Origin of the sequence: Streptomyces rubellus, from assembly GCF_036323805.1 — a bacterium.
In the GTDB taxonomy this organism is placed as follows: domain Bacteria; phylum Actinomycetota; class Actinomycetes; order Streptomycetales; family Streptomycetaceae; genus Streptomyces.
In genome coordinates this window covers 54,668-111,015 of the sequence record NZ_JAZDCX010000020.1, presented here as the reverse complement: position 1 = coordinate 111,015, position 56,348 = coordinate 54,668, and the positions used below count along the sequence as shown (strand labels likewise).

The 56,348-nt window shown below is 72.7% G+C and carries 46 protein-coding genes, 1 tRNA gene, 5 pseudogenes and 1 riboswitch (1 of these 53 cut by a window edge); of the genes and pseudogenes, 35 read left to right on the top strand and 17 right to left on the bottom strand.

The genetic code is table 11. The annotated features are described in order from the left end of the window. The first annotated feature begins 87 nt into the window (after positions 1-87). From clsA to V1L54_RS22140, 10 genes are all read left to right on the top strand, one after another. A complete protein-coding gene (gene clsA / locus V1L54_RS22185) occupies positions 88-696 on the top strand; it encodes a cardiolipin synthase ClsA (RefSeq protein ID WP_330119840.1) in 609 nt (202 codons plus the stop codon). A 108-nt stretch (positions 697-804) separates the two neighbouring features. Beyond that, positions 805-3,300, top strand: coding sequence for a sugar phosphate nucleotidyltransferase (locus V1L54_RS22180; RefSeq protein WP_330119827.1), 2,496 nt, complete (start codon positions 805-807; stop codon positions 3,298-3,300). Between the two features lie 96 nt (positions 3,301-3,396). Then, complete coding sequence (locus V1L54_RS22175; protein WP_330119826.1) at positions 3,397-4,305, top strand: DUF881 domain-containing protein; 909 nt, start codon at positions 3,397-3,399, stop codon at positions 4,303-4,305. Beyond that, positions 4,302-4,634 (top strand): small basic family protein, encoded by a 333-nt coding sequence (locus V1L54_RS22170; protein WP_027750352.1) that lies wholly within the window; start codon positions 4,302-4,304, stop codon positions 4,632-4,634. The genes V1L54_RS22175 and V1L54_RS22170 overlap by 4 nt, the downstream gene beginning before the upstream one ends. Positions 4,635-4,641: 7 nt before the next feature. Then, a complete protein-coding gene (locus tag V1L54_RS22165) occupies positions 4,642-5,472 on the top strand; it encodes a DUF881 domain-containing protein (protein ID WP_330119825.1) in 831 nt (276 codons plus the stop codon). Positions 5,473-5,636: 164 nt separating this feature from the next. Next, positions 5,637-6,401: a double zinc ribbon and FHA domain-containing protein gene (locus V1L54_RS22160; RefSeq protein WP_330119824.1), complete on the top strand. Its 765-nt coding sequence runs from the start codon at positions 5,637-5,639 to the stop codon at positions 6,399-6,401. A gap of 18 nt (positions 6,402-6,419) precedes the next feature. Then, on the top strand, positions 6,420-7,211 hold the full coding sequence (ftsR, locus tag V1L54_RS22155; protein WP_330119823.1) for a transcriptional regulator FtsR: 792 nt from the start codon (positions 6,420-6,422) through the stop codon (positions 7,209-7,211). Between the two features lie 54 nt (positions 7,212-7,265). Further along, a complete protein-coding gene (locus V1L54_RS22150) occupies positions 7,266-7,739 on the top strand; it encodes a bifunctional nuclease family protein (RefSeq protein ID WP_031507213.1) in 474 nt (157 codons plus the stop codon). Positions 7,740-7,932: 193 nt separating this feature from the next. Further along, positions 7,933-8,532: a MerR family transcriptional regulator gene (locus V1L54_RS22145; protein ID WP_330119822.1), complete on the top strand. Its 600-nt coding sequence runs from the start codon at positions 7,933-7,935 to the stop codon at positions 8,530-8,532. A 91-nt stretch (positions 8,533-8,623) separates the two neighbouring features. Continuing rightward, on the top strand, positions 8,624-10,060 hold the full coding sequence (locus V1L54_RS22140; protein WP_330119821.1) for a DNA polymerase IV: 1,437 nt from the start codon (positions 8,624-8,626) through the stop codon (positions 10,058-10,060). Here V1L54_RS22140 and V1L54_RS22135 read toward each other — a convergent pair. Continuing rightward, entirely contained in the window at positions 9,976-10,353 is a 378-nt protein-coding gene (locus V1L54_RS22135) for a PRC-barrel domain-containing protein (protein WP_330119820.1), read from the bottom strand. The genes V1L54_RS22140 and V1L54_RS22135 overlap by 85 nt on opposite strands. A gap of 149 nt (positions 10,354-10,502) precedes the next feature. Continuing rightward, a riboswitch (glycine riboswitch) is annotated at positions 10,503-10,601 on the top strand. A 192-nt stretch (positions 10,602-10,793) separates the two neighbouring features. On the opposite strand from V1L54_RS22135, the gene gcvP reads away from it, so the two are divergent. Then, on the top strand, positions 10,794-13,700 hold the full coding sequence (gcvP, locus tag V1L54_RS22130; RefSeq protein ID WP_330119819.1) for an aminomethyl-transferring glycine dehydrogenase: 2,907 nt from the start codon (positions 10,794-10,796) through the stop codon (positions 13,698-13,700). Between the two features lie 102 nt (positions 13,701-13,802). Here the strand turns inward: gcvP and V1L54_RS22125 are convergent, their stop codons facing one another. Beyond that, positions 13,803-14,009 (bottom strand): DUF5999 family protein, encoded by a 207-nt coding sequence (locus V1L54_RS22125; protein WP_330119818.1) that lies wholly within the window; start codon positions 14,007-14,009, stop codon positions 13,803-13,805. A 302-nt stretch (positions 14,010-14,311) separates the two neighbouring features. Continuing rightward, positions 14,312-14,902 carry a hypothetical protein gene (locus tag V1L54_RS22120; protein WP_330119817.1) on the bottom strand — a complete coding sequence of 197 codons (591 nt, stop codon included), beginning with the start codon at positions 14,900-14,902 and terminating at the stop codon, positions 14,312-14,314. Positions 14,903-15,399: 497 nt separating this feature from the next. On the opposite strand from V1L54_RS22120, the gene V1L54_RS22115 reads away from it, so the two are divergent. Both V1L54_RS22115 and V1L54_RS22110 read left to right on the top strand, forming a co-directional pair. Continuing rightward, a complete protein-coding gene (locus V1L54_RS22115; protein WP_330119816.1) occupies positions 15,400-16,896 on the top strand; it encodes a glutamate-cysteine ligase family protein in 1,497 nt (498 codons plus the stop codon). Positions 16,897-17,073: 177 nt separating this feature from the next. Next, on the top strand, positions 17,074-17,904 hold the full coding sequence (locus V1L54_RS22110) for a CPBP family intramembrane glutamic endopeptidase (protein WP_443076740.1): 831 nt from the start codon (positions 17,074-17,076) through the stop codon (positions 17,902-17,904). Between the two features lie 47 nt (positions 17,905-17,951). On the opposite strand, the gene V1L54_RS22105 is transcribed toward V1L54_RS22110, so the two are convergent. Beyond that, positions 17,952-18,767 carry a PhzF family phenazine biosynthesis protein gene (locus V1L54_RS22105; protein WP_330119814.1) on the bottom strand — a complete coding sequence of 272 codons (816 nt, stop codon included), beginning with the start codon at positions 18,765-18,767 and terminating at the stop codon, positions 17,952-17,954. A 224-nt stretch (positions 18,768-18,991) separates the two neighbouring features. On the opposite strand from V1L54_RS22105, the gene selA reads away from it, so the two are divergent. Then, entirely contained in the window at positions 18,992-20,422 is a 1,431-nt protein-coding gene (gene selA / locus V1L54_RS22100) for an L-seryl-tRNA(Sec) selenium transferase (RefSeq protein WP_330119813.1), read from the top strand. Between the two features lie 7 nt (positions 20,423-20,429). After that, the gene (gene selB, locus V1L54_RS22095) at positions 20,430-22,217 is read left to right on the top strand and encodes a selenocysteine-specific translation elongation factor (protein ID WP_330119812.1); all 1,788 of its coding nucleotides are present in this window, start codon (positions 20,430-20,432) and stop codon (positions 22,215-22,217) included. A gap of 27 nt (positions 22,218-22,244) precedes the next feature. Here the strand turns inward: selB and V1L54_RS22090 are convergent, their stop codons facing one another. Together V1L54_RS22090 and V1L54_RS22085 are read right to left on the bottom strand one after the other, a co-directional pair. Then, positions 22,245-23,987 carry a cholesterol oxidase substrate-binding domain-containing protein gene (locus V1L54_RS22090; protein WP_330119811.1) on the bottom strand — a complete coding sequence of 581 codons (1,743 nt, stop codon included), beginning with the start codon at positions 23,985-23,987 and terminating at the stop codon, positions 22,245-22,247. 204 nt (positions 23,988-24,191) lie between these two features. Next, the gene (locus V1L54_RS22085) at positions 24,192-24,911 is read right to left on the bottom strand and encodes a L,D-transpeptidase family protein (RefSeq protein ID WP_330119810.1); all 720 of its coding nucleotides are present in this window, start codon (positions 24,909-24,911) and stop codon (positions 24,192-24,194) included. Between the two features lie 215 nt (positions 24,912-25,126). Between V1L54_RS22085 and V1L54_RS22080 the strand changes: the two genes are divergently transcribed. The 6 genes and pseudogenes from V1L54_RS22080 to V1L54_RS22055 form a co-directional block, all read left to right on the top strand. Then, the gene (locus V1L54_RS22080; protein WP_330119809.1) at positions 25,127-25,897 is read left to right on the top strand and encodes a helix-turn-helix transcriptional regulator; all 771 of its coding nucleotides are present in this window, start codon (positions 25,127-25,129) and stop codon (positions 25,895-25,897) included. Positions 25,898-26,128: 231 nt separating this feature from the next. After that, positions 26,129-27,178, top strand: coding sequence for an iron-siderophore ABC transporter substrate-binding protein (locus V1L54_RS22075; protein ID WP_330119808.1), 1,050 nt, complete (start codon positions 26,129-26,131; stop codon positions 27,176-27,178). Between the two features lie 56 nt (positions 27,179-27,234). Then, a complete protein-coding gene (locus tag V1L54_RS22070; RefSeq protein WP_330119839.1) occupies positions 27,235-28,218 on the top strand; it encodes a FecCD family ABC transporter permease in 984 nt (327 codons plus the stop codon). Beyond that, positions 28,215-29,267 carry a FecCD family ABC transporter permease gene (locus V1L54_RS22065; protein WP_330119807.1) on the top strand — a complete coding sequence of 351 codons (1,053 nt, stop codon included), beginning with the start codon at positions 28,215-28,217 and terminating at the stop codon, positions 29,265-29,267. The genes V1L54_RS22070 and V1L54_RS22065 overlap by 4 nt, the downstream gene beginning before the upstream one ends. After that, entirely contained in the window at positions 29,264-30,118 is an 855-nt protein-coding gene (locus V1L54_RS22060; protein ID WP_330119806.1) for an ABC transporter ATP-binding protein, read from the top strand. The genes V1L54_RS22065 and V1L54_RS22060 overlap by 4 nt, the downstream gene beginning before the upstream one ends. Before the next feature lie 208 nt (positions 30,119-30,326). Beyond that, a pseudogene (locus tag V1L54_RS22055) lies at positions 30,327-30,929 on the top strand (MFS transporter); the annotation flags it as partial. A gap of 29 nt (positions 30,930-30,958) precedes the next feature. Here the strand turns inward: V1L54_RS22055 and V1L54_RS22050 are convergent. Next, positions 30,959-31,567: pseudogene (locus V1L54_RS22050) on the bottom strand (methyltransferase domain-containing protein); the annotation flags it as partial. 523 nt (positions 31,568-32,090) lie between these two features. Between V1L54_RS22050 and V1L54_RS22045 the strand changes: the two are divergent. Beyond that, positions 32,091-33,956, top strand: coding sequence for a hypothetical protein (locus V1L54_RS22045; RefSeq protein ID WP_330119842.1), 1,866 nt, complete (start codon positions 32,091-32,093; stop codon positions 33,954-33,956). A 516-nt stretch (positions 33,957-34,472) separates the two neighbouring features. On the opposite strand, the gene V1L54_RS22040 is transcribed toward V1L54_RS22045, so the two are convergent. Continuing rightward, positions 34,473-34,568, bottom strand: a tRNA-Sec gene (locus tag V1L54_RS22040). Positions 34,569-34,721: 153 nt separating this feature from the next. On the opposite strand from V1L54_RS22040, the gene selD reads away from it, so the two are divergent. The 3 genes and pseudogenes from selD (at position 34,722) to V1L54_RS22025 (ending at position 37,296) form a co-directional block, all read left to right on the top strand. Further along, positions 34,722-35,774, top strand: a complete 1,053-nt coding sequence (selD, locus tag V1L54_RS22035; RefSeq protein ID WP_330119805.1) for a selenide, water dikinase SelD — start codon at positions 34,722-34,724, stop codon at positions 35,772-35,774. Positions 35,775-36,088: 314 nt separating this feature from the next. Continuing rightward, positions 36,089-36,376: pseudogene (locus V1L54_RS22030) on the top strand (hypothetical protein); the annotation flags it as partial. Between the two features lie 23 nt (positions 36,377-36,399). Further along, positions 36,400-37,296 (top strand): ABC transporter substrate-binding protein, encoded by an 897-nt coding sequence (locus V1L54_RS22025; protein WP_330119838.1) that lies wholly within the window; start codon positions 36,400-36,402, stop codon positions 37,294-37,296. Positions 37,297-37,348: 52 nt separating this feature from the next. Here V1L54_RS22025 and fdh read toward each other — a convergent pair whose 3' ends face one another. The 4 genes from fdh to V1L54_RS22005 are packed head-to-tail and all read right to left on the bottom strand — an operon-like array spanning position 37,349 to position 43,231. Then, the gene (gene fdh / locus V1L54_RS22020; RefSeq protein WP_330119804.1) at positions 37,349-40,651 is read right to left on the bottom strand and encodes a formate dehydrogenase; all 3,303 of its coding nucleotides are present in this window, start codon (positions 40,649-40,651) and stop codon (positions 37,349-37,351) included. Between the two features lie 33 nt (positions 40,652-40,684). Continuing rightward, positions 40,685-41,002, bottom strand: a complete 318-nt coding sequence (locus V1L54_RS22015; RefSeq protein WP_330119803.1) for a hypothetical protein — start codon at positions 41,000-41,002, stop codon at positions 40,685-40,687. A 52-nt stretch (positions 41,003-41,054) separates the two neighbouring features. Beyond that, the gene (gene nrfD, locus V1L54_RS22010; protein WP_330119802.1) at positions 41,055-42,143 is read right to left on the bottom strand and encodes an NrfD/PsrC family molybdoenzyme membrane anchor subunit; all 1,089 of its coding nucleotides are present in this window, start codon (positions 42,141-42,143) and stop codon (positions 41,055-41,057) included. Further along, complete coding sequence (locus tag V1L54_RS22005; protein WP_330119801.1) at positions 42,140-43,231, bottom strand: 4Fe-4S dicluster domain-containing protein; 1,092 nt, start codon at positions 43,229-43,231, stop codon at positions 42,140-42,142. Before V1L54_RS22005 ends, nrfD begins: the two co-directional genes overlap by 4 nt. 218 nt (positions 43,232-43,449) lie before the next feature. On the opposite strand from V1L54_RS22005, the gene V1L54_RS22000 reads away from it, so the two are divergent. From V1L54_RS22000 to V1L54_RS21990, 3 genes are all read left to right on the top strand, one after another. After that, positions 43,450-44,025, top strand: coding sequence for a peptidase (locus V1L54_RS22000; protein ID WP_330119800.1), 576 nt, complete (start codon positions 43,450-43,452; stop codon positions 44,023-44,025). A gap of 29 nt (positions 44,026-44,054) precedes the next feature. Continuing rightward, entirely contained in the window at positions 44,055-45,110 is a 1,056-nt protein-coding gene (locus V1L54_RS21995; RefSeq protein WP_330119799.1) for an EamA family transporter, read from the top strand. A gap of 245 nt (positions 45,111-45,355) precedes the next feature. Beyond that, complete coding sequence (locus V1L54_RS21990; protein WP_330119837.1) at positions 45,356-46,312, top strand: DMT family transporter; 957 nt, start codon at positions 45,356-45,358, stop codon at positions 46,310-46,312. 54 nt (positions 46,313-46,366) lie between these two features. Here V1L54_RS21990 and V1L54_RS21985 read toward each other — a convergent pair whose 3' ends face one another. Further along, on the bottom strand, positions 46,367-47,038 hold the full coding sequence (locus V1L54_RS21985; RefSeq protein WP_330119798.1) for a pyridoxamine 5'-phosphate oxidase family protein: 672 nt from the start codon (positions 47,036-47,038) through the stop codon (positions 46,367-46,369). A gap of 98 nt (positions 47,039-47,136) precedes the next feature. Here V1L54_RS21985 and V1L54_RS21980 point away from each other — a divergent pair, with 98 nt between their 5' ends. Next, positions 47,137-48,477, top strand: a complete 1,341-nt coding sequence (locus V1L54_RS21980) for an aminotransferase class I/II-fold pyridoxal phosphate-dependent enzyme (protein WP_330119797.1) — start codon at positions 47,137-47,139, stop codon at positions 48,475-48,477. A 43-nt stretch (positions 48,478-48,520) separates the two neighbouring features. Here V1L54_RS21980 and V1L54_RS21975 read toward each other — a convergent pair whose 3' ends face one another. Beyond that, the gene (locus tag V1L54_RS21975) at positions 48,521-49,504 is read right to left on the bottom strand and encodes a DMT family transporter (protein ID WP_330119796.1); all 984 of its coding nucleotides are present in this window, start codon (positions 49,502-49,504) and stop codon (positions 48,521-48,523) included. 73 nt (positions 49,505-49,577) lie between these two features. On the opposite strand from V1L54_RS21975, the gene V1L54_RS21970 reads away from it, so the two are divergent. Then, positions 49,578-50,531, top strand: a complete 954-nt coding sequence (locus V1L54_RS21970) for a LysR family transcriptional regulator (protein WP_330119795.1) — start codon at positions 49,578-49,580, stop codon at positions 50,529-50,531. A gap of 73 nt (positions 50,532-50,604) precedes the next feature. Here V1L54_RS21970 and V1L54_RS21965 read toward each other — a convergent pair whose 3' ends face one another. Beyond that, positions 50,605-51,087: a Rieske (2Fe-2S) protein gene (locus V1L54_RS21965; protein WP_330119794.1), complete on the bottom strand. Its 483-nt coding sequence runs from the start codon at positions 51,085-51,087 to the stop codon at positions 50,605-50,607. A gap of 168 nt (positions 51,088-51,255) precedes the next feature. On the opposite strand from V1L54_RS21965, the pseudogene V1L54_RS21960 reads away from it, so the two are divergent. Beyond that, positions 51,256-51,360 (top strand): annotated as a pseudogene (locus V1L54_RS21960) (HipA family kinase); the annotation flags it as partial. A gap of 620 nt (positions 51,361-51,980) precedes the next feature. On the opposite strand, the gene V1L54_RS21955 reads toward V1L54_RS21960, so the two are convergent. Further along, positions 51,981-53,123, bottom strand: coding sequence for an FAD-dependent monooxygenase (locus V1L54_RS21955; protein WP_330119793.1), 1,143 nt, complete (start codon positions 53,121-53,123; stop codon positions 51,981-51,983). 170 nt (positions 53,124-53,293) lie between these two features. Between V1L54_RS21955 and V1L54_RS21950 the strand changes: the two genes are divergently transcribed. Further along, the gene (locus V1L54_RS21950; RefSeq protein ID WP_330119792.1) at positions 53,294-53,629 is read left to right on the top strand and encodes an ArsR/SmtB family transcription factor; all 336 of its coding nucleotides are present in this window, start codon (positions 53,294-53,296) and stop codon (positions 53,627-53,629) included. 77 nt (positions 53,630-53,706) lie between these two features. Here the strand turns inward: V1L54_RS21950 and V1L54_RS21945 are convergent, their stop codons facing one another. Continuing rightward, positions 53,707-54,042: a transposase gene (locus V1L54_RS21945; protein ID WP_330119791.1), complete on the bottom strand. Its 336-nt coding sequence runs from the start codon at positions 54,040-54,042 to the stop codon at positions 53,707-53,709. Between the two features lie 368 nt (positions 54,043-54,410). Between V1L54_RS21945 and V1L54_RS21940 the strand changes: the two genes are divergently transcribed. The 3 genes and pseudogenes from V1L54_RS21940 to V1L54_RS21930 all read left to right on the top strand — a co-directional run. Beyond that, positions 54,411-55,250: an IS5 family transposase gene (locus tag V1L54_RS21940; protein WP_330119790.1), complete on the top strand. Its 840-nt coding sequence runs from the start codon at positions 54,411-54,413 to the stop codon at positions 55,248-55,250. Between the two features lie 95 nt (positions 55,251-55,345). Continuing rightward, positions 55,346-55,867 (top strand): GNAT family N-acetyltransferase, encoded by a 522-nt coding sequence (locus tag V1L54_RS21935; protein ID WP_443076739.1) that lies wholly within the window; start codon positions 55,346-55,348, stop codon positions 55,865-55,867. Positions 55,868-55,902: 35 nt separating this feature from the next. Next, positions 55,903-56,348, top strand: a pseudogene (locus V1L54_RS21930) (NF041680 family putative transposase); it runs 975 nt beyond the window's last position.

Below are 56,348 nucleotides of genomic sequence, written 5' to 3'. Positions count from 1 at the left end.
CCGTTCGTGGGGACCCCTCCCACCGGCCGCCAGACGCTGCGGGTAGGGTCAGAGGCATCGTTGGCGCGGACTCACGGGAGGTCCAGGGTGGAGGCGCAGGAGACACGTGTCCAGACGGACCGCGTCCTCACCATCCCCAACATTCTCAGCATGGCGCGGCTCGCCGGGGTGCCGGTCTTCCTGTGGCTGATCCTCTGGCCGGAGTTCGGGGGGCCCAACGCCGACGGCTGGGCCCTGCTGGTCCTCGCGCTCAGCGGTGTCAGCGACTACCTGGACGGCAAACTGGCCCGGCGCTGGAACCAGGTCAGTGGTCTCGGCCGGATTCTCGACCCGGCCGCGGACCGGCTGTACATCCTCTCCACCCTGCTGGGTCTGACCTGGCGCGGCATCCTCCCGCTCTGGCTGACCGGGCTGCTCCTGGCGCGTGAGCTCATGCTCCTGATCGCGGTCTGGGTCCTGGACCGGCACGGATACGCGCCTCCACAGGTCAACTTCCTCGGAAAAGCTGCAACCTTCAACCTCATGTACGCCTTCCCGCTGCTGTTGCTCAGTGACGGAAGCGGATGGATTCCGTCACTGGCAGCTATTTTCGGATGGGCTTTCGCGGGCTGGGGTACAACTCTGTACTGGTGGGCAGGACTCCTCTACGTGGTCCAAGTCCGCCGACTTGTCAGGGCGGATGCCACTGCCGACTGAGCCCTGGCTCCCGATGTCGTGGGCCGGGCGGTCCTTCAGTGAATCGCGGGCCCCCCGACGGGGCGTGGTCGGCATGAATGTCGTCTCTTCAAGGAGGACGCTTCCGACATGAAGGCCGTTGTAATGGCCGGCGGCGAAGGCACTCGTCTTCGTCCCATGACCGCGAGTATGCCCAAGCCGCTGCTGCCGGTGGCCAACAGGCCCATCATGGAGCACGTGCTGAGGCTGCTCAAGCGGCACGGTCTCACCGAGACCGTGGTGACCGTGCAGTTCCTGGCCTCACTGGTCAAGAACTACTTCGGTGACGGCGAGGAGCTCGGTATGGAGCTCACCTACGCCAACGAGGAAAAGCCGCTCGGTACCGCCGGCAGTGTCAAGAACGCAGAGGAAGCCCTGAAGGACGATTCTTTCCTCGTCATTTCCGGTGACGCCCTCACGGACTTCGACCTGACCGAACTCATCGATTTCCACCGTGAGCGCGGGGCGCTCGTGACCGTGTGCCTCACGCGGGTGCCGAACCCGCTGGAGTTCGGTATCACCATCGTTGACGAAGACGGGAAGGTGGAACGGTTCCTGGAGAAGCCCACCTGGGGACAGGTGTTCTCCGACACCGTCAACACCGGTATCTACGTCATGGAGCCGGAGGTCTTCGACTACGTCGATCCCGACGTTCCCGTCGACTGGTCGGGTGATGTCTTCCCGCAGTTGATGAAGGAAGGCAAGCCGATCTACGGCTATATCGCCGAGGGCTACTGGGAGGACGTCGGTACCCACGAGAGCTACGTCAAGGCCCAGGCCGACGTGCTGGAGGGGAAGGTCGACGTCGACATCGACGGCTTCGAGATCTCCCCGGGCGTCTGGATCGCGGAGGGAGCCGAGGTCCACCCCGATGCCGTACTGCGCGGTCCGCTGTACGTCGGGGACTACGCCAAGGTCGAGGCCGGGGCCGAACTGCGCGAGCACACCGTCATCGGTTCCAACGTGGTCGTCAAGAGCGGGGCCTTCCTGCACAGAGCAGTGGTCCACGACAACGTCTACATCGGCCCGCAGTCCAACCTGCGCGGCTGCGTCATCGGCAAGAACACCGATGTGATGCGGGCCGCCCGGATCGAGGACGGGGCGGTCATCGGCGACGAGTGCCTGGTGGGCGAGGAGTCCATCGTCCAGGGCAACGTCCGGGTCTACCCCTTCAAGACCGTCGAGGCGGGCGCGTTCGTCAACACCTCGGTCATCTGGGAGTCCCGGGGCCAGGCTCATCTGTTCGGCGCCCGCGGCGTCTCCGGCATCCTCAATGTCGAGATCACCCCGGAGCTGGCCGTGCGGCTCGCCGGCGCGTACGCCACCACCCTGAAGAAGGGCGCGACCGTCACCACGGCCCGTGACCACTCCCGTGGCGCGCGAGCGCTCAAGCGTGCGGTGATCTCGGCCCTTCAGACGAGCGCCATCGACGTGCGCGACCTGGAGAACGTGCCGCTGCCGGTGGCCCGTCAGCAGACCGCGCGGGGAAGCGCCGGCGGCATCATGATCCGTACGACACCGGGGGTACCGGACTCCGTCGACATCATGTTCTTCGACGAGCGCGGTGCCGACCTCTCCCAGGCGAGCCAGCGCAAGCTCGACCGCGTCTACGCACGTCAGGAGTACCGCAGGGCGTTCCCCGGCGAGATCGGCGACCTGAGCTTCCCGGCGAGCGTGTTCGACTCCTACACGGGGACGCTGCTGCGCGCGGTCGACACCACCGGTGTCGCCGAGTCCGGCCTCAAGGTCGTGGTGGACGCCTCCAACGGCAGCGCCGGTCTCGTCCTGCCCAGTCTGCTCGGCCGGCTCGGGGTCGACTCGCTGACGATCAACCCCGGTCTCGACGAGTCCCGGCCCACCGAGTCGGGGGAGGCCCGCCGCTCCGGGCTGGTGCGGCTGGGAGAGATCGTCGCCTCGGCCCGGGCGGCCTTCGGCGTCCGGTTCGATCCCGTGGGCGAGCGGCTCTCCCTGGTCGACGAGCGCGGCAGGATCATCGAGGACCAGCGTGCCCTGCTGGTGATGCTCGATCTGATCGCGGCCGAGCGGCGCAGCGGCCGGGTCGCCCTGCCGGTGACCACGACCCGTATCGCCGAGCAGGTGGCCGCGTACCACGGCACCCAGGTGGAGTGGACCACGACCTCGCCGGACGACCTCACCAGGGTCTGCCGGGACGACACGACGGTCTTCGGCGGCGATGGGCGGGGCGGGTTCATCGTGCCGGAGTTCAGCAGTGTCTTCGACGGCACGGCGGCCTTCGTACGGCTGCTCGGACTCGTCGCCCGGACCCAGCTCACGCTGAGCCAGATCGACGCCCGTATTCCGCAGGCTCATGTGCTGCGCCGTGACCTGGCCACGCCCTGGGCGGTCAAGGGCCTGGTGATGCGGCGGGTCGTCGAGGAGGCGGGGGAGCGTTTCGTCGACACGACCGACGGAGTGCGTGTCGTGGAGTCCGACGGCCGCTGGGTCATGGTCCTGCCGGACCCGGCCGAGGCGGTCACGCACCTGTGGGCGGAGGGCCCCGACGACGCCTCCGCGCAGACGCTGCTCGACGAGTGGTCGTCGGTGGTCGACAGCGCCGGACGCTGACGGCGCGGAGCCGGAACGGGCCGAACGGGGCCTGTGGAGTGTCCCGCCGGGCACTCCACAGGCCCCGTTCGGTGGCGGGGGACCGGACGTGCGACGATGTGCGGCATGTCGCAGCAGCACCCCGTACGGAGTACACCCTCGCGGCCTGCGCGACCCGACGCCTCCATGTCGTTGCTGACCAACGTGATGGAGCACAGCCTCGACGACGGCTACGCGGAGGCGGCCGCCCGCCGGAGCGCCCAGGGGCGGTCCGGCACGCCCCGTACCCTGCGCGCCAGGCTGTGGCTGGCGGCGGGCCTGGTCCTGGCCGCCCTGGTGGTCACGGTGGGAGCGGCCCAGGCGCGTTACGAGGCCCCCACGGAGGCCAGGGAGCGGCAGGGGCTGATCGACCGCATCGAGAAGGGCGGTCAGGACGCCGACGACCTCCAGCGGAGCGTGGACGAGTTGCGCGGGAAGGTCGCGGCGATGCAGCGCGAGGCCCTGCGGAGGCACGGCGGGGACCGGAGCGAACTGGTGGCCCTGCTGGCCGGTGCGGTACCGGTCGAGGGACCGGGGATCGAACTGGTCGTCGACGACGCGGAGGACACCGGAACGGGTGAGGGCGGCGGTCCGCGGCAGAGTACCGGCTTCGCCGACACCGGCCGGGTACGGGACCGGGATCTGCAGCGCGTGGTCAACGGCCTGTGGGAGTCGGGGGCCGAGGCGATCTCGGTCAACGGCCAGCGACTGACCGCCCTGTCGGCGATCCGTGCCGCCGGTGACGCCATACTCGTCGACAACAAACCGCTGGTGCCGCCGTACACGCTGCTCGCGGTCGGGGACGGGGAGCGGTTGAGCGCCGAGTTCCAGAACAGCGGCGACGGCCGGTATCTGGATGCGCTGCAGGACAACTACGACATCCGAACCGGCATCTCGGTGAAGGACAGGGTACGGCTGCCCGCCGCGCCCGGCCTGACCGTTCGCACCGCCGAACCCGTGAAGACAGGAGAGAACAGCACATCGTGATCGCCGTACTGGGCCTCATCGTGGGAGTCGTGGCCGGGCTCGTGGTCCGGCCCGTGGTGCCGACGGTCGTCGAGCCCTATCTGCCGATCGCCGTCGTGGCGGCGCTGGACGCGGTGTTCGGCGGGCTGCGGGCGATGCTGGACGGCATCTTCGACGACAAGGTGTTCGTCGTGTCGTTCCTGTCCAACGTGGTGGTGGCCGCCCTGATCGTGTTCCTCGGCGACAAGCTGGGCGTCGGCGCGCAGCTGTCGACCGGTGTCGTGGTGGTGCTGGGCATCCGTATCTTCTCCAACGCCGCCGCCATCCGGCGGCACGTGTTCCGGGCGTGAGCGGGCGATGAGCGACGACAGGACACCGGGCGGGAACCCGGAGGCGGAAGAGGAGTGGGGCGGGGCCCCGGTTCCGGCAGAGGCCCGGGAGGGCGCCTCGGAGCCGGTGGAGCCCGCGCCGACCGGGCGGGAGCGGCTGGCCCGCGGGCTGTGGCCGCCGCGGGTGAACCGCAACCAGCTCACCGTCGCCCTCCTGCTCTTCGTACTCGGGCTGGGACTGGCCGTCCAGGTCCGTTCCACCAGCGAGAACAGCCCGCTGCGGGGCGCCCGCCAGGAGGACCTGGTGCGGATCCTCGACGAGGTGGACAGCCGCACCGAGCGGCTGGAGGCCGAGAAGCGGAAACTGGAGAACCAGCGGTCGGAGCTGGAGAACAGCTCGGACCAGGCGGAGGAGGCCCGACGGCAGACCCGGGAGCGGGCCCGGCAACTGGGCGTGCTGGCGGGCACGGTCGCGGCCGAGGGGCCGGGCATCCGGATGACGGTGGACGACCCGGCGGGCGCGGTGAAGCCGCACATGCTGCTGGACGCCGTCCAGGAGCTCCGTGCCGCGGGAGCCGAGGCGATCGAGGTCAACGATGTACGGGTGGTGGCGAGCACCCACTTCACGGACAGCGACGACGGCATCAGGATCGATGGCCGGGAGGTGTCCGCACCGTATCGTTTCGAGGTCATCGGCGAGCCCAAGGACATCGAGCCCGCTCTCAACATCCCGGGCGGTGTCGTCCAGACGATGGAGAAGGAGCAGGCCACCGTGTCCATCACCCGTTCAGAGAAGATCGTTGTGGATGCCTTGCGGTCGGCGGAGCGGCCTGACTACGCTCAGTCGCCGTCACAGTGAGCCGAGATGGGAGAAACTGGGGGTCGGCGGGCTTGCCGATCGAGGAGTAAGGGAAACTGTCCGAAGGCCGGGGACGTTGTCAGTACGTCCGGTCCGGCCACTGTGAGTATCGAGGGTCTGTCCTGCCCCACGGGCGGGTCTGTTTCGTGCGAGGGGAATCGCCCGTGAGTTTTCTTGCGAAGTTGTTCGGCAAGCGCCAGGACGCCGGCGAGGGCGCCCGGCACCGTGCGCCGCGGGGCGGCGGGAGTGCCGAGGAGCCCGGGCGTCCGCTCTTCCGGGACGAGGTCGCCGACGGCGGCAATTCGAGTGGTCACGGCCCTGCCTCTGTTGACCGGGGGGCGTCCGGCCGCATAGGTTCCGAGGCACCGCCGGCCTCGAGTACGGGTGGAGGAGCTGACTTGCCGGTCTGTGCGAGGTGCGGAAGCCGCGCTGCGGAGGCGAGCCGCTTCTGCTCCAACTGCGGGGCCCCGCTGCGCGGCGGTGCTCCCGCTGCCGAGCGTTCCTCGGAGACGACCTCCACCATCTCGATCTCGGGTCTGGAGGCGTACGAGGCCGAGATGACGGGGCAGACCACTCCGCCGCTCTCCCCGGAGGCGCAGGCGGCCGTGGACGCCCTGCCGATGGGGTCGGCGCTGCTGGTGGTGCGCCGCGGTCCCAACTCCGGCAGCCGCTTCCTGCTGGACAGCGAGCTGACGACGGCGGGACGGCACCCCCAGAGCGACATCTTCCTCGACGACGTGACCGTCTCCCGGCGCCATGTGGAGTTCCGGCGCGGCCCGGACGGCCGGTTCACCGTCTCCGACGTCGGCAGCCTCAACGGCACATATGTCAACCGTGAACGGATCGACTCGTTCGTGCTCAACAACGGCGACGAGGTGCAGATCGGCAAGTACCGGCTGGTCTTCTTCGCGAGCAAGCGGACCGTCTGACCTTCTCGGGGACCTCCCATGCTGCAACCACGGACCGGCGGTGCCCCCCGGGGCACCGCCGAGGAAAGCGGCCGGCCGGGCGCCGCGGGCACGATGAGCATCGGCTCCGTGCTCAACCTGCTGCGGGACGAGTTCCCCGAGGTGACCATCTCCAAGATCCGTTTTCTGGAGTCCGAGGGGCTGGTGGAGCCCCGGCGCACTCCCTCGGGCTACCGCAAGTTCGGGACGGCGGACGTGGAGCGGCTGCGCCGGGTGCTGCGGCTGCAGCGCGACCACTACCTTCCGCTGCGGGTCATCCGGGAGCAGCTCGACGCACTCGACCGGGGCGAGGAGATCAGGCTTCCCGGTCCGGCGCGGCCGTCCGGTCCGCCGGAGGGGTTCGCCGTCCCGGCCACCGGGGCGTCCGGCCCGCAGACCGCCGCCGACCCCGCCGGTCCCGGTCCGGCGCGGATGGGGCGGGCGGAGCTCCTGGCCGCCGCGGAGGTGGCGGAGGAGCAGCTCGCGGAGTGGGAGTCGTACGGCCTGGTCGGGCCCGCGGGGAGCGGCGGGTACGAGCCCGGGACGGTCGGTGTCGTCCGGATCCTCGCGGACCTGGGGCGGCATGGCCTGGAACCCCGCCATCTGCGGGCGGTGAAGGCCTCGGCCGAGCGGACGGCGGGGCTGGTCGAACAGGTGGTCGCGCCGCTGCGGCGGCACCGGAATCCGCAGACCAGGGCACATGCGGAGACCACGGCCCGGGAGCTGGCGGCGCTGGCGGTGCGGCTGCACGCGGCCCTGGTGCAGTCCGCGCTGCGGACGCGGCTCCACTGAGATGCCGGGGTGCCCGACTACCCAAAGAGGGCACGCACGTCCTAGGGTTGCTGTGTGAACGAGCTCGACGTTGTGGGTGTCAGGGTGGAAATGCCCTCCAATCAGCCGATCGTTCTCCTGCGAGAGGTGGGAGGCGACCGGTACCTTCCCATCTGGATCGGACCGGGGGAGGCGACCGCGATCGCCTTCGCCCAGCAGGGCATGACGCCTGCCCGCCCGCTGACCCACGATCTGTTCAAGGACGTGCTGGAGGCGGTCGGCCAGGAGCTCACCGCCGTACGGATCACCGATCTCAGAGAAGGTGTCTTCTACGCCGAGCTGGTCTTCGCCAGCGGGGTGGAGGTGAGCGCGCGGCCGTCCGACGCCATAGCACTGGCGCTGCGCACGGGTACGCCGATCTACGGCAGCGACGGGGTGCTGGACGACGCGGGGATCGCGATCCCGGACGAGCAGGAGGACGAGGTGGAGAAGTTCCGCGAGTTCCTCGACCAGATCTCGCCGGAGGACTTCGGGAGCAGCAACCAGTGAGTCCTTCGGGTGCCGTCCGCATCAGCGCATTCGGGCACCCCTTCCCGGGCTGAGGACACGCGAAACCACTCCTTGGGTGATTATCACTCGGCGTGCCGAGTGTGGCGATCGTTGACGCACCCCGAGTGACTGCCTACCGTCGATTGGGCAGGTCCCGGGCCCATCCACGGGACGTGAAGGACGGAGGGTCGGCGTGAGAAGCACCGGCGAGGGCAGGGCGACGGGCGAACCGTATCCGTTGCGCGGGTCCTCCGTACGGCCCCCCGCGCTACCCGCCGCCGCGGCCGGGGAGAGCGCCGCCGAGCGGCTCGGATACCGTGGCCCCACGGTGTGCGCGGCCGCCGGGATCACCTATCGGCAGCTGGACTACTGGGCCCGTACGGGGCTGGTGGAGCCGAGCGTCCGCCCGGCCTACGGCTCGGGTACCCAGCGGCTCTACAGCTTCCGCGACGTGGTCGTCCTCAAGATCGTCAAGCGGCTCCTGGACGCCGGGGTCTCCCTGCAGAACATCCGTACGGCCGTGCGGCACCTGCGCTCGCGCGGATACGCCGACCTGGCGCAGATGACGCTCATGAGCGACGGGGCGACGGTCTACGAGTGCTCCTCGCCCGACGAGGTCGTCGACCTCCTCCAGGGCGGCCAGGGCGTCTTCGGGATCGCGGTCGGGGTGGTGTGGCGCGACGTCGAGACGGCCCTGTCCCAGCTGCACGCCGAGCGGGTCGACACCGGTGAGACGATCGTCGGCGACAACCCCGCCGACGAACTGGCGCGGCGCCGCAACCGGGCGGGCTGACAGGGCGGCCGTCCCCGCCGAGCGGCGGCGGGGACGGCCCCGCCGGGAACGGTGTGTCGCGGTTGTCAGCGGCGTGGGGCAGCATCGTCGTGTGAGAGGGACACCGGCGATCCTGCACCTGGACATGGACGCGTTCTACGCCGCCGTGGAACAGGCGGCCAAGCCCAGCCTGCGCGGGAAGCCCGTGGTCGTCGGCGGCCTCGGTCCGCGCGGGGTGGTCGCCACCGCCTCGTACGAGGCGCGTCCGTTCGGGGTGCACTCGGCGATGCCGATGGCCCAGGCCCGCCGGCTGTGCCCGAACGCCGCCTACCTCACCCCCCGCTTCGGTCTCTACCGCCAGGTGAGCGATGTGGTGATGGGACTGCTGCGCGCACTGTCCCCGCTGGTCGAGCCGCTGAGTCTGGACGAGGCGTTCGTGGACCTCCGGGCGGGCGGGCAGGCGGTGGAGTCGGCCGACGACGCCCGTGCCGTCGGCGAGCGGCTGCGCCGGGACATCCGGGCCGCGACCGGGCTCAGCGGCTCGGTCGGGCTGGCCGGCTCCAAGATGCTCGCCAAGGTCGCCTCCGAGCGGGCCAAGCCCGACGGCCTGGTGGTGATCCGGCCCGGCACCGAGCGCGCACTGCTGGCGCCGATGCCGTCCCGCACGCTGCCGGGGGTGGGCCCCGCCACCGCCCAGACGCTGCGCCGTTCCGGCATCACCACCGTCGGCGAGATCGCCGGGGCGGGGGAGGCGGAGCTGGTACGGCTGCTGGGGAAGGCGCACGGTACGGCGCTGTACGCGATGGCGCGGGGGATCGACGAGCGGCCGGTGGTGGCCGACCGGGACGCCAAGTCGGTGTCCGTGGAGGACACCTTCGACACCGACCTCACCGACCGGGCCCGGGTCCGGTCGGAGATCGGCCGGCTCGCCGACCGCTGTGTCGAGCGGCTGCGGGCGTCGGGACGCTCCGGGCGCACGGTGGTGGTCAAGGTGCGGAACTACGACTTCTCCACCCTGACCCGCTCGGAGACGCTGCGCGGCCCCACCGACGATCCGGCGGTCGTGCGGGAGGCCGCCGCCCGGCTCATCGAGGGCGTGGACACCACCGCCGGGGTGCGGCTGCTGGGGGTCGGGGTGAGCGGACTGGCCGACTTCACCCAGGAGGACCTGTTCGCCCAGGCCGTCACCGGCCGGTCCGCGGAACCGCCGCGCTCCGTACCGGCCGGGCCGGAGAGCCCGGACGGCGCAGTCGGCCCGGACGGGGGGACGGCGGTCGTACGGCGCTGGCTGCCCGGGCTGGACGCCCGGCACGCGCGGTACGGGCCCGGCTGGGTCCAGGGCAGCGGTCTGGGGCGGGTGACGGTGCGGTTCGAGCGGCCCGGCTCGCCGCCCGGCCGGGTGCGCACCTTCGCGGTCGACGACCCGGAGCTGGAGCCCTCCGACCCCCTGCCGCTGCCGGGCGGTCAGCTTCCCGAGCCGGCGATCCGCCCGAAGGTCATGTCGTCGTCGGACCCGGACGGGCCCACCCCCGGCACATCCAGCCCGTAGTGGTGGTACAGCCGCAGTTCCTGCGCGGGGGAGAGGTGGCGGCCCACCCCGAAGTCCGGGGCCTCCCTGACCAGGGAGCGTTCGAAGGGCACGCGCAGCGCGCCGTCCGCCACCTCGCTGGGCTCCAGGGGGACGAAGGCGTCGCGGCTGAAGAGCCCGGTGCGCACCGCGGCCCACTCCGGTACGCCGGTGGCGTCGTCGAGATAGACCTCGTCCACGATGCCTATCTTCCGCCCGTCACGGTCGAACGCCTTGAGCCCTATCAGGTCCCGTGGATCGATGCCGGTCTGCATGGTTCCTCCAACTGCTCTCATCCGTCGCGCCTGCTCGGAAACGGACGCTACAAACAAAGAAAGGGCATACGCCGCGGATCGGCCACTCGACGGCGGGTTGAGCGGCGCGGCCCGGACACACCCGCGCTGGTACGCTCGGAAGTGGCTGTCGACCCCGAGCGGGAGAGTCCTCCGGCACACAGCGCCGGAGGCGCCGAAGGAGCAACTCCTCCCCGGAATCTCTCAGGCTCACGTACCGCGCGGGTGAGGTCACTCTGGAAAGCAGGGCGGGCCGCGGGCGCACAGCTCGGCAGCCCCTCCTCACCGACGGTGAAAACCGGCCCCGCGGGACCGGTGAAGCTCTCAGGTCGAGATGACAGAGGGGGAGGCCGACAGGGCGCCGCACCGTGGCGCCCCCAGCAGGTCGCGCAGAACAGCCGCAGACCAGGAGGCCTCCGCAGATGACAGAGAACCGCAGCCCCCGCACCCTCCCGCTCGCCGAGCTGGAGCACGGCACCCCCTTCGAGGAGCGTCACATCGGCCCCGACGCCGGGGAGCGGGCCAAGATGCTCGCCCAGGTCGGCTACGGATCACTGGACGAACTGACCGCCGCCGCCGTCCCCGAGGTCATCCGGAGCACCGAGGCGCTGGACCTGCCCGCCGCCCGCGGCGAGGCGGAGGTGCTGGCCGAACTGCGCTCCCTGGCCGCCCGCAACCAGGTGCTGCACTCCATGATCGGCCTGGGCTACCACGGCACCTTCACCCCGCCGGTCATCATGCGCAACGTGCTGGAGAACCCGGCCTGGTACACCGCCTACACCCCCTACCAGCCGGAGATCTCCCAGGGACGGCTGGAGGCGCTGCTGAACTTCCAGACCGTGGTCGCGGACCTGACCGGGCTGCCCACCGCCGGCGCCTCGCTGCTGGACGAGGCCACCGCCGCGGCCGAGGCCATGGCCCTGTCCCGGCGGGTCGGCAAGGTCAAGGAGGGCGTCTTCCTGGTCGACGCCGACTGCCTGCCGCAGACGGTCGCCGTCCTGGAGACCCGCGCCGAGCCCACCGGCGTCGAGGTCGTCGTCGCCGACCTGTCCGACGGCATCCCCGCCGAGGCCGCCGAGCGCGGTGTCTTCGGCGTGCTGCTGCAGTACCCGGGCGCCTCGGGAGCCGTACGCGACCCGCGCGGCGTCGTCGAGCGGGCCCACGAGCTGGGCGCGGTCGTCACCGTCGCCGCCGACCTGCTGGCCCTGACCCTGCTGACCCCGCCCGGCGAACTGGGCGCCGACATCGCGGTGGGCACCACCCAGCGCCTCGGCGTGCCGATGGGCTTCGGCGGCCCGCACGCCGGATACATGGCGGTGCGCCAGGAGTACGCGCGCAACCTGCCCGGCCGGCTGGTGGGCGTCTCGGTGGACGCCGACGGCGCCACCGCGTACCGGCTGGCCCTGCAGACCCGCGAGCAGCACATCCGCCGGGAGCGGGCCACCAGCAACATCTGCACCGCCCAGGTGCTGCTCGCCGTGATGGCCTCGATGTACGCCGTCCACCACGGCCCCGACGGGCTGGCCGCCATCGCCCGCCGCACCCACCGGTACGCCGCCGTCCTGGCGGCCGGGCTGCGCGAGGGCGGTGTCGAGGTGGTGCACGACGCGTTCTTCGACACGGTCACCGCGCGGGTGCCGGGCCGGGCCGCCGAGGTCGTCGCCGCCGCCCGGGAGGCCGGGATCAACCTGCGGCTGACCGACGCCGACCACGTCGGCGTCGCCTGCGACGAGACCACCCGCCGCGAGCACCTGGCCGCCGTGTGGGAGGCCTTCGGGGTGCCGGCCCGCCGGGCGGACATCGACGGGCTGGACGCCGCCGCCGGGGAGGTCCTGCCCGCCGGGCTGCTGCGCGAGAGCGACTACCTGACCCATCCGGTCTTCCACAGGCACCGCTCCGAGACCTCGATGCTGCGCTATCTGCGCCGTCTCGCCGACCGGGACTACGCACTGGACCGCGGCATGATCCCGCTGGGCTCGTGCACGATGAAGCTGAACGCCACCACCGAGATGGAGCCGGTCACCTGGCCGGAGTTCGGCAACCTGCACCCGTTCGCGCCGGCCGAGCAGGCCGAGGGATACCTGACGCTGATCCGCGAGCTGGAGGAGCGGCTGGCGGAGGTCACCGGCTACGACAAGGTCTCCCTCCAGCCCAACGCCGGGTCGCAGGGCGAACTGGCGGGCCTGCTGGCGGTACGGGCGTACCACCGGGCGAACGGCGAGACGGGCCGCACCGTCTGCCTCATCCCGTCCTCCGCGCACGGCACCAACGCCGCCAGCGCCGTGATGGCCGGCATGAAGGTCGTGGTGGTGCGGACCGGCGAGAACGGCGACGTGGACATCGAGGACCTGCGCGCCAAGATCGACAGGCACCGCGCGGAGCTCGCGGTCCTGATGGTCACCTACCCCTCCACCCACGGGGTGTTCGAGGAGCACATCACCGACATCTGCGCGGCCGTCCACGACGCCGGCGGCCAGGTCTACGTCGACGGCGCCAACCTCAACGCGCTGGTCGGCCTGGCGAAGCCGGGGAGGTTCGGCGCGGACGTGTCCCATCTGAACCTGCACAAGACCTTCTGCATCCCGCACGGCGGCGGCGGCCCGGGCGTCGGCCCGGTCGCGGTCCGCGCCCACCTGGCGCCCCATCTGCCGAACCACCCGCTCCAGCCCGCCGCCGGCCCGGAGACGGGCGTGGGTCCGGTCTCGGCCGCGCCGTGGGGTTCGGCGGGCATCCTGCCGATCTCCTGGGCCTATCTGCGGCTGATGGGCGCCGACGGGCTGCGCCGCGCCACCCAGGTGGCGGTGCTGGGCGCCAACTACGTCGCCAGGCGCCTGGAGCCGCACTACCCGGTGCTCTACACCGGCCCGGACGGGCTGGTGGCGCACGAGTGCGTCATCGACGTCCGCCCGCTGACGAAGGCCACCGGCGTCAGCATCGACGATGTCGCCAAACGGCTGATCGACTACGGCTTCCACGCCCCGACGATGTCCTTCCCCGTGGCCGGCACGCTGATGATCGAGCCCACCGAGAGCGAGGACCTGGCGGAGCTGGACCGCTTCTGCGACGCGATGATCGCGATCCGGGCCGAGATCGAGAAGGTCGCCACGGGCGAGTGGAGCGCGGAGGACAACCCGCTGCGCAACGCCCCGCACACGGCGGCGCAGCTCGGCGGCGAGTGGGAGCACCCCTACGGGCGGCGGGAGGCGGCCTTCCCGGCCGGTGTCGCGGCCGCCGACAAGTACTGGCCGCCGGTGCGGCGCGTCGACGGCGCCCACGGCGACCGCAACCTGTTCTGCTCGTGCCCGCCGCTGGCGGAGCACGACGGCTGAGCCGGGCCGCGGACGCGGCAGGGGCTCCCTCGAACCAGCCCGGTGGGGGAGTCTCCCGCCGCGTCCCGGCGCGGTGCCGCGGAACGGCCGGCGGGCCCTGTCTCAGGCGGCCGTCGTGATCCGCCCGGCATCCTGCGGCCGGTGCGGCGCGATGACCCGGCCGTCCGGCAGCAGCTCGCCGGTGTCCTCGAAGAGCAGGACGCCGTTGCACAGCAGACTCCAGCCCTGTTCCGGGAAGTGCGCCACGAGGTGGGCGGCCTCACGGTCGGGTGAGTCTGCCGAGGGACAGGTGGGTTGATGCTGGCACATGATGGAGTTCTTTCGCTGCGGTGTGGTGATGCTGCGGCTCGGCGTGTGATCCATGCCGCCCCCCGTATCCAGTCGGTCGGTTCCCCAGTGTCACCCCGCGGCCGGAAATTCCGCAGGGTTTTCGGTGCGGCTCCCCCCGCTTTTCGAGGACGCCGCTCCGCAGTGCATGGTTGCACATCCAGGGGTCATCCTTTCGGGTGATATTGCCGCTCCGGAGGACTAGTTATTCACGGGGGCGGACACACCGGCGCCCCGCGGTCGGCGGACCGCGGGGCGCCGGTGCGCGCGTGTGCCGGAGCTCCTCAGGCCGGTGTGCCCAGCAGGGGCGAGGGGACCAGCCGGCGGGACATCAGCGGCAGCAGACCGTCCACGCGCTGCGGGCGGTGCGCGGCGATCCCGGGCGGTGCCGGGGCCAGCGGCACCAGCAGGTCCGCGGGGGCGGGGGTGCCGTCCGCCGCGTCGGCCTCGGTGTCGGAGTGCAGCCACAGCGTCAGCATGTACAGCTCGGGTACGGACAGCAGCCGCGGCTGGTACGTCGTCGGCAGCGCCTCGGCGCGGCGCAGCGCCTTCTCGGTGGAGGCGACGAACGGGCCCTCGCAGAAGTGCGAGAACGCCCAGCCGTCCGCGGTGGGCTTCGCCTCGGCGGCGCCCAGCGGGCCGTGCGTGTCGCACAGCAGGAAGCGCCAGCCGGCCAGTCGGGTGGCGGGCGGGCCAGACGAGGAGGTGATCCCGTCCAGTACGTGGAGGGGCAGGGGGAGCTCGGGGCGTACGGCGCCCGTCCCGGCCGAGGGACCGCAACGGGCGAGGCCGCCGCCAGGACCGGTGAGGGAACCGAGGGCCGCGTGCACACTGCGCAGAGCGGGTGCCGGGGCCGGGTGGACACGCAGGGGCATGATGGGTCGCCTCTCGCTCAGAAGACACGGTGCTGCTCGGCTGGCGCGGACGGCGCTGTCTGCGTACGGAAAGGCCACGAAGAGGGCCGGGAGGGTTTCGGCAGACCGGCGGCTCCCGGGCGGGATGCCTCGTCCGGTCCGCTTCGGGGAGTTTATACGACGGGTGTTCGGCCGGTGTTTCGACTAGCTGTCTCGCATGTTACCGGCAAGCGGGCATCAGGACATTTTTCAGGGGTATTTCACCTGCGGATCTCCGGGTGAGAAGTCGCTGACCTGGCAACTGATTGGTTATGCGGTCGGCTGTATCTCTTCGGTATTTCTGATGGGTGAGCAATCGAATGCTCACCGCCACCGTATGCCCGTCACCGTATGCCCCGGGAATGTGCCCGCCGAAAAGCCTCACCACAGCTTACCGTTCCCCGCCGTCCCATGAGGCGTTATCTCTCGCATCCGCGGGGCATCATCCGGTCACGGTGCACTCGAGGAGGGACGCTTCGATGGGCGAGAAGGTCGCGGCCGGCGGGTTCGACCTGGCCGACCGCCAGCGCTACCGGGACAAGCTCCACCGGTGTCTGGAAGGGCTGGCGCGGCTGCTGGCCGAGCAGCGCTTCGAGGGGCCCCGCGATCTCATGGGGCTGGAGATCGAGCTGAACCTCGCGGACGCCGACGGAATGCCCCGGATGATGAACACCGAGGTGCTGGAGCGCATCGCCAGCCGGGACTTCCAGACGGAGCTGGGCCAGTTCAACCTGGAGGTGAACATCCTCCCGCACCGGCTCTCGGGCCGGGTGCTGGACCAGCTCGCCGAGGAACTGCGCACCGGGCTGGCGTACGCGGACCGCAAGGCCGGCGAGGTGGACGCGCGGATCGTCATGATCGGCATCCTGCCGACCCTGACCGGGGACGACCTGGTCTCGGCGAACCTCACCGCCGTCGACCGCTACACCCTGCTGAACGACCAGGTGATGGCCAGCCGCGGCGAGGAGGTCCTCCTGGACATCGAGGGCGTGGAGCGGCTGAGGTACACCTCGTCCTCCATCGCCCCCGAGGCCGCCTGCACCTCGGTGCAGCTGCACCTGCAGGTGACGCCGGACCGCTTCGCGGACGTGTGGAACGCCGCGCAGGCCGTCTCGGCGGTCCAGGTCGCGGTGGGGGCGAACTCGCCCTTCCTGTTCGGCCGCGAACTGTGGCGGGAGTCCCGTCCGCCGCTCTTCCAGCAGGCCACCGACACCAGGCCGCCCGAGCTGATCGCACAGGGGGTGCGGCCGCGTACCTGGTTCGGGGAGCGGTGGATCTCCTCGGCGTACGAGCTGTTCGAGGAGAACGTCCGGTACTTCCCGGCCCTGCTGCCCGTCCGCGACGAGGAGGACCCGCTCCGCACCCTGGACGGCGGCGGCGTCCCGAAGCTGGCCGAGCTGACCCTGCACAACGGCACCGTCTACCGCTGGAACCGGCCCGTGTACGCCGTCGCGGACGGGGTGCCGCATCTGCGGGTGGAGAACCGGGTTCTGCCCGCCGGGCCCACCGTCACCGACGTCCTGGCCAACACCGCCCTGTACTACGGCCTGGTGCGCGCGCTGGCCGACGACCCGCGCCCGGTGTGGACGAGGATGCCGTTCTCCGCGGCCGCCGAGAACTTCGACAACGCCTGCCGGCACGGCATGGACGCCCGGCTGTGGTGGCCCCGCTCCGGCCGCGGCGGCTCGCCGGCGGCCGTGCCCGTGGACCGGCTGGTGCTGGACGAACTGCTGCCGCTGGCCGCCGAGGGGCTGGATGCCTGGGGCATCGAGCCCGGCGACCGGGACCGCTACCTGTCGGTCATCGAGGAGCGCTGCCGCCGCCGGGTCAACGGCGCCTCCTGGCAGGCCGCCACCTACCACCGGGCGCTGGAGGGCGGACTGGACCGCGAGAAGTCCCTGGCGGCGACGGTGCGGCGCTACTGCGAGCTGGTCCGTACCGGGGAGCCGGTGCACGGCTGGCCGATCGGGCCGTAGCCGTAGCCGCAGCCGGCCGGGGCAGGGCGGCTGCCGACCCGCCCTGCCCCGGTCTGCCCGGCCTGACCCCGCACCCCGCCGAGGGGCCGCCGCCGCGTGCCCGAAGCCGTCGGGCAAGCTGGGACCTCCCGGCCGGACGCGATGCCGGCGGGGCAGGACGGCTGAGCGGGAGGCGGAGTGCGAGCGGACGTGCGGGGCGGGGAACACGGCCGGGGACCCGGTGGGGAGCCGGCCGGAGGCGGCGTGCCGCCGCGCCGGGTGCTGGGGCGTGAGACGCTGCTCGTCCTGGCGCTGTCGCTGGGCGCCAGCGGACTGTCGGCGCTCATCAGCTTCGTCGGCTCGCTGACCAGGCCCGGTGGCCTGAAGGACCAGGCGGCCCGGCTCAACTCCTCGTACGCTCCCGACCGCCCCTGGCTCGACCTGGTCTGGCAGCTGTTCGGGATCGCCACCGCCCTGGTGCCGGTGCTGCTCGTCGCCCATCTGCTGACCCGCGAGGGGCCGGGCGGCCTCGGCGGCCCGGGACTGCGGGGGATCGGTTTCGACCTGCGCCGCCCGGGCTTCGACCTGGGATGGGGCGCGGTGGTCGCCGCGGGCATCGGAGGCAGCGGGCTGCTGCTCTACCTGGGTGCGCGGGAGGCCGGGTTCAACCTGACGGTGGTGCCCGAGTCGCTGCCGGAGGTGTGGTGGAAGATTCCGGTGCTGATCGCCTCCGCGGTCCAGAACTCGGTGGTCGAGGAGGTCATCGTCGTCGGCTACCTGCTGCGCCGGCTGGACCAGCTGGGCTGGAGCCCGGTGGCGGCGCTGGCGGCCAGTTCGCTGCTGCGCGGGTCGTACCACCTCTACCAGGGGATCGGCGGCTTCGTCGGCAACGTGGTGATGGGCGTGGTCTTCGTATGGCTGTACCGGCGGTGGGGGCGGGTCGGGCCGCTGGTCGCCGCGCACGCGCTGATCGACATCGTCGCGTTCGTCGGGTACGGGCCGGTGGCCGACCGGGTGGACTGGCTGTAGGGCCCCGGTCCCTGCCCGCGGTGCGTCCCGCGGGCAGGGCGCGCCGCTCACAGCCCGGTGAGCAGTTCCCCGTCGACGACGGTGACGGCGCGGCCGGTCAGCAGGGTGCGCTCGCCGCGCAGGGTGGTGCGCACCAGGCCGGTGCGGGCCGACGCCTGGAGGCCGGTCAGGGTGTCCCGGCCCAGTCGTGCCGACCACAGGGGCGCGAGCGCGGTGTGGGCACTGCCGGTGACCGGGTCCTCGTCGATGCCGACGGCCGGGCCGAAGAAGCGCGACACGTAGTCGTAGGTCCCGTTCCCCTCAGCGGCCCGCGCGGTGACGATGACGCCCCGGTGGGGGAGGCGGGCCACGGCGGCCAGGTCCGGGGTCAGGGCACGCACGGTCTTCTCGTCGGCCAGCTCGACCAGCAGGTCACCGACGTTCTCCCCCGTGTCGTAGGCGGCGAGCACCTCGGCGCCCAGCGCCGCGCCGGCCTCGCCGCCGTCGGCGGTCTCGGTGAGCGGGGCGGTGGGGAAGTCCAGGGTGACCGTGCCGTCCGCCGCCGTGCGGACGGTCAGGACGCCGCTGCGGGTGGTGAACCGCACGGTGCCGGTGGCCATGCCGGTGGTGTGCATGACGTGGGCGGTGGCGAGCGTCGCGTGCCCGCAGAGGTTGACCTCGGTGGCAGGGGTGAACCAGCGCAGCGCCCAGTCGGCCTCGGCGGGCAGCGGGTGCGCGAAGGCGGTCTCGGGGAGGTTGACCTCGGCGGCCACCCGCTGGAGCCGGTCGTCGCCGGGGAACGGGCCGGCGTCCAGCAGCACGACACCGGCCGGGTTGCCGGCGAAGGGGCGGTCGGTGAACGCGTCGACGATGCGGATTCTCATGATCGTGAGCGTAGGAGGGCCCGGAGGCTCCCGGCCATGGCCAATGGGGGAGGGGTGGACCCCCGGAGGGCTCGTCAGCGAGGGCTGACGGCACGGCCCGGCCCGGTGGGATCCGGTGGGATCCGGTGGGAAGGACGCCCGGTCCGGTGCGGCATCGCCCGTGCCGGAACGGGCACACCTATGCTGGCCGGCGCCCCCGCAATCCCCGGTCAGGAGGTCAACGGATGGACCGCGACACCGCGACGGCGACGACGCGGACGGACCGGGCGGCTGCTGGGGGGACCGGGCGGGACGTACGGCGCCGCCTGCCCCGCACGGACGCCGTACTCGCCGACCCGCGACTGGCCGAGGCCACTGGGCGCCTGGGGCGCGCGCTGGTGAAATCGGTCGTCGCGGAGGCTCAGGAGCGCGCCCGGCGGGGGGAGATACCCCCGGAGTCGGTCGCCGACGCCGCGGTCGACGCGCTGCCCCGGACGGCGGGCGGGCTGCGGCCGGTGGTCAACGCCACCGGGGTGCTGCTCCACACCAACCTGGGCCGGGCACCCCTGTCCCGGGCCGCCCGGGACGCGATGTCCGCCGCCTGCGGTCCCACCGACGTCGAACTCGACCTGGCCACCGGGACCCGTTCCCGGCGCGGTGCCTCGGCGCTGGCGGCCCTGGTCGCGGCGGTGCCGCCCGCCGAGGCCGCCCATGTGGTCAACAACGGCGCGGCGGCCCTGGCGCTGGCCGCCACCGCGCTCGCCGCGGGGAAGGAGATCGTCGTCAGCCGGGGCGAGATGGTGGAGATCGGCGACGGCTTCCGGCTGCCCGACCTGCTGGTGTCCACCGGCGCCCGGCTGCGTGAGGTCGGCACCACCAACCGCACCTCCGCCGAGGACTACGCGGCGGCGATCGGCCCCGACACCGGCTTCGTGCTGAAGGTGCACCCCTCCAACTTCACCGTCACCGGCTTCACCCGGTCGGCCTCCGTCGCCGAACTGGCCCGGCTGGGCGCCCCGGTGGTCGCCGACATCGGCTCCGGGCTGCTGCGCCCCGAACCCGTCCTGCCCGGCGAGCCCGACGCGGCGACCTGGCTGCGCGCGGGCGCGGCCCTGGTCACCGCCAGCGGCGACAAGCTGCTGGGCGGCCCCCAGTGCGGACTGCTCCTCGGCCGCGCCGGGCTGGTGCGGCGCCTGGCCCGCCACCCGCTGGCCCGCGCCCTGCGCGTGGACAAGCTGACCCTGGCCGCCCTGGAGGCCACGGTGCGCGGTCCCGCCACCCCGGTCCACACCATGCTCCACGCCGATCCCCGCCGGCTGCGGGCCCGCGCCGAGCGCCTGGCCGCCGCGCTGCGCGGTGCGGGGCTGGAGGCCCGTGCCGTGGACAGCGCCGCCGCGGTCGGTGGCGGCGGCGCCCCCGGTGTCACCCTGCCCAGCGCGGCCGTGGCCCTGCCCGAGGAGTACGCCCCCGCCCTGCGGCTGGGTGCCCCGGCGGTCCTCGGGCGGGTCGAGGGCGGCCGGTGCCTGCTGGATCTGCGCACCGTGCCCGAGGAGGACGACGACGCCCTGGCGGAGGCGGTACGCCGGGCCGGCCGGGGGGACCGTCGGGAGCCCGGTGCCGGAGGAGGCGGCCGGGAGAGCGGACCGGGACAGGAAGACGGACAGGGAGAGGACTGAGCCGACCGTGCACGTCGTCACCACCGCCGGACACGTCGACCACGGCAAGTCGGCGCTGGTACGCGCCCTGACCGGGATGGAGCCCGACCGGTGGGAGGAGGAGCGCCGCCGGGGCCTCACCCTCGACCTGGGCTTCGTGTGGACCGACCTGCCCGGCGGGGGGACGGTCGCCTTCGTCGACGTCCCCGGTCACGAGAGGCTGGTCGGCAACATGCTGGCCGGGGTCGGGCCCGTGCCGGCCGTCCTGCTGGTGGTCGCCGCCGACCAGGGCTGGCAGCCGCAGTCCGAGGAGCATCTGGCCGTCCTGGACGCCCTGCGGGTGCGGCACGGCGTGCTCGCCGTCACCCGCAGCGATCTCGCCGACCCCGCTCCGGTGCGCGAGGACGCGCTCGCCCGGATCGCCGAAACCTCGCTGGGGAAGGTCGAGGCCGTCGCCGTCAGCTCCGTCACCGGGGAGGGCCTGGACGAGCTGCGCGCCGCCCTGGTCCGGCTGACCGCCGCGCTGCCCGCCCCGGACCGGGACGCCGACGTACGGCTGTGGGTGGACCGGTCGTTCACCGTGCGCGGCCGCGGCACCGTGGTCACCGGCACGCTCGCCGCGGGCACCCTCCGCACCGGCGACCGCCTGGACCTGGCCGCCGCCTCGGCCGCCGGCGGTACGGCGGTACGGGTGCGCGGCCTGCAGTCGCTCAAGCGGGACCGCGCCGAGGCCGGCGCCGTCGCCCGGGTCGCGGTCAACGTCCACGGTGTCGCCGCCGACGCCGTCCGCCGGGGCGACGCCCTGCTCACCCCCGGCCGCTGGTCGGCCACCGCCCTGGTGGACGTACGGCTGCACGGCTCTGAGGCACCGGCCGCCGCCGACCTGCCCCGGCAGCCGGTGCTGCACGCCGGTTCGGCGGCCGTCCCCGTCACCGTACGGCCGCTGGGCCGTGACACCGCCCGGCTGACCCTCGCCCGGCCGCTGCCGCTGCGGGTGGGCGACATCGCGCTGCTGCGCGACCCCGGGGGCCACCGGATCCCCGCCGGGCTCACCGTGCTCGACGTCCGCCCGCCGAAGCTGGCGCGGCGCGGCGCCGGACGGGCCCGGGCCCGTGAACTGGAGACGGTCACCGGGCGGCCGGACGGCGCGGCGGAACTGCGCCGCCGCGGCCTGGTCCGGCGCGCCGAACTGCTGGCCATGGGGGTGCCGGCGGTGGCGGAGCCCGTCGCCGGGGACTGGCTCGCCGACCCCGCCCACTGGGCGGACCTGCGGCGGCGTCTGGCCGGGGTGGTCGAGGAGCACGCGGCCGGGCATCCGATGGACCCCGGACTGCCCGTCGAAGCCGCCCGCCGCGCCCTCGGCCTGCCCGACCGCGCCCTGGTGCGGGCCCTGGTGCGGACGGCCGGCGGTCCCGCGCTGGAGCAGCGCGACGGCAGGCTGTACGGTCGCGGCACCCGGCCCAGTCTGCCGCCGAAGCTGCGGGCGGCGGTCGACGCCGTGCGCGGGGAGCTGGACCGGGCGCCCTTCCGCGCCCCCGAGGCCCACCGGCTGGCCGAACTCGGCCTGACCCCGGCGGCGGTGGCCGCCGCCGTCGCCGCCGGGGCCCTGCTGCGGATCGGGGACGGGATCGTGCTGCTGCCCGGCGCCGACGAGCGGGCGGCGGCCGTACTGGCCCGGCTGGCGCAGCCGTTCACCACGAGCGAGGCGCGCCGTGCCCTGGACACCACGCGCCGGGTCGCGGTCCCCCTGCTGGAGCACCTGGACGCCCGCGGTCTGACGGTCCGGCTGGACGGCACCCGGCGCCGCTGCCGGTAGCGGCCCGGGAGCCACCGGACCGGGCGGTCAGGCCAGCAGCCGGTCCAGGAAGGGGTTGCCGAACACCCGGTGCGGGTCCAGCCGGTCCAGCGCGGCCACCGCGCCGTCCCAGCCGGGCAGCGAGGCGGGCACCGCCTCGCCGATGACCTCCGGATCGTCCCAGGCCGCCCGGTCGGTGTAGGCCCAGCCCTTGGACCACTCGACGCGGGTCAGGGCCGTCGTGCCGTCGAAGGCGCGCAGCAGGAAGCGCTCCAGCTCGCGGTAGAAGGCCGGTGCGTCGGGGGTGCCGGGCAGGGTGAGCACGTCCAGCCAGACGGCGGTGTCCCACTCCGGCCGCCCGGGGACCGGCCGCAGCGCCGACAGCGCCGGGGCCACGGCGCCCGGGACGTCGGCCTCCTCGGGCCGGTCCAGGCCGGTGACGCGGATCTCCACCGAGCCGTTGACGGGGAAGCGCCCCCGCGCCGCGTACGCCGCCAGCCGCTCGCGGTAGAACGCGGTGAAGGCGGCGACCACCTCCTGCACCCGGGAGCGGGCGGTGATGACCGCGTATCCGTTGGCGGTGACCCGCAGGGTGGTCGGCCTGATGTAGAGCAGGGTGTTCTTCGAGGGGCCCCACAGGTCGGTGGCCGCGGTGGCCACCAGCCCGGTGGCGGAGGCGGTGGACTGGGCCTCGCCCAGTGCGGGGGCCAGGTACCAGGCGCCCTCCGAGACGATCTTCCCGGCCAGTTCGGCGACCGGCCGGGGCACGTTGTCGGAGAAGGGGTAGTTGTACGGCCGGGTCACCGGCCGCGAGGCGGGCGGGCGTTCGGGTGCCACGCTCCACACCTTCAGCCAGGGATGCTCGCTGAAGGCGAACCAGATCGCCTCGGCCCGCCCGGTCTCCGCCACGAAGGATCCGAAGGTGCGGCCGCCGCCGCCGGGCGGGGCGAAGAGTTCCTCGGCGGTGATGTCGGTGCGGCTGACGCACCGCAGGTTGTCGTTCCCGCCGACCCGCAGCACCGCCTCCGTTATCAGGGCCCGGCCCAGGTGGGCGAGCAGCACGGCGCAGTCGGGGTCGTCGCGGTGGTAGGTGCGGGCGGTGTACGCGCCGCTGCCGGGGTCCCAGACGACGGCGGTCAGGGACACCACGCGGTTGCTGAGCGAGCCGTAGGTCTGCCCGGGCGGACGGGACTCGCCGCGGCCCGGGACGGCGGTGCCGTGCGCGTCGATGGCGAGCACCCCGCCGAGCGAGAGGTCACCGGGGGCGGGGGTGGCGGTCAGCCCCAGCCCGTGTTCCTCCAGGGAGGTCAGCAGCTCCTCCATCGACACCCCCGTACCGGCCCGCACCGAGGCCGGTCCGCCGGGCGGCGCGCTGATGTCGAGCCGGGTCAGATGGCGGGTGGTGTCCAGCAGCAGTACCGGGCGGCCCGCCCCGGCGTCCCCGCCGGAGTCCGCCGCGAGGGTCAGCGGCGCCCAGCCGTGGGAGTGGCCCCGGGGCCGTACCCGCCAGCCGTTGCGGTACGCCCAGTTGACCGCGGCGACCACCTGCGCGGTGTCGCGCGGGGCACAGGCCCACAGCCCGGTGGCGGTGGTCTCCCCGGACCAGTTGCGGTAGGAGGAGCGGTACAGCTCGACCTCCGGCGGGAAGCCGGCCGGCGGTTCCGCCGCGCCGTGCACCGCCGCCGGTGCGGCGGCCCCCGCGGCACCGGCGGCCGTACCGCCCACCGCGCCGGCGACCGTCAGCGCGGCGGTCGTCCGCAGGAGTCGGCGTCTGCTCCACTCGTCGTTCATCGCTCACCCGTCCATGAGTGCGTCGGTGTCCTGGAAGCCGCGCCCCGCCCCGGCTACCGGGCGGTGCGCGGCGGCGAACCGGGTACCCGGGACGGCCTCCCTGACGCCTCGTCAGGGCGCGTCGTCGGCGACCCGCCCGGCAACGCGCGGTGCCCGGGTACCGCGCTGCCGCGGTGCCCGGGCACCAGAGGGGTGCGCCGTCCGTCAGGTGCCCGGCTTGCGCCCGTACACGTAGACGTCGTCACCGTTGCGCAGCAGCTTCCAGTAAGCCGCCGCGTCCGACGGCCGCATGTTGACGCAGCCGTGCGAACCCGGCGGCGACCACACGCTGCCCTTGATGGAGTGGAACGCCTGCCCGCCGTCGAAGAACTGGCTGTAGGGCATGGCCACGTCGTAGAGCGTCGACCAGTGGTTCCTGTTGCGCCAGTAGACCTTCTTGGCGCCGGTGCGCGTCTCGTACCTGTCGCGCCCGGTGCGGACCGGGAAGGGGCCCTTGACGAGCTTCTTCCCGTCCTGGATCCAGCTCAGCTGGCGGGTGAGGTCCACGCAGGCGATGCGGCCCTTGTTCGTCGGGCACTTGCCGGCCCTGTTCGGGTTCTTCCCGGCGGCCTTCTGCTTGTTCATCAGCTTCATCACGCCCCAGGTGACGGGGCCGGCGTAGCCGATGTTGGGCGAGATGCCGTGCTTGGTCTGGAAGCTCTGGATCCTCTTGCAGTCCTTGGCCGACTGCCGGCCGTCCGCCTTGAGTCCCAGGAAGCCCTCCACCGCCTTCTGGTGGGGGCCGGTGCTCTTGGTGCAGGCGGGCGCCGCCTGTGCCGAGGTCGCACCGGCCAGGACGGCCAGGGGGGCGGCCACCACCGCGGTGGTGAACAGCGCCACGAGTCTGTGCCTGTGTCTGCGGCCGGTGGCCGCGGATATGCCCATGCCGGGTCTTCTCCCTCCCCGCGCACCGCCTCGCGGGCGGCCCGGTGCCGGCCGCGTCCGGTGGTGCGCGCCGGGGAGACGGCGGGCGCGGAACGCCGGTACCGTCCTCCCGGGGGAGTCAGACAGCGGAACGCGGCGTTCGGTTGCACGGGCCGCGCACGGGTGTCCGGCCTGCTGTGGCCGGCGGGGGGACGGGCGCCGGATAGCCTGAGCGCATGCGTGTCACCAGGGACCTTCCGGCGCTCGCCGCGGGCGAGGTGGACGTGCCCTTCGTGATCCAGGGGTACGAGGAGGTCGTCGCCGCCGACACGGCGTGGAACGAGCACTCGCACCCGTGGCACGAACTCCTCTGGAACGAGTACGGCACGTCCACGGCCGTGGTGGGCTCCCAGGTGTGGTGCATCACGCCGACGCTGGGGCTGTGGATGCCCGCGGGGCAGCTGCACTCCGCCTCCGCGGCCGCGGGCACCTCCTACCGCGCCCACTTCTTCCGGCACGGCACGGTGTCGGCGCTGCCCGACGCGCCGGTGGCCGTGGAGATCACCCCGCTGCTCCGGCTCCTTCTGGAGCGGCTCGAGGAGGCGGATCTGCCGCCGCGCTCCCGGGCCGTGACCGAGACGATGGTCCTCGACGTCCTGCGGCCGTCCTCCCGGGCGCTGCTGGTGCAGCTGCCCACGTCCGCGCTGCTGCGGCCGATCGTGGACGCGGTGCGGACCGACCCGGCCGACCAGCGGACGCTGGCCGGCTGGGCCTCCGCCCTCGGGTGCAGCGCGCGCACGCTGACCCGGGCGTTCCGGGCCGAGACGGGGACGAGTTTCGTCCGCTGGGTCGCCACGGTACGGGCTCAGCACGCCGTACGGCTCCTCTCCCGCGGATTCGAGGTCGACGTGGTGGCCGACGCGGTCGGCTACCGCTCGGCGAGTGCTTTCGGGGCGGCCTTCCGGCGGACGACCGGTATGACTCCCGGCAGGTTCCGGGCGCGCTGAGAGAGGCGGGCGGACGGGCGTGCCCTGGCGGAATCCGCAGCCGTGATGTCCCGATCGCTACAAGAGCTGTCGAGAATGCTCGATTGATGTGCGCGCTTCCCCTGCATACGCTACTCAGGTAAGCCTTACCTAACTTGCTGCGGCAAGTTCGGTGCCCTGCGCCACGGCCCGCGGACCGCGGTCCGGACCCGTGGGCCCCGGCACCCCGGACCGAAAGTGAAAAACGGGTCGATGAGAACCCCACGCCTCCGTGCGGTCGCCCTCGCGGCGGCCCTCCTGCTCGGACTCGCCGCCTGCGGCGGTCAGCCCGGCGACAGGAACGACAGCGGCTCCGCTGATGCCGGCGCCGACGGCTCCGGCCGCTTCCCCGTGACGATCAGGCATGCGCTCGGGACCACCGTCATTCCCGCCGAGCCCACCCGCGTCGCCACCGTGAACTGGGCCAACGACGAGGTGCCGCTCGCCCTCGGCGTCGTCCCCGTCGGCATGGCCAGGGCCAACTTCGGCGACGACGACGGGGACGGCGTGCTGCCCTGGGTCGAGGAACGGCTCGAGGAACTCGGCGCCAGGACGCCGGTCCTGTTCGACGAGACCGACGGCATCGACTTCGAGGCCGTCGCCGACACCAGGCCGGACGTCATCCTCGCCGCGTACTCCGGGCTGACCGAGCAGGACTACGAGACCCTCAGCCGGATCGCTCCCGTGGTCGCCTATCCCGAGGCCGCCTGGGCGACTCCGTGGCGCGACATCATCCGTCTGAACAGCAAGGCCATCGGACTGGCCGGGCGGGGTGACGAGCTGATCGCCGACCTGGAGGGGCGGATCGAGGAGACGGCCGCCAAGTATCCCCAGCTGAAGGGGAAGACGGCGATGTTCATGACCCACGTGTCGTCCAAGGACGTCAGCCAGGTCGGCTTCTACACCACCCACGACACCCGCACGCAGTTCTTCACCGACCTCGGTCTGAAGATCCCCGCCAGCGTCTCCGGGCCGTCCGGGTCGACGAAGAAGTTCGTCCTCACCAGGAGCGCCGAGCGCATCGACGACTTCAACGACGTCGACATCATCACCGGCTACGGGGACGACAAGGGCGAGCTGCTGAAAGCGCTCAAGAGCGACCCGCTCACCTCGAAGCTGCCCGCTGTCCAGCGGGGCTCTCTCTACCTGCTGCCCGGCAGCACCCCGCTGGCCACCGCCGCGAACCCGACCCCGCTGTCCATTCCGTACGTCCTGGACGACTACGTGGCGGCGCTCGCCGAGGCCGCGGACAAGGCCGCGTGACCGTCACCGAGGTCCCGCGCGCGCCGGACGCCGCACCCGTACGGCGCCCGGCGCGCATGCGCGTGACCTGGCTCCTCGTGCTCGTCGCGGTCCTGGCCGCCACCATGACGGCCTCCCTTGTCCTCGGCTCCCGAAACGTCGCCTGGGCCGACGTGTGGTCGGCGCTCGGCGGGGCGGACCGCACTCTGGAGGAGGCGGCGGTCGCCAACCGCGTACCGCGCACCCTCCTGGCCGTCACCGTGGGCGCCGCCCTGGGACTCGCCGGCGCGGTCATGCAGGGGGTGACCCGCAACCCGCTGGCCGACCCCGGCATCCTCGGCGTCAACATGGGCGCCTCGCTCGCCGTGGTCACCGCCATCGCCCACGCCGGCCTCGCGTCGGTGTCCGGATACATCTGGGCGGCGATGACCGGAGCGGGCCTGACCGCGGCTTTCGTGTACGCCGTCGGCTCACTGGGACGCGGCGGCGCCACCCCGCTGAAGCTGGCCCTCGCCGGTGCCGCCATCTCGGCGGCGCTCGCCTCGCTGGTCAGCGCCGTGGTACTGCCGCGCAACGACATCTCCGGCACCTTCCGGCTGTGGCAGATCGGCGGTGTCGGGGGCGCCTCCCACGCGCAACTCGGCAGTGTCGTGCCGTTCCTCGCCGCCGGCTTCCTGATCTGCCTGGCCTCCGCCCGTGCCCTCAACTCGCTGGCGCTGGGCGACGACCTGGCCGCCGGGCTCGGCGAGCGGGTGGCCCTCGTCAGGGGCGGCGCCGCGCTCGGCGCGGTGGTGCTGTGCGGCGCGTCCACCGCCGTCGCCGGGCCGATCGGCTTCGTCGGGCTCGTCGTACCGCACGCCTGCCGGCTGCTGGCGGGTGTGGACCACCGCTGGCTGCTGCCGTTCTCCGCGCTGAGCGGTGCCGTCCTGCTGACGGCCGCGGACGTGGTGGGGCGGGTCGTGGCACGGCCGTCCGAGATCGACGTGGGAATCGTGACCGCGATCGTCGGCGCCCCCTTCTTCGTCCACATCGTCCGCCGGCAGAAGGTCAGGTCCCCGTGAACGCCCCCGCCGTCCCCGCACCGGCCGTGCGGCGGACCGTCACCCGCGCCCGGGCACGCCGCGCACACCGGCGACGGCTGATCGTCTCGGCGCTGCTGGTCCTCGTCACCGCCGCCCTCGCCGCGACGCTCATGGCCGGGCACACCTTCTATCCGGCCCGCGACGTACTGCGCGTGCTCACGGGCGAGCAGGTCCCCGGGGCCTCCTTCACCGTCGGCACGCTGCGGCTGCCGCGGGCGGTGCTCGCCCTGACCGCCGGATTCAGCTTCGGCATCGCCGGCGTCACCTTCCAGACGATGCTCCGCAACCCGCTCGCCAGTCCCGACTTCATCGGCATCAGCGCCGGGGCGAGCGCGGCGGCGGTCATCGCCATCGTGGTCTTCTCGCTGAGCGGGACCGAGGTGTCCGTCCTGGCGACAGCCGCCGCGATCGGGGTGGCACTGCTGATGTACACACTCGCGTTCCGCGACGGGGTCGTCGGCACCCGGCTCATCCTGATCGGTATCGGCATCTCCGCCCTGCTCGACAGCGTCACCTCCTACGTCCTGTCGCAGGCCGCCGAGTGGGACCTCCAGGAGGCGTTGCGCTGGCTCACCGGCAGTCTCAACGGCACGACCTGGAAGGAGACCGTGCCCGCCGTCCTGGCCGTGCTCGTGCTCGGCCCGGTGCTGATGTCCCAGGCCCGCAACCTGAACGCGCTGAGTCTGGGGGACGACGCGGCGTCCGCGCTCGGCGTCCGCGTCGAACGCACCCGCGTCACGGTGATCGTCGCGGCCGTCGGGCTGATCGCGTTCGCCACGGCGGCGGCCGGACCGATCGCCTTCGTCGCGTTCCTCTCCGGGCCGATCGCCGCCCGGCTGACGGGAACCGGGGGATCCCTGCTGGTGCCCGCCGGCCTGGTCGGCTCCCTGCTCGTGCTGGTCGCCGACCTCACCGGTCAGTACGCCTTCGGCACCCGCTATCCGGTGGGCGTCGTCACCGGTGTCCTCGGCGCGCCCTACCTCGTGTACCTGATCGTCCGCACCAACCGGGCCGGAGGCTCACTGTGACCGCGTCCCACGCCCTGACCACCGAGGCCCTCACACTCGGATACGGCGACCGCGCCGTCATCGAGGGCCTGGACCTCACCCTCGCGGGCGGGAGGATCACGGTGATCGTCGGCGCCAACGCCTGCGGCAAGTCGACGCTGCTGCGCTCGATGTCCCGGCTGCTCGTCCCCCGCGCGGGCCGGGTCGTCCTGGACGGCAGGGAGGTCCACCGCACTCCGGCCAGGGAACTCGCCCGCACCCTGGGCCTGCTGCCGCAGTCGCCGGTCACCCCCGAGGGCATCACGGTGCTGGACCTGGTCGGTCGGGGCCGCCACCCCCATCAGCGGGCCTTCTCCCGCTGGACGGCGAAGGACGACGCCGCGGTCGCCGCCGCGCTGGAGGCCACCCGTACGACCGACCTGGTGGACCGGGCGGTCGACGAGCTCTCCGGCGGGCAGCGCCAGCGCGTGTGGATCGCGATGGCGCTGGCCCAGCAGACCGATCTGCTGCTGCTCGACGAACCCACCACGTTCCTCGACATCAGCCATCAGATCGAGGTCCTCGACCTGCTGACCGACCTGAACCGGACCCGCGGCACCACGATCGTCATGGTCCTGCACGACCTCAACCTGGCCGCGCGCTACGCGGACCGGCTCATCGCCCTGGCGTCCGGACGGCTGCACGCCGCCGGAACGCCCGAGGAGGTGATGACCGAGGAGGTGGTCCGGGCCGTGTACGGCATGGAGAGCCGCGTCGTCGAGGACCCGGTCTCGGGCAAGCCCCTCGTCCTGCCGGTCGGACGCCACCACGTGACGGCCGCGGACGCCGGAGCCCCGCACGCGGTGCCGTCGCCCCCGGACAGGACGAGCTGATCACGGACAGCGGCACCGCGGCTCCCCGGACCGGGACCGCGGTGCCGTGCGCCACGGACCACCCGGACCGGCACCTCGGAGCACCGAGGAGAACAGGAGTCAGGCCATGTCCCCGTCCCACCTGCCGCCGGGCGCCGCGGCGGCCGTGCCGTCGCGGCACGCGTCCAGTACGCGTCCGGCGTCCGAACCGGCCGGGAGCCGCTGAGCCATGGCCTCGAAGCTCGCCGCAGTGCTGCCCGACCTCGCGCCCTGGCGCTGCTCCCGGGACTTCCGCCTCCTGTGGATCCAGGGTCTGGTCGCCCACCTCGGGAGCGTGATGGTGCTGATCGCGCTGCCGCTCCAGATCAAGGAGCTGACCGGCTCACCGCTGGCGGTGGGCGCGATGGGCGCTGCCGAACTGGTGCCGCTGGTGGTCTTCGGACTCTACGGCGGGGCACTCGCCGACGCGGTGGACCGGCGCAAGGTCATCGTGCTGACCGAGGCGGGACTGGGGCTGCTGGCGGTCGTCCTGCTGCTGAACGCCATGCTGCCGCGGCCCATGCTGTGGCCGCTGTACGGGGTGGCGGCCGCGGTGGCGGCACTCGCCGGACTCCAGCGGCCGGCCGTGGACTCGCTGCTGGCCCGGATCGTCCCGCACGACCAGCTCGCCGCGGCGGCCGCGCTCAGCCGGGTGAGCGAGGAGCGGCCGGTGGCCGCGTCCACGGCAGCGCCGGGCAGCCGCTCGGCGCGGGCAGGCATGAACCACGCCTCGCCGACGAACCGGCCGTGCGCCGCCCCGCCGCTGTCACCGACGTCGAGAACGGCCAGGCCCCCGGCCCAGATGTCCCGGTGGAGCGGCACCACGATCCGCCCTGCGGGCCGGGTCTGCTCCACCCACACCCACGGCACCCGTGCGACCGAGCATGTGGCGATCACCCGGTCGTACGGGCCGCCGCGCGGCCACCCGGCCATACCGTCCGCGCACACCACCAGCGGGGACCGGCCGATACGGGCAAGGGAGCCCTGCGCCTGCTCGGTGAGGCGCGGGTCGACTTCCACGGTCACCACGTGCCGGTCACCGGCCCGGTACGCCAGCAGAGCCGCGTTCCAGCCGGTGCCGGTACCGATCTCCAGCACCCGGCCCCCGCCGCCTTGGAGGTTCAGCGCGTCCAGCATCCGCGCCATGACCGACGGCTTCGAGCTGGACGACGTGGCGATTCCCGGCCCGTGCTCGGCGCCGTCATCGAGCTGGGTGACGACCGGCTCGTCCGCGTACACCAGGTCCCACCACGCGCCCGGGCCGCGCTCGCGGTGGACGGGCACGTGCCCGCCCGGGATGTGCCGCCAGATCAGGTCCGGCAGGAACGCGTCCCGCGGCACATGGGTGAACGCCGGCCGCCGCTGCCCGGTGAGGGCGCCAGTGGCGGTGAGCGCGTCGACCAGCTGCCGCTGGCGCAGGGGCGCCGTCATGCGTGCTTCGGGGCGGGCGTGGACGGGCCGCCGCCGACGCCGCGCCGGGAAGTTCCTGCCGGGCCCGCCAAGGAGATCCCCGCCGGTTCGGGTATTCACCCTGGGCCGGCGACCGTGCCACCCACAGGATTTTCCCGATCAGGAAGTGGCTGCTGGCTCACTCCCGGCTCCACCTGCGTTTCACCCCAGCGGGGCGTCTTGGTCGGACCTGGCGGAGCGGTGTTCACCGAGTCGACCAGCAAGTCGACCGGTAAACGGATACGGCGAGATGTTCACCGCTCCGTTCAGGTTCTGGGCCGGGACATCCATGGCCGGATCGCCGCCTGGCACGTCGGCTCCAGGCTCCGTGTCCTGGACCAAGACCGCGGACGGAACCTCTGAACTCCTCTCCTCATGCCCGAAGAGAATTCCCCGCTCAAGGGCTGGAGACGAGAAGGGAAAGCCTGCGATGATGCGGCGTCGGCAGCTCAGCTCCGAAGAGGGCCGGGTCGTTCCGGTACGGCTCCGGCAAGAGGGGGGAACGATGGAGACGCAGGTCCAGCGGGAGGCCAGGCGCACGATCAGTGCGTGGCTGACCAAACAGATCAATACGTCGACGCAGAATGCCTATCCGCAGGTCCGTGCGGAGATCATCACAGCACTCCAGCGGATCGACGAACGGCTCAAGGAGCTGAACGACTCGCTACACGAAAAGTACTCGATCAGGAAACCCAAGAAACTTGTCAAGTTCTATATGAAGGGTGGCAACGCGTTCGCGTGTGTCCGCGAACCCAACGGTTTGAACGCCACCACGTTGGGTGGCGGCGACTCCGACTGGGACACCCAGATCGTCGTCGACCCGTGGACGCCGTTGCCCGTTCAGGATCAGTTGTACAGCCTCATCCAGGAAATCGTGCTGGAGGAGATGGTGAAGGCCGGCGTCGCGGTTGCGGCGGTGATTGGTGCCCTCGCCGAGGACGTCGGGGCGGCGTGGGAGCGGGCCTGCGGCGACATCCAGGGCGACAACCTCGAGAACTACAGGCTGAGCTGCGACGAGCCCCAGGTGCTGAGACAGGTGTACGACCCGCAACGCATCGGGTTGTGGATGAACGACCGCCGCAAGCTCAAGGACCCGGAGAGTGACAAGCCGGTGCCCGGCATCGTCTTCAACGACGCGATCCGGCCGTTCGCCATCTACCGTCTCGGCTACACGTGGCGCGCGGAGCGCGAACAGGGAGAGTACTCCCGCACGCCCAGGTTCGATTGCGACATCGAGAAACCGATCCTGATGGAGCTGATCGACGTCACGCTGCCGCGGCGGAACACGGTTGAGGCGGTCACGGTCTGGGAGGAACTCGAGCAGGGACACGTCAAGGTGGAGAGCTGTTCCGTCACCGTCGCGCATCCTCACCCGGTCTGCGCGTTGGTACCGTTGCCGGACATCTCGTATCACTTGCGTGAGATCAGCACGATGATGTGCGAAATCGCTGACGGCACTTCGCGTCACCAGGACAAACTGAGCAAACGCTTCGGACGGTTCAAGGTGATCTGGGACGACAGAGACGAAGCCGGGAAGGCTGACATCGTCAAGGTGCTCAGCGCGCTGGCGGGGGTCGGGTGCATCTCCGCCGAGACGCCGGAGCACAACGACCACGTCACCCAGGCGATCACCGGACACGGCGCTGAGATTGCGCACACCGTCCTGGCCGACACCGATCCTGCGTTCCGCCTGGCCCGCAAACTGATGGACATCGTCGCCGCGCGCAGTCAGGCGGCCGCCGGTGACTTCACCGAAAGGGGCTCGGTCGCTGGTGCCGCTCTGCAGCGTTTCGACGACGCGCGTGCAAACTTGGAATCCTCGTTCGCGGAACTTCTGGTGCTGCCCGAGGGGTTCGAAGGATTGGTCATCGAACATGCTCCGAGTGACGACCTGGCGCTTTTGAAGCTGGTGGAAGAGAACGAGTACCTGGACGTCACGAGGATTCAGTTCTCCGGCGTTGACCGTGCCGCCGTCGTACGGGTGCCGAACCAACTGGCACTCGACGCCGTCGCCAACGCGATCCTCGCCGGACTCGATCCGATCAAACTGGATCCCGAGCACACCGGCCCACCGAAAAAGACCGTGCGCTTCAGGGAGCACAGGACGGTCCGGCGCGGCGGCATCAGTTACGAGAAGACGATGGTGGTCTTCGGCAACGGCCGTGCGGAGGCGTACATCACGCTGACGACAGCCGGTCAGCAGGATGCGCCGTTCGTCCCGGCTCCCGGTGATGCGGGCGTCCGCTGTGCCTCCCTCGCGGAGATCGCCAGTCAACGACTGGTGGCTGCCGCACTGATCGAGGACTACGTAATCCGCACGGCGATCGGACGGCAGTACGAGGCACTGAAAACTCTGTTGCGCGACGTGTGATCGCACACGACGAGCGGTGACCGTCTGAAACACCCGTGCCGTGTGTCACCGCATGAAGGACGGCTCCCCGCTCGGTGACGAGCAGTGGCGTGCCGACGCCCTCCTGCGGTGGTGGGAGTCCGGCCTGCGGCCGGACTCCACACCGAGCCCTCTTCGTCTTCGGCGGCCCCGGGTGCCGGCCGGGCTTCTTCGACTTCTTCCAGGCGCGCTGCACGCTGACAGTTCCCTGACGCAGGGTGATGCCGCGGAATGGACTTCGCCGAGGCGGGGCGGAGCAGTCACTTCCACGGGGCACCCGGGGCGCGCAGCCCGGCCTGCTCGGCGCGGACCCGGTCCTGCACGTCGTCGGCTGTGATGTTGCCGACGGTGGCGGGCAGCACCTGGCCGGCGAGGAGGGCGTGCCGTTCTTCAGAGGCGGTCTCTTCCCGATGTGCGCCACGCAGGTGAAGACAAGGCTGCCCGGCCGTGCCCGGTGCCCCCTGAGGAGCGATCAGGGTCGCATTTCCGCAGGTCAGTTGGCGGAGGCGGACGGGAATCGAACCCGCCTGCCCGAGATCCTCGGGCACCTCGGTTTTGAAGACCGGGAGGGCCACCAGGCACCCATACGCCTCCACGCCGGGCAGGCGCATGCCCGCCGCAGGGATCATCCAAACCCGTCGGCTTCCGGGGAGTCAATCTCCACCCCGGTGTTTCGGGTGGTGATCACGGGGCAGTCGGTGCCGCGGCGTGCGGCGGGAGCCGCTGAGAGCGGTGAGAGGGGACGCGATGTACACCCGGAGCGAGACGGCCGGCCCGGATGCCCCGGCACGGGAGGCGCCCGTACGGCTGACGCGGTACGCGCACGGCGGCGGCTGCGCCTGCAAGATCCCGCCCGGGGAGCTGGAGGAGGCCGTGGCCGGGCTGGTGGGGGCGGCGCCGGCCGCGCGGCCCGCCGGGGAACTGCTGGTCGGCCTGGACACCGGGGACGACGCGGCGGCCGTACGGCTGCCCGGACCGGCGGGCGGTCCCGCCGTCATCGCCACCGCGGACTTCTTCACCCCCGTCGTGGACGACCCGTACCACTGGGGGCGGATCGCCGCCGCCAACGCGCTCTCCGACGTCTACGCCATGGGCGGCCGCCCTCTGGTGGCGGTGAACCTGCTGGGCTGGCCCCGGGAGAAGCTGCCGTTCGAACTGGCCCGGGAGGTGCTGCGCGGCGGGCTGGAGGTCGCCGGGCGGGCGGGCTGCCATGTCGGCGGCGGCCACAGCGTCGACGACGTGGAGCCCAAGTACGGCATGGCCGTCACCGGGATCGCCGACCCCGGACGGCTGCTGCGCAACGACGCCGGCCGACCCGGGCTGCCGCTGTCGCTGACCAAGCCGCTCGGCCTGGGTGTGCTCAACAACCGGCACAAGGCCACCGGTGAGTTCTTCGAGCACGCGGTGGAGACCATGGCGGCGCTCAACCGGGACGCCTCCGAGGCGGCCCTGGCGGCGGGAGCGCGGTGCGCCACGGACGTCACCGGCTTCGGGCTGCTGGGCCATCTGCACAAACTGGCGCGCGCCTCCGGGGTGAGCGCCGTGCTGGACCCCGCCGCCGTCCCGTATCTGGACGGGGCCCGCGAGGCGGTGCGCGACGGCTACGTCAGCGGCGGCACCCGCCGCAACCTCGACTGGGTCGCCCCGCACACCGACTTCGGCGGCGCGGACGAGCACACCCGGCTGCTGCTGGCCGACGCCCAGACCTCCGGCGGGCTGCTGGTGGCCGGGGAGGTCCCGGGCGCGCCGGTGATCGGCGAGCTGGTGCCGGCGGGGGAGCACACCGTGGTGGTCCGCTGAGTCCGTGGGTCCGTGGGTCCGTCACCGCCGGGCCGCCGTCGGACGGTGGGCGCGTTCGACCGCGCAAGGGTCCCGGACGGCGGAGCCGGGCCGCGGAAGCCCCCGCCACCCTCCCGGTGGCCGGCTGTTCCCTCCCCGAGCATCCGGGGAGACCTGCGCACGCCGGTACCGGCAGGCGGGCGCCGACGGGACCGTGCCCCGGCGCGCGGGGGTGCCGGGAGCGCGACCGGAACCGGGAAGCGGCCGGTGCCGTAACGCCCGGTGTCCGTCCTCGGTTGTCCGGGGGGAAGTCACCGGTCGACGGAGGAACACGGATGACGAGCACGGTCAGGAAGCCGGGAAGCGCCGGCGGGGGGACGACCCTCACGGTGGGGGTGGTGGCCGCCCGCACGGGGAGGCTGGCGCGGCTGGGGGACCCGCTGGCGTTCGCCGCGGGGCTGCTGGAGCCGAGGCTGCGCAGGGTCGGGAACGGCGGACGGGAGTACGGGCTGCGCCTGGTGAGCCGGGACAGCCGTTCCGGTGCCGACGGCGCACGGCAGGCGGTGCGGCAGCTGGTGGAGGACGAGGGCGCGCACATCGTGGTGACCCTGGCCGGCACCGAGGTCCTCCCCGCTGTCGCCGACAGCTGCGAGGCGGCGGGCGTCCCCTGTGTCTCCAGCACCTTTCCCTGGCAGGTCTACTACTACGGACGCGGCCGACGGACGAGAAGCCGTTCCGCTGGACGTACCACTTCTGCTGGGGCCTGGACGACATCGCCGAGACCTTCGCCGACCTGTGGGACGCCGTCGGCGGTCCGGCGCGGACGGTCGGCTGCCTGTGGAACGACGGCCCACAGGGGCACTGGTCGCGCCACCCGGAAGCGGGTTTCCTGCCCGCCGCCCGGAAGCGGGGCCATCACCTGGTCGACCCCGGCGGCTACCGCGAGCCCGCCGACGACCTCGGCGCGCACCTGACGGCCTTCCTCGACGCGGGCGCGGACGTCGTCACCAGCGCGGCCACGGGGGCGGACCTGGCGCGGTTCCGGCAGCAGGCAGCCGAGCGCGGTATGCGACCGAGGCTGATCACCTGCTCGCGGTGGCTGGCCTACCCGCCCACCACCACAGGCGCGGGCGAGCGGCCGCCGCAGGCGGACGTGGCGACGCTGGTGTACTGGTCCCCGCGCCACCCGTACCGCTCGTCGTTGGACGGGACGAGCGCGGCGGAGCCGGCCGAGGCGTACGAGCAGCGGACGGGCCGGCAGTGGCTCCAGCCGCTCGGACTGGCCCACGCGCTGTTCGAGGTGGCCGTGCACGCCCTCACCACCGCGGACGACCCCGTGCAGGCCGAGTCGGTCGCCGCGGCGCTCGGCCGGACCCGGCTGGAGACGATCGCCGGACCGCTCGACTGGACCGCCGGACCCGTCCCCAACGTCGCGACCGTACGGCTGGCCGGCGGGCAGTGGCAGCCGGGGCGCAGACATCCGTACGAGCTGCGGACCGTGACCGGTGAACAGGCCGACGGGGAACTGCTGCCCCTCGGCTGAGGGCAGCCGCCGGGGCCGGAGCGGCGCATCCTTCTCCGGTCCCGGCGACCCGTCACATCCGCGTACCCGTCTCCTCCGTGATGCCCGCCCGCCGGCGGTACTCGCGCAGCATGTCGAGCAGGGCCGGTCCGCGCGGGCGGCGCCCCGGGCGGATGTCGCAGGTCAGCGCCTTGGTCTCCTGGATGTGGACATTGGGGTCCAGGGAGATGTGGAGGAGCTCGTTGGCGGCGTCACCGCGCGAGTAGCCGTTGGGCCCCCAGTGGTAGGGCAGCCCGATCTGGTGCACGGCCCGGCCCTGCACCGTGAGCGGCACCATCCGGTCGGTCACCAGCACCCGGGCCTCGATCGCGGTCCGGGCGCTGACGATCGTCGCCCAGCCCAGGTGCTCCAGGCCCCGCTCGGCCGCCAGCCCGGGCGAGACCTCGCAGAAGAACTCCGGCTGGAGCTCCGAGAGGTAGGGCTGCCACCGGGACATGCCGCCCGCGGTGTGGTGCTCGGTGAGCCGGTAGGTGGTCGCCACGTACGGGAACACCTCCGAGCCCGGCTCCGCGCCGCTGGGCTGGTAGCGGTTGGCCGGGTGGGGCGTGCCCACGATCCGGACGGGGTTGCGCTGCTGCCGGTAGAGCGGGTTGGTGAACGGCGACTCCTGGGGCTCGTAGTGCGCCGGCAGCGGCCCGTCCAGCAGACCGGTCGGCACGTACAGCCAGGCCTTGCCGTCGGCCTGCATGACGAAGGCGTCGGTGCCCGACAGCGCCTCGGGACCCTGGGCGTCCTCGGCCGGTACGTGGTCCGGGCGCCGCTCCTTGGGGAAGTCCGGGATGTCGTGTCCGGTCCACTCGCCCTTCTCCTCGTCCCACCACACCAGTGCCTTGCGCTCGCTCCAGGGCCTGCCGTCGGGATCGGCCGACGCCCGGTTGTACAGGATCCGCCGGTTGGCGGGCCAGGCCCAGCCCCACTCGGGGGCGACCCAGTTCTGCTGCTTCCCCGGCTTGCGGCGCGCCGCCTGGTTGACCCCGTCGGCGTAGACGCCGCAGTAGATCCAGCAGCCGCACGCCGTCGAGCCGTCCTCCTTCAGCTCGGTGTAGGCCGACAGCGGCCGCCCCTCGGCGTCGAAGCCGTTGATCTCGGCGAGGACGGCCTCGGCCTCCGGCTCGGCCCGCTCGCCGCGGACCGGGTAGTCCCAGGTGAGGTCCAGGACCGGGCGGTCCCTCTCGTCGGTGGAACCGGCCAGCTTCTCCCGGATGATCCGTCCGAGGTGGTACATGAACCACAGGTCGCTGCGCGCGTCCCCGGACGACTCCACCGCCTTGTGGCGCCACTGGAGCATGCGCTGGGTGTTGGTGAAGCTGCCGTCCTTCTCGGTGTGCGAGGCGGCGGGCAGGAAGAACACCTCGGTGCCGATGTCCTCGGTGCGCAGCTCGCCCGTCTCGATCTCGGGTCCGTCCTTCCACCAGGTGGCGCTCTCGATGAGGGAGAAGTCGCGCACCACCAGCCAGTCCAGGTTCGCCATGCCCAGGCGCTGCATCCTGGCGTTGGCCGAGCCCACCGCGGGGTTCTCGCCCATCAGGAAGTAGCCCTTGCAGGCCCCCTCCAGCTGGTTGCGCACGGTGGTGTAGGTGTCGTGCGAGCCGGTCAGCCGCGGCAGGTAGTCGAAGCAGAAGTCGTTGTCCTCCGTCGCGGCCGGCCCCCAGTACGCCTTGAGCAGGCTCACCAGATAGGCCCGCATGTCGCCCCAGTAGCCCTTCTTGCCGGCCTCGGCGTCCACGAAGGTGTCGAGGTCGGGGCCGGTGTGGGCGTGCGGCATCGGGATGTAGCCGGGCAGCAGGTTGAACAGCGTCGGAATGTCGGTCGAGCCCTGGATCGAGGCGTGCCCGCGCAGGGCGAGGATGCCGCCGCCCGGACGCCCGATGTTGCCCAGCAGGGTCTGCAGGATCGCCGCGGTCCGGATGTACTGCACGCCGACCGTGTGCTGGGTCCAGCCGACGGCGTAGGCGATCGCCGTGGTGCGGTCCCGGCCCGAGTTCTCGGTGACCAGCGCGCAGACCTCCTCGAACAGGTCGCGCGGCACGCCGCAGACCTCCTCCACCAGCTCCGGCGTGTACCGGGCGAAGTGCCGCTTGAGCACCTGGAAGACGCACCGCGGGTCGCCGAGCGTCTCGTCCCGCCGCGGCCTGCCCTCGCCGAGGTCGGCGCCGCCGGAGCCGTGGGACTCGCCGCGGGCCTCCTGGGTGAGCTCCTCGGAGCCCTCCTCGTTCCGCTCGGAGTCCTCCCCGGCCCGGCCGGAGTCGCCGTCGTTCCGCGGGTAGCCCTGCTCGCGGTGCCCGGAGGCCGCCTGCGCGTGCATTCCCTCGTACTGCCAGCTGCTCGCGTCGTAGGCGCGGTGCTCCTCGTCCAGGCCGGAGAAGACGCCGTCGAGGTCCTCGGTGTCCTGGAAGTCCTCCCGCAGGATCACCGGCGCGTTGGTGTACGCCACGAGGTAGTCGCGGAAGTACTTCTCCTCGCTCAGGACATGGTTGACGATCGCGCCGAGGAAGGCGATGTCACTGCCCGCGCGCAGCGGCACGTGCACGTCGGCCAGCGCGCTGGTGCGGGTGAACCGCGGATCGACGTGGATCACCTTCGCGCCGCGGGCCTTGGCCTCCATCACCCACTGGAATCCCACCGGGTGGCACTCGGCCATGTTCGAACCCTGGATGACGATGCAGTCGGAGTTCTGCAGGTCCTGCTGGAAGGTGGTCGCGCCGCCGCGGCCGAACGAGGTCCCCAGACTGGGGACCGTGGAGGAGTGTCAAATACGGGCCTGGTTCTCGATCTGCACCGCGCCCAGCGCCGTGAACAGCTTCTTGATCAGGTAGTTCTCCTCGTTGTCGAGTGTGGCGCCGCCCAGGCTCGCGATGCCCATGGTGCGCCGCACCCGCCTCCCCTCGTGCTCCTCCTGCCAGCCGGACCGGCGTGCCTCGATCACCCGGTCGGCGATCATGTCCATCGCCGTGTCCAGGCCCAGGGCCTCCCACTCGGTGCCGTACGGCCGCCGGTAGAGCACCTGGTCGGCCCGGGCGGAGCCGGTGGTGAGCTGGAGGGACGCCGCGCCCTTGGGGCACAGCCGGCCACGCGAGACGGGGGAGTCCGGGTCGCCCTCGATCTGGGTGACCTTCCCGTCCTCCACGTAGACGTTCTGGCCGCAGCCGACCGCGCAGTACGGGCAGACGGACTTCACCACCTTGTCCGCGGTGCGGACCCGGGGGGTGAGCCGCGCGGTGTGCCCGCTCTCGGCGGCGGCGCCGCGGCCCAGCGGATCGTCGCCGGTGAGCTGCCGGTAGACCGGCCAGGACTCGATCCAGGTTCGGATGCCCACGATCGCCTTCCCTCGCTGTTCCCGCTGTCGTCCCTACGCTTCGTCCCGTGCCGTGCCGCGCCGGGCGGCCCGGCGCATCTGCCCGTCCGAGCGGGCCCGCTGCCGCAGCCAGCGGTGGACCGTCTCCCGGGCGTCCGGGGCGGCGGACCGGGCGTGCGACATCTCCTGCGTGCTGTCGCGCGACACGCCGGGCCTGCGCGCCTGGGCGGCGGTCACGGAGTCGCCGCCGTCGGCCGGCAGACCGGTCGCGACCAGGTACGCCTGCCCCGGGGACACGCCCAGCCGCTCGGCAGCGGCGCCGTAGTCCAGGCCGGACTCCAGCAGCCGCAGCACCTGCTCGCGTGTGGGCACCGCACCAGCCTCCCTCGTCACCGGTCCCCCGGAGTACCCCGGTCCCCCTTGGTCAAACGTCCGCCTCTGCGCTTCCTCTGCCCTCGCCCGGCGGCTCCCCGCGGCGCCGTTCCCGCTCCTGCTCCCGTTCCCGCAACCGTTCCCGCTGGGGGACGACCGTGTACTTCGGGTCCTCGGCGGAGGCCACCCCCGCGTGGAAGAACCCGAACCGCAGGGCCGCCGAACCGGCCAGCAGGGCCGCTCCGGAGAGCGCCGCGGCCGTCCTGCTGCGGCGCCCGGCCAGCAGGCCCGCGGCGGCACCGGCCGCGGTGAGCACCTTGGAGGCGCGCATCAGCAGGCCGGCCCGCCCCTGCCGCAGCGGCTCCGCGGCCAGGCCCATACGGCGCTCCATCACCTCGGTGGCGCCCAGCTCCAGCGCCGCTCCGAGGGCGGCGGCGCGCCGCGCCGGGCCGGCCTGCGCCACGGGAGCGGCGAGCATGCCCAGTCCGCCGGCCGCCGCGGTCGCCGAGCCGGCGAAGGCGAACGGCAGCTGCCGGTAACCCTCGTGCCAGGTGGGCACGGCCGTGTCGGAGATCAGCACGGCCGTGTAGGAGGCCACGGCCGGTCCGAGCAGGGCCGCGCCCGCGGTGGCCGCGGCGCCGGTGCGCCGGAAAACCCCGGCGACCTCGGTCGTCGCGGCGATCCCGGCCAGCGGGCCGTAGACGGCCAGCAGCCAGGAGCCCATGCTCATGGGGGAGGTCGGCCTGGCGACCCGCAGCATGTGGTGGAAACGCGCCGGACGCCCCAGGTCGTGGATCAGCGCCACGGTGGACGCGGAGACGGCCCCCAGCGCCCCGATCTTCGCGGACCGGGCCAGGGCGGGCCGTCCGGTGGCGTGTGCTCCGGCGGCCAGCAGCGAGGAGCCGCCGGCCACACCGCCGAGGAAGAGGTAGCCCGCGATGTCGAGGGCCTTCCAGGTGGGCCGGTTGAGGACCGGCATGCCGTAGTACGAGGTGAACTCCGCCTCCGGTACGACGGGCTGCTCCCCGCGGCGGCGCCTGCGGCGGTGCCGGCCGCCGCCCTGCCCGGTGGCGGCCCGGCGGCCGGGCGGCGCCTGGCCCGTACCGCCCGGTTCGGTGCGTTCGCGGTCGTGGTCGCTCACCGGCGCCTCCCCAGGAAGCAGGCGGCCACCCCGACGGCCATCGCACCGGCGGCCGCGGCCGCGTGCCGCCACATCGAGGGCAGGTCCCGGGTGGGGACGACCGGGTCGGGCGGCAGCCCGTAGGTCTCGGGCTCGTCGAGCAGGAGGAAGAAGGCGCCGTCGCCGCCGACACCGTCGTCGGGGTCCGCGCCGTACAGCCGGGCGTCGGGCACCCCGGCGGCGTGCAGCTGCGCCACCCGGGACGCGGCCCGCTCGCGCAGCTCGTCCACGGGGCCGAACTGGATGGAGTCGGTGGGGCACGCCTTGGCGCAGGCCGGTTCCATGCCCTCGCCCAGCCGGTCGTAGCACAGGGTGCACTTCCAGGCCCGGCCGTCCTCCTTCCGCTGGTCGATCACCCCGTAGGGGCAGGCGGGGACGCAGTAGCCGCAGCCGTTGCAGATGTCCTCCTGGACGACGACGGTGCCGAACTCGGTGCGGAACAGCGAGCCGGTGGGGCACACGTCCAGGCAGCCGGCGTGGGTGCAGTGCTTGCACACGTCCGAGGCCATCAGCCAGCGCAGCTCGGTGCGTCCGTCGGGCGCGAGGGGGGAGATCTCCCCGGTGGGGGCGCCCGGCGGAGTGTCCCCGGCGGCGTCCGGCGCGGGAGCGGTGGCGCCCGGTCCGGGGGAGGAGGCGGAGGTCTCCCCCAGCCGTCCGGCGGCGGCGAAGACGTCGACGCCCTCCGCCCCGCCGTCACGGCCGCCGTGCGCTCCGTGGCCGGTACCCGGCTGCTGGCCTCCCAGCGGCTTGCGCTGCTCGATGAAGGCCACGTGCCGCCAGGTGGAGGCGCTCAGTCCCTGGGTGTTGTCGTAGGACATGCCCGTCAGTTCCAGGCCGTCCTCGGGGATGGCGTTCCACTCCTTGCAGGCCACCTCGCAGGCCTTGCAGCCGATGCAGACCGAGGTGTCGGTGAAGAAGCCCATGCGTGGTGGGTGGTCCCGGTGGCCCGCGGCACCGGCGGGGTCGTCGGCGGCCGGCTGCTCGCCGTGGAGCAGGCCGGACGTGGACGGTGGTCCGGTGTCCCGGCCGTGGGCTGGGGCGTCGGTCATGGGGGCGGTGTCTCCTTTCCGCGGCCGCTCGGCGGTCGTGCTGCCCAGGGGTTCCCGGCACCTGGCGGGCCGAAACGGGCCGGGGGAAACCGGAGGGGGACGACCCGGCCGTCCATCCCGGGGAGGAGAGGACACACCGCCCACCACGACCAGGGGAGTAGAGGTGAATGGCCCCGGCGCGGATGCCGGGGGGCCGGAGGAGGTGATGGGGTGGAACCGTGCACAGCCGTACTTCTTCCCGGAGCCCGGCGGGCGAGGGCCCGCAGGGCGGTCATCCGCTGAGCCCGGAACTGGCCTCCGCGCTGTCGAGCGCGCGCCGCCGCGCCGGGCGGGGCGGCGACCGGTACGTGGACACCGCCCATCTGCTGCACGGTCTGCTGGAGTCCGACCCGGCCGTGCGGGGCTCTCTCGGCGGTCCGGCACGGCTGACGAGGGTCCTCGGCTACCTGGCGCAGCGCAGCATCGGCTACGGACTGCGCTGGCAGCGTGCGGCGGAGGGGGCCGGTCGCCGCGCCGCCCGGCACGGTGCCGCCGACGGGACGGGGAGTACCCCGGACGGCCACGGCCGTGGGCCGTCCGGCTGGTCCCCGGCGGCGGTGGCGGCGCTGGAGGACGCGCTGGGGCGGGCACGGGCGCGGGGCGGCGCACGGGCGGAGGGCGTGGACCTGCTGGACGCGCTGGTCGCCGATCCGTGCTGCCGGGCGGTGGAGGTGCTGCGCCGTGCGGGTGCGCCGCCCGTGGCACCCCCGGCGCCGTCCGCCGTCGAGCCCGTTTGTCAGGAGTGTAGTTGCTGACACTCCTGTCGGCCTGTCATGATGTGCCGGTGCCCGACTCGAAACCGCCGACCCTCCACGGCCCTTCCGCCCGGAGTACCGGACTCGCCCTCGCCCTGCTCTCCGCCGTCGCCTTCGGCGGCTCCGGGCCCGCGGCGAAGCCGCTGATCAACGCGGGCCTCGAACCGCTGCACGTCACCTGGCTCAGGGTCGCCGGCGCCGCCGTGCTGCTCCTGCCGCTCGCCTGGCGCCACCGCGCCCTGCCGCTGCGGCACCCGGCGCTGCTGGCCGGTTTCGGGTTGCTGGCCGTCGCGGGTGTGCAGGCCTGCTACTTCGTGGCGATCTCCCGCATCCCGGTCGGGGTGGCGCTGCTGATCGAGTACCTGGCGCCCGCGCTCGTGCTCGGCTGGGTGCGCTTCGTCCGGCGGCGGCCGGTGTCCCGGGCGGCCGGGATCGGGGTGGTGCTCGCCGTCGGCGGACTGGCCTGCGTGGTGGAGGTCTGGGCCGGGCTCGGCTTCGACCCGCTCGGTCTGCTGTTCGCGCTGGGCGCGGCCTGCTGCCAGGTCGGCTACTTCGTCCTGGCGGACCACGGCGCCGACGGCGGCGCGGCCCCCGACCCGCTGGGCGTCGTCGCGTACGGACTGCTGATCGGCGCACTCGTGCTGACGGCCGTGGCCCGGCCGTGGGAGATGGCCTGGCCGGTGCTCGGCGGGCGGGCCCAACTGGCCGGTCTGCAGGTGCCCACCGCCGCGCTGCTGGTCTGGATCGTGCTGGTGGCGACCGTGGCCGCGTATCTGACCGGGGTGATCGCGGTGCGCAGACTCTCGCCGCAGGTGGCGGGGGTGGTGGCCTGTCTGGAGGCGGTGGTGGCCACCGTGCTGGCCTGGGTGCTGCTCGGCGAGCGGCTGTCGGCGGTACAGCTGCTGGGCGGTGCCGTGGTGCTCGCCGGGGCGTACGTCGCGCAGCGCGCCACGCCGGCGGCGGCGCCCGCGGTGCCGGTGACGGAGCCGGTGGGCGGTGGTGGCACGCCGGGGCGGGAGGATGTGGGGGACGGCACAGCGGGCGGGGCGGGCAGGCGGTTGTCCGAGGACACCCCCGCCCCGTAGGGTGCGGTCGTGCATTTGACCGTGTTGCCGCCTCCCGCCTGACAGGGCGGGCCGCCGCAGAGGATCCGCACCGGGGCGCCGTCGCGCCGCCGGGCCGGTCTCCGCCGCCCGCGTACGGGACCACAGACCACCTCCCGAGGTACGCGGAGTACTCACACGTGTCGAATTCCGTTTCTCCTGTTCCCGTCGTCGGCGCCGCTGCCGGAACCAGTGGCTCCGCTTCCGCCGCCGGACCCGCGGGCGCGCTGCCCGTGCGGCACGGCCTGCTGTACCTGGTCGTCGCCGGTGTCGCCTGGGGCACCGCCGGTGCCGCGGCCGCCCTGCTGTACCGCGCCAGCGACCTGGGCCCCGTCGCCCTGTCGTTCTGGCGCTACGTCGGGGGGATCGCCCTGCTGCTGGCGTTCCTCCCGCTGCGCGCGGCCCGGCGCGGCCGCACCGTCTCCGCCCCCCGGGAGCCGCGCCGCCGCCGGGTGGCACGGACCGTGGCCACCGGGCTGGGGCTCACCCTGTTCCAGACCGCCTACTTCGCGGCGGTGCAGGCCACCGGACTGGCGGTCGGCACGGTCGTCACCCTCGGCGCCGGGCCCGTGCTGATAGCACTCGGCGCCCGGCTGACGATGGACGAGCGGCTGGGCCGGGGCGGTCTCGCGGCCGTCCTCGGGGCGCTGGCCGGTCTGGTGGTGCTGTGTCTGGGCGGCGGCGGGGCGACGGTGCGCCCGCTGGGCGTCGGCCTGGCGCTGCTGTCCGCCTCCGGGTACGCGGCCGTCACCCTGCTGACCCGGTGGATGGGCCGGGACGGCGGCGGAGGCGACCCGTACACCACGACCACCTGGGCGTTCGGTGTCGGCGCGGTGTGCCTGCTGCCGCTGGGCCTGGCCGAGGGACTGCTGCCGCGGACCGCCGTCGACCCGCTGTGGGTGCTGACCCTGCTGGCGTACACGGCGGCGGTGCCCACCGCTCTGGCGTACGCGCTGTACTTCGCCGGCGCGGCGGTCGTCCGGGCCGCCACCGCCTCGGTGATCATGCTCATCGAGCCGGTGAGCGCGGCCGTGATCGCCGTCGTGCTGCTGGGCGAACGGCTCACCGCGGCGACGGTGCTGGGCACCGCGCTGCTGCTGGCCGCCGTGGCGGGACTGGCGGTGGCCGAGGCCCGCTCGTCCGCCGGGGAGCGGCGGACGGCCCGGGCGGTGGCCGGGGCCTGAGGGGTCCCGGGGCCCGACGCGGCGGGCGGGCGCGGAATCCCCGCGCCCGCCCGCTCAGAACGCGGCGAGATAGCCGGGCACCGCGACCCCCGGCGCCAGGTCGTCGGCGGGGACGGGCGGACCGAGGGTATGCCGCACCGGCAGGACGCCGCTCCAGTGGGGGAGGTCCAGATCCTCCGGTTCGTCGTTCGGGCCGCCGGTGCGCACCTTCGCCGAGACCTCCGCCAGGTCCAGGGCGACGACGGCGGTGGCGGCCAGCTCCCGGGCGCTGGGCGGGCGGGTGTCGGCCGAGCGCCCGGGGACCGCCTGGTCGACCAGGGCGTCGAGCGCCGTCGCCCGCTCGGCCGGACCGGTCACCTCGCGGGCGGTGCCGTGCACCACCACCGAGCGGTAGTTGACGGAGTGGTGGAAGGCGGAGCGGGCCAGGACCAGGCCGTCCAGGTGAGTCACCGTCAGGCACACGGGCAGCCCGTCCGCGGAGCCGCCCGCCGTCCGCAGCGGGCGGGAGCCGGTGGAGCCGTGGACGTACAGCCGCTCGCCGATCCGGGCGTAGAGGGTGGGCAGCACGACCGGCGCGCCGTCCCGGACGAAGCCGAGATGGCAGACGTACCCCTCGTCGAGGATGGCGTGCACCAGCGTCCGGTCGTATGTGGCGCGCTTGCGGCCGCGGGTCGGAACCGTGCGCTGGGTGGGGGCGTAGGCACTCCCCGGGGCGGTGGCGGACATGGCACTCACTTCCTGTGTGTGTCTTCGAGTCGACTCGTCGATGCGTCGACTTGTCTCCGGCCTGCTCCGATATTTTGTAATAGTGCATAATTGGCTATGTGCTAGGAGAATATCGGATCGAAGGGCGGCGCGCAGCCGAGATCGCCGCCAGCGTGGAGCGCGGGGTGGGATCGGGGGAGCTGGCACCCGGGCAGCCGCTGCCGCCGATGCGGGAGCTGGCGGCCGGGCTGGGCGTGAACCCCAACACGGTCGCTGCCGCCTACCGGCTGCTGCGCGAACGCGGGGTGATCGAGACGGCCGGACGGCGCGGCAGCCGGGTCCGGCCGCGCCCGGCCAGCACCTCCCGCGAGGCGATCGGGGTCGAGGCGCCCGAGGGTGTGCGCGACATCTCCACGGGCAACCCGGACCTGGCGCTGCTGCCGCCGCTGGACGCCGCGCTCACCGCCGCCGCGGCCCGCCACCGGGAGCGGCCGGTGCGCTACGGCGACTCCGCCGTCACCGCTTCCCTGGCCCGGCTCGCCCGGGCCGCGTTCGACGCCGACGGAGTGCCGTACGGGCCCGTCGCGGTCACCTCCGGCTCCCTGGACGCCATCGAGCGGGCACTGCTGGCCCACCTGCGGCCGGGTGACGCGGTCGCAGTGGAGGACCCGGGCTGGGGAAGTCTGCTGGACCTGGTCCCGGCGCTCGGCCTGCGGACGGTGCCGGTCGCCCTGGACGACGACGGTCCGCTGCCGGACGCGGTGGAACGGGCACTGCGGACCGGCGCGCGGGCGCTCGTCGTCACCGACCGGGCGCAGAATCCCACCGGTGCGGCCGTCACCGCGGAGCGCGCCCGGGAACTGCGCCGGGTGCTGGCCGGTCACCCCGGCGTCCTGCTGGTCGAGGACGACCACGGGCACGGCATCGTCGATCTCCCCCTGCGCCCCCTGGCCGGCGCGGACGGCCCCACGGACCACTGGCTGCTGGTGCGCTCCACCGCCAAGGCGTACGGCCCCGATCTGCGGCTGGCCGTACTGACCGGCGACGAGGTCACCGTCGGCCGGCTGGGCGGACGGCAGCGGCTCGGGCCCGGCTGGGTCAGTCATCTGCTCCAGCACACCGTCACCGCCCTGTGGGAGAGCCGCGCCGTCGACCCCGCCGGAGTGGCACGCTCCTACGGCGCCCGCCGCGAGGCGCTGGCCGGCTCCCTCCGGGCGCGCGGTCTGGCGGCGCACGGGCGCAGCGGGATGAACGTGTGGGTGCCGGTCCCCGACGAGACCGGTGCGGTGGCCCGGCTGCTGCGCGCCGGATGGGCCGTCGCCCCGGGAGCCCGCTTCCGGATCGACTCACCGCCCGGCATCAGGCTGACCGTCTCGGAACTGGCCGTACACGACATCGAGCCGCTCGCCGACGCGGTGGCGGCGGCCGTCCGGTCCGGTGAGCCCAGACGCTACGGCTGAGGTCCGCTCCCCGGGGACCGGAGCGGACGCGCCGGGCGGTCGGCTAGGTCCGCGCCCGCCGGGCCCCGCCCTGGGTGAGTGCCGCGCCGGCCAGCACGATCAGCGCGCCGACGGGGGTGTTCCAGGTGAGCCGCTCGCCCAGCAGGGCGACCCCCGCCGCGGTGGCGATCACCGGGATGAAGTAGGTGACCAGGGTGGCCCTGGTCGGTCCGATCTCGGCCACCAGCCCGTACTGCAGCAGGAAGGCGACCCCGGTGCCCAGTACGCCCAGCGCGGCCACGGCCAGCAGCGGCCCGACCGGGAACGCGGCCGGGAAGGAGGTGAACAGCGGGGTGACGACGGCCAGTTGGGCCGTGCCCAGCAGAAGCTGCGAGGCGGACATCGCCAGGTTCGAGCCGCCGGTGTTCGCCAGCGTGCGCCGGACGTAGGCCCAGCCGACCGCGTAGCTCGCCGAGGCCACCAGCGCCAGGACCGTGCCGGTGGCGTCGTGTCCGATGCCCTGCCCGGTGAAGCTCCGCCAGGCGCCGAGCACCACCAGGACCCCGGCGAAACCGATGCCGAGTCCGGCGATGCCGCGCCTGGTCGGCCGGTCGTCGGAGAGGGCGGCCAGCGAGAGCAGCATGCTCCACAGCGGGGTGGTGGCGTTGCAGATGCCCGCCAGAGTGGAGGAGACGGTCAGCTCGGCGTAGGCGAAGAGGGTGAACGGCAGCGCGTTCAGCAGGAAGGCGGCGACGGTCAGGTGTCCCCAGACCCGCGCCCCGCGCGGCAGCCGCTCCCGGCGCAGGAGCAGCACCGCGCCGAGGACCGCCGTGCCGAACACCATCCGGCCCAGAGTGACCTGGAGCGGGGCGTACCCCTGGGTGCCGACCTTGATCAGCAGGAAGCTGAAGCCCCAGATCAGGCAGAGGGCGGTGAAACGGATGCGCCAGTCGACGGCGGGGCGCCGGACGGGACCGGCGGGCGAGAGCGGGGGACCGGCGGGAGGCCCGGCGGCCGGGGTGCCGCGAAGGGGAGCGGTGGTGGACATGCGGCTACGATCGCGCTCTCGACGATTAAGAACAAGTGAGATTCTCTCTACCCAACCGAGTAGCATCGCTTACATGTTGAACCTTGAGCGGCTCCGTATCCTCTGCGCCGTCGCCCGCCACGGCTCGGTGCGCGGCGCGGCCGAGGGGCTGCACGTCACCACCTCGGCCGTCTCCCAGCAGATGGCCAAGCTGGAGCGGGAGACCGGGCAGCAGCTCCTGGCCAGGAACGGCCGCGGTATCCGGCTCACCGACGCCGGACGGCTGCTGGCCGAACACGCCCGGCGCATCCTCTCCCAGCTCGAACTCGCCGAGGCCGAGTTGGAGGCCCACCGCGGCCAGGCCGTCGGCGAGCTGGTGCTGGGCGCCTTCCCGACCGCCGCCCGCGGTCTGTTCCCCGCCGCCCTGGCCGCGCTGCGCGCCGATCACCCCCGGCTGCGCGTCCGTATGCGGGAGCTGGAGCCCGAGGACTCGGTGCGGACGCTGGTGCGCGGGGACATCGACCTCGCGGTCGTCCTGGACTGGTACAACCGCCCGCTCTCCCTGCCGGGCGGACTGGCCAAGGCGCCGCTGCTGGACGACCTCGCCGATGTGGCCATGCCCGCCGACCATCCCCGGGCCGGAGCCGAGTGGGTGGAACTGGCGGACTTCGCGGACGACGAGTGGATCTCCTGGCCCGGTGGGGAGTTCTGCCACGACTGGCTGCTGTTCACCCTGCGCGGCCAGGGCATCGAGCCCAAGTTGTGCCACACGGCCGGGGAGCACTCCACCCAGCTCGCCCTGGTGGGTGCCGGGCTCGGGGTCGCCGTCGCCCCCCGGTTGGGCCGCGGACCGCTTCCCCGCGGCATCGCGGTCGCCCCCGTGCGGCACCCGATGAAGCGGCACGTCTACGCGGTCTGGCGCGAGGACGCCGACCGCAGGCCGTCCATCCGGGCCGCGGTGCGGGCGCTGCGCGGTGCCGCGGAGGGCATCACCGAGGACCGGTGGCCGGTCCGGGAGGAGGGGATCCGGCCGCTGGCCGGCCGGTGAGCGGACCGCCGCCCGCCCGGGTCCGGACGGGCGGGCGGCGGAGCGGGGACGGAGAGGACGGGCAGGCGGCGGCTCAGCCGAGCCGTACGGAACCGCCCTCGACCGAGACGTTCGCCTGGGCCAGCGGCTGGGTGGCGGGACCGCCCTGCACCGAGCCGTCCGCGATGCTGAACCTGCTGTTGTGGCAGGAGCAGACGATGGCGCCGTCGGCCACCGAACTGACCAGGCACCCCTGGTGCGTGCAGACCGCGGAGAACGCCTTGTACTCGCCCGGGTTCGGCTGGGTCACCACCACCTTCTGGTCCTTGAACACCGTGCCGCCGCCCTCGGGGATGTCGGATGCCTGGGCGAGTTCCTGGCCGCCGTCGCCACCGCCGGCCTCGTCGGACTGCTCCTGCCCCGACTGGCCGGACTGCTGGTCGGCGGAGCCGGAGTCGACGTAGCCCGAGTCGTTGCCGGAGTCCGAGCAGGCGGTGAGCGTGGTGGCGAGCGAGACCGCGCCGGCCGCCGCGAGGACGGAGCGCCTGGAGGTCAGTGGAGTCGATGCGTCGGTCATCTGGGCACTTCCCTGCTTCCTGCGGTACGGGACTGTGGGAACGGGATCACAGGACCATACGCACCGCGGGGCCGCCGTGTTCAACCGCGGGCGCACGACGGGGGACGGGGGGAGGGACCCGGCGGAAAACCCGGTGGAGGCACCGCGTACGGCGGATAGCCTGGCGGAATGCTCCCTGAAGTCACCGCCACGCGCTATGTGACGCCGCTGCGCGAGGGCGGCTCCCTGCCCGGTCTGGTCGAGGCCGACGACCTGGGCACCTACGTCGTGAAGTTGCCCACCCAGCGGCATTGACCTGCGATGATGCGGCCACACCCATGGCTGACCTGCGCAGACGAGTCTTTCAGCTTCTTTCCGGGGCGTGCCGCTTTACGCAGCCGATCCTCCCCAGGCGCTCCCCAGCAGTGCGGATGCTCCCCAGATTCCCCCAGGAGGTGTCGTCGGTACGGGCAGCGGCAAGACCAGGACCGTCGCTGCCATAGGCACGCTGAGTGACCGCCGCGAGCGGGACCTGCGAGCCTCGGTCAGCGAGGGTAGCCAGCCCGACATTGCGAGGCTCACCGAGGTGGTTATGAACGCCTACAGCAAGGTCGGAGCCGCCCGCGGCCAGGAGACCTGGATTCAGGCGGCCCGCCAGACACGCATCGCGCTCCGCCGCTTCGAGAACTGCTTCTTAGTCCGGAAGGGGCATCGGGACTCACCGAGCTCCTGGCCCGCGAACTGCGCGCCCGCGGCCGCCGGGTCGACGTGGGTGAGGCCGACAGCGGCCGACCTGCCGCATCGGCGATGACCTACCACGCCGAGCCGGGCTCGTCGGACATGGTGGCGCCGACCCGGCTGGGAGCTACCGCGGAGCTGCGCACCGACCGGTGACCGGTCGGTGCGGACCCGGTCTACCGGTTCGCGGCTTCGCGAGAGGCGAGCCGGTTCGTGCGACCGACCGCGCGGCCCACCGCGTTACGCACCGCGAGGCCCTGCCGGGTTCGGGGCACCATGAGCCTGGAGAGCAGACCGACGCGTCGCTGCCGCGGACCTACCTCACGGCGGAGCCGCGACTCGTAGGCGGCGAAGGCGCGGACGTGATCACCGGGATGGGCGGTGAGTTCTTCTGCGAGGGCGTACGCGCCCGCCATCGCCATGCTGGACCCGTCGCCCAGCAGGGCTGTCGCCGCCGCCGCGTCCCCGAGCAGTACGACCCGTCCGCGGGACCACGAGGGCACCCGGACGGTGGTCAGGGGGTCGAAGAACGGAGCCGGGTGATCGAGGAACGCCGCCACGAGTTCCGGTGCCCGCCACGGCACGTCGGCGTAGGCGTCGGCCACGGTCTGCTTGTGAAGGGCGATGTTCTTGCGGTCGTGGGGCGCCGGCTGTTCGGCCCGGAAGGTGAAGATCGCGAGTGGAGTGGTCCGCGAGGGGTGGACGACCAGCATCCGGTTCGGCACAGTCAGCATCGTCATCTCACTCGGATCCTCGATGGCGTCGGGTTCCAGCGGCACGGTCGCGCCGTACAGGCCCAGGTCGCTCGCGAACTGCTGCTCGGGTCCGAATACCAGGCGCCGTACGGTGGAGTGCATCCCATCGGCACCGACTACCAGGTCGAAGCGCCGTGGCGCGGACCGCCGGAAGGTGACGTCGACCCCACCTCCGTCCTGGTCGAGAGCAGTGACCGTGTCGTCGAACAAGAACTCGGCCTCGGTCTGCGCCGACCGGTGGAGTACCTCGGACAGGTCGGCTCGGGTCACCTCGACCGTCGGCGTCTTGTCAGAGGCGAGCGGGAGTTGCAGGATTCGCCTGCCTCCGGGGTCGAGCAGGGTCAGCGACCGATTGCGGGTGGCGAGCCCGCGGAGCTGCGGGAGGATGCCCATGCGGTCGGCGACCGGGATCGCGGGCCCCTTCACGACGATCGCGCTACCACCGGAGCGCAGCTGCCGGGCGTGTTCGACGACCGTCGGCCGGTGTCCATTCCGGGAGAGCCAGTACGCGAGTGCAGGCCCTGCAATTCCAGCACCGACTATCAGCACCTCGGGCTTCTTCATGACGATGACCTCTCGGAGTGTCGATGACCAGGTCCCGGCGAGCGCCGGGCCGGGTCTCAGGGAGCGGCGGCACGGGGCAGCGCAACCGGAACCAAGGTACGAAATGCTTCGTACCTCAGTGGAGCACATCCTTCAGGTATGATTCAAGTCGTACCTGAAGGGGGTGCCGCGTGGCCGGGAAGAACCTGGTCGGCCCGGAGGCCGATGCGCTCGATCTGGGTGCGGTATTTCGTGCCCTCGCCGACGAGCACCGTCGTTCGGTGATGACGAAGTTGGCCGCCGACCGCAGCGACAGCGAGTGGGGCTGCAACTCGTTCGGTCTTCCGATCTCGAAGCAGACCCAGACCCACCACTTCCGGGTCCTCCGCGAGGCAGGTCTCATTGACGAGATCGACTACGGCAACCGCAAGGGCATCCGACTGCGACGCGCGGACATCGAGAAGAGGTTCCCCGGGCTGCTTGCGCTCCTGGGAGCAGAGCCTCCGGGCGGTACCGCTCCTCGCTGAGTGTCGGCGTCGTTTGAACTGTGATTCCGGCTCACCTTCCGGGCTCTGTGGCTATGTTGGGGGCGGCGGCTTCTGGATCATGGTGAGAGCAGGATGCGGCGTCGTGGCAGGTCGAAGTTGGCGCGGCCGTACATCTGTCTGTTCAGCAGCTTGATCCTGGTGACGTTGCCCTCGACTGCTCCGGACGTGTACGTGGTGGCGAGGGGGGACTGGATGGCCGCGCGGTCGCGTCGCATGCCGTTGGCCGGAGCTCGCAGTTCGCGTTGGCCGTCAAGGCGTACGTCGGCGATCCGGACATCGAGGGCCAGATGCTCGCTGCGGCGATCCCGGACCATGAGGGCCGGACGGCGGGCGTACTCGGCGGTCGTCGCCGGTGCGGGGTTGCGTTCGCACGGCGACTCGAGCCTCCACATCCGTCAGCACCAGCTGGTCGACCTTCACTCCGACACCAGGCAGTAAAAGGTTCGCGACCTGAACCTCACCCATTACCACTGATAGCTGCCCAACGACCCCCAAAATAGCGACAGAGCCCGGAAAGCGAGCCAGAACCACTTCTCAGAGGGCGTTTATGCAGGCTCGGCCCTATATGCGGCTCTCATCCCTGCCCTGCTCTGAGAGCTTTCATCCCGTAGGCGGAGAATGACCTTCTCCGGAGCAGAGGCTCGGCCACCCGTCTCGTTCGCTTCTGTGCTCGCAAGTCCGTCTGGTTTGAAGATGCCACGGAATTGCCTGATGGACAGCGGAACCGAGCCCTCCGGCCCACCCGTGATCACGCTACGCCGTGAGCGAGCGCAAGCCTTACCCCAGCGACCTGTCCGACGCCCGATGGGCCCTGATCGAGCCGACACTGGCGGCCTGGCGAAAGGCCCGCCTCGACCGCAGGCCAACCGGGCAGCCGGCCAAGGTCGATTTACGCGACGTCTTCAACGCGATCCTGTACGTGAACCGCACGGGAATTCCCTGGAAGTACCTCCCGCACGACTTCCCGAACCACGGCACTGTCTATGCCTACTACGCCGCGTGGCGTGACGAAGGAATCTTCGTCCAGCTCAACTACGACCTGACCGGACTGGCCCGCGTGAAGGAAGGGCGCAAGCCCGAGCCAACCGCCTCCGTGATCGACACCCAGAGCGTGAAAACCTCCACCAACGTGCCCCTGAACAGCCAGGGGACCGACGCCGCCAAGAAGATCGTCGGCCGCAAGCGCGGCATCCTCACCGACACGATCGGCCTCATCCTCGCCGTGACCGTCACCGCCGCCGGCCTGTCGGAGAACGCCCTGGGAATCCGCCTTCTCGACCAGGCGAAGGAGACGTACCCCACCATCTCCAAAAGCTGGGTCGACACCGGCTTCAAGAACGCCGTCGTCGAGCACGGCGCCCGCCTCGGAATCGACGTCGAAGTCGTCAACAGGACCCCGGAGACCCGCGGATTTCAGGTCGCGAAAAGGCACTGGGTGGTCGAGCGGAGTATCGGTTGGATCATGATGCACCGCCGCCTCGCCCGCGACTACGAGACCCTCACCGCCAGCTCCGAGGCCATGATCCACATCGCCTCGCTCGACAACCTTGCCAAGCGCATAACGGACGAGACGACACCCACCTGGCGGGAAACGTACTAGGAAATAAACGGCAATATGTCTACTTCAAACGCCCTCTGAGCTTGTCGTTTAACGAAGCGGGGGCCTTGGGCTGCCGCCCTGATGGTGCGGGAGTCGTGGAAGCGGCCGCCGTGCTCATGAATCTGCGCCAGGATGAAGCCGTGGATGACATCGCTTGCCGCCCTGCCCATCCCCATGAGTTAGCCGCCGTCGCCGAGTTGCGGTGGCGGTGGGTGCAGGAGTTCTACGGAACCCCCGACTCCACGCTGGACGAGTTCGTTCCCCGGTTCGTGGCATGGGCCCGGGATGCCGATTCCTCGCATCGGTGCATGGTGATGGTCCGTGACGGCGTTGTGATTGGCATGGCCTGGCTGGCGATCACGCAACGTGTGCCGCATCCGCGCGCGTTCGAGCGGATGTCGGGTGACGTGCAGTGCACGTACATCGTGCCCGATGAGCGCGACCGTGGCCTGGGTGGCGAGCTGATCGAGGCGGTTTTGGCGTGGGCAAGGGACCTCGGTCTTGAGCGGGTGACCGTGCACTCCAGCGACCGGGCGGTTTCTGCGTACTCCCGTCATGGATTCAAGGTCTCTCCGCGTCTGCTCCAGGTCGAGATGGGGCAGGGCCGCGCGGGGTGAGTCCTTTGACCGGTGTCCGGAGCGAGTCGCTGGCCATGTTGTCGCGGTTCCGGACGGACTTCTATGGGTGTCCCACGGACCGCTCGGACGCGTTGTTCGAGCTGACGGACGCCCTCCTTTGCGCGGAGGGCCCGGTCAAAACGCTGGTGGATCTCGCACTCGCCCCCGAACACCGGCGAGGTCACGGGGCTCTGTACGGCGGGCTCAACCAGGGGCGGATCGACCTCGGCCGGCTCCGTCGGGCCCTGGTCGGCCTGCCGTTGCCGAGAGCGGCGGACGGCAGGCTGGTCCTGGCCGTCGACGTATCACCCTGGCTGAGGCCGGATGCCGCGACCTGCCCGGACCGTTCGTTCTGCCATACCTACGGCCGGGGCCAGAACGAGCACCGGATGATTCCTGGCTGGCCGTACTCGGTCGTGGCTGCACTGGAGACCGGCCGCAGCTCCTGGACCGCCGTGCTGGACGCCGTTCGGCTGGAGCC

What these genes read in the sequence shown, in the direction of transcription:
- ftsR (WP_330119823.1), top strand. Translation starts at nt 6,420, where the DNA reads ATGCTGCAACCACGGACCGGCGGTGCCCCCCGGGGCACCGCCGAGGAA.
- V1L54_RS22090 (WP_330119811.1), bottom strand. Translation starts at nt 23,987, where the DNA reads ATGAACGACGAGTGGAGCAGACGCCGACTCCTGCGGACGACCGCCGCG.
- V1L54_RS21945 (WP_330119791.1), bottom strand. Translation starts at nt 54,042, where the DNA reads ATGTGGAGGCTCGAGTCGCCGTGCGAACGCAACCCCGCACCGGCGACG.
- V1L54_RS21955 (WP_330119793.1), bottom strand. Translation starts at nt 53,123, where the DNA reads ATGAAGAAGCCCGAGGTGCTGATAGTCGGTGCTGGAATTGCAGGGCCT.
- V1L54_RS22115 (WP_330119816.1), top strand. Translation starts at nt 15,400, where the DNA reads ATGGGCGAGAAGGTCGCGGCCGGCGGGTTCGACCTGGCCGACCGCCAG.
- V1L54_RS21985 (WP_330119798.1), bottom strand. Translation starts at nt 47,038, where the DNA reads ATGTCCGCCACCGCCCCGGGGAGTGCCTACGCCCCCACCCAGCGCACG.
- V1L54_RS22165 (WP_330119825.1), top strand. Translation starts at nt 4,642, where the DNA reads ATGAGCGACGACAGGACACCGGGCGGGAACCCGGAGGCGGAAGAGGAG.
- V1L54_RS22125 (WP_330119818.1), bottom strand. Translation starts at nt 14,009, where the DNA reads ATGTGCCAGCATCAACCCACCTGTCCCTCGGCAGACTCACCCGACCGT.
- selA (WP_330119813.1), top strand. Translation starts at nt 18,992, where the DNA reads ATGGACCGCGACACCGCGACGGCGACGACGCGGACGGACCGGGCGGCT.
- V1L54_RS22085 (WP_330119810.1), bottom strand. Translation starts at nt 24,911, where the DNA reads ATGGGCATATCCGCGGCCACCGGCCGCAGACACAGGCACAGACTCGTG.
- V1L54_RS21965 (WP_330119794.1), bottom strand. Translation starts at nt 51,087, where the DNA reads ATGACCGACGCATCGACTCCACTGACCTCCAGGCGCTCCGTCCTCGCG.
- V1L54_RS22005 (WP_330119801.1), bottom strand. Translation starts at nt 43,231, where the DNA reads ATGACCGACGCCCCAGCCCACGGCCGGGACACCGGACCACCGTCCACG.
- V1L54_RS22135 (WP_330119820.1), bottom strand. Translation starts at nt 10,353, where the DNA reads ATGCAGACCGGCATCGATCCACGGGACCTGATAGGGCTCAAGGCGTTC.
- V1L54_RS22070 (WP_330119839.1), top strand. Translation starts at nt 27,235, where the DNA reads ATGCGCGTGACCTGGCTCCTCGTGCTCGTCGCGGTCCTGGCCGCCACC.
- V1L54_RS22075 (WP_330119808.1), top strand. Translation starts at nt 26,129, where the DNA reads ATGAGAACCCCACGCCTCCGTGCGGTCGCCCTCGCGGCGGCCCTCCTG.
- V1L54_RS22080 (WP_330119809.1), top strand. Translation starts at nt 25,127, where the DNA reads ATGCGTGTCACCAGGGACCTTCCGGCGCTCGCCGCGGGCGAGGTGGAC.
- selD (WP_330119805.1), top strand. Translation starts at nt 34,722, where the DNA reads ATGTACACCCGGAGCGAGACGGCCGGCCCGGATGCCCCGGCACGGGAG.
- V1L54_RS21970 (WP_330119795.1), top strand. Translation starts at nt 49,578, where the DNA reads ATGTTGAACCTTGAGCGGCTCCGTATCCTCTGCGCCGTCGCCCGCCAC.
- V1L54_RS22045 (WP_330119842.1), top strand. Translation starts at nt 32,091, where the DNA reads ATGGAGACGCAGGTCCAGCGGGAGGCCAGGCGCACGATCAGTGCGTGG.
- V1L54_RS21975 (WP_330119796.1), bottom strand. Translation starts at nt 49,504, where the DNA reads ATGTCCACCACCGCTCCCCTTCGCGGCACCCCGGCCGCCGGGCCTCCC.
- gcvP (WP_330119819.1), top strand. Translation starts at nt 10,794, where the DNA reads ATGACAGAGAACCGCAGCCCCCGCACCCTCCCGCTCGCCGAGCTGGAG.
- V1L54_RS22175 (WP_330119826.1), top strand. Translation starts at nt 3,397, where the DNA reads ATGTGCGGCATGTCGCAGCAGCACCCCGTACGGAGTACACCCTCGCGG.
- V1L54_RS22180 (WP_330119827.1), top strand. Translation starts at nt 805, where the DNA reads ATGAAGGCCGTTGTAATGGCCGGCGGCGAAGGCACTCGTCTTCGTCCC.
- V1L54_RS22105 (WP_330119814.1), bottom strand. Translation starts at nt 18,767, where the DNA reads ATGAGAATCCGCATCGTCGACGCGTTCACCGACCGCCCCTTCGCCGGC.
- V1L54_RS22120 (WP_330119817.1), bottom strand. Translation starts at nt 14,902, where the DNA reads ATGCCCCTGCGTGTCCACCCGGCCCCGGCACCCGCTCTGCGCAGTGTG.